At 70.7% G+C, this 57227-nt stretch carries 50 protein-coding genes and 1 pseudogene (1 of these 51 cut by a window edge); 25 read left to right on the top strand and 26 right to left on the bottom strand.

What is annotated here, in order from left to right:
* A protein-coding gene (locus DFJ67_RS37790) for a beta-glucosidase family protein (protein WP_116073877.1) crosses the window boundary here: on the top strand, window positions 1-852 show its end. The gene continues 1491 nt to the left of window position 1, outside the view; the window shows 852 of its 2343 coding nt (coding positions 1492-2343); its start codon lies beyond the left edge, outside the window; its stop codon occupies window positions 850-852.
* Here DFJ67_RS37790 and DFJ67_RS37785 read toward each other — a convergent pair.
* From DFJ67_RS37785 to DFJ67_RS37770, 4 genes are all read right to left on the bottom strand, one after another.
* Window positions 849-1190: a PIN domain-containing protein gene (locus DFJ67_RS37785; RefSeq protein WP_116077121.1), complete on the bottom strand. Its 342-nt coding sequence runs from the start codon at window positions 1188-1190 to the stop codon at window positions 849-851. The two genes, DFJ67_RS37790 and DFJ67_RS37785, sit on opposite strands and share 4 nt — an antisense overlap.
* 37 nt (window positions 1191-1227) lie before the next feature.
* A complete protein-coding gene (locus DFJ67_RS37780; RefSeq protein ID WP_116073875.1) occupies window positions 1228-1446 on the bottom strand; it encodes a hypothetical protein in 219 nt (72 codons plus the stop codon).
* A gap of 62 nt (window positions 1447-1508) precedes the next feature.
* A complete protein-coding gene (locus DFJ67_RS37775) occupies window positions 1509-2984 on the bottom strand; it encodes a S1 family peptidase (RefSeq protein ID WP_239097459.1) in 1476 nt (491 codons plus the stop codon).
* A gap of 85 nt (window positions 2985-3069) precedes the next feature.
* Window positions 3070-4053 carry a LysR family transcriptional regulator gene (locus DFJ67_RS37770; RefSeq protein WP_116073873.1) on the bottom strand — a complete coding sequence of 328 codons (984 nt, stop codon included), beginning with the start codon at window positions 4051-4053 and terminating at the stop codon, window positions 3070-3072.
* A gap of 143 nt (window positions 4054-4196) precedes the next feature.
* Here DFJ67_RS37770 and DFJ67_RS37765 point away from each other — a divergent pair, with 143 nt between their 5' ends.
* From DFJ67_RS37765 to DFJ67_RS37745, 5 genes are all read left to right on the top strand, one after another.
* A complete protein-coding gene (locus DFJ67_RS37765) occupies window positions 4197-4820 on the top strand; it encodes a DUF998 domain-containing protein (RefSeq protein WP_116073871.1) in 624 nt (207 codons plus the stop codon).
* A 29-nt stretch (window positions 4821-4849) separates the two neighbouring features.
* Window positions 4850-5221 (top strand): YciI family protein, encoded by a 372-nt coding sequence (locus tag DFJ67_RS37760; protein ID WP_116073869.1) that lies wholly within the window; start codon window positions 4850-4852, stop codon window positions 5219-5221.
* A 26-nt stretch (window positions 5222-5247) separates the two neighbouring features.
* Complete coding sequence (locus DFJ67_RS37755; RefSeq protein WP_116077118.1) at window positions 5248-6495, top strand: RNA polymerase sigma factor; 1248 nt, start codon at window positions 5248-5250, stop codon at window positions 6493-6495.
* Window positions 6496-6559: 64 nt separating this feature from the next.
* Entirely contained in the window at window positions 6560-7876 is a 1317-nt protein-coding gene (locus DFJ67_RS37750) for a M20/M25/M40 family metallo-hydrolase (protein ID WP_116073867.1), read from the top strand.
* Window positions 7877-7913: 37 nt separating this feature from the next.
* The gene (locus tag DFJ67_RS37745) at window positions 7914-8606 is read left to right on the top strand and encodes a hypothetical protein (RefSeq protein WP_116073865.1); all 693 of its coding nucleotides are present in this window, start codon (window positions 7914-7916) and stop codon (window positions 8604-8606) included.
* A 194-nt stretch (window positions 8607-8800) separates the two neighbouring features.
* Here DFJ67_RS37745 and DFJ67_RS37740 read toward each other — a convergent pair whose 3' ends face one another.
* Both DFJ67_RS37740 and DFJ67_RS37735 read right to left on the bottom strand, forming a co-directional pair.
* Window positions 8801-8992, bottom strand: a complete 192-nt coding sequence (locus DFJ67_RS37740) for a DUF5703 family protein (protein WP_116073863.1) — start codon at window positions 8990-8992, stop codon at window positions 8801-8803.
* A 76-nt stretch (window positions 8993-9068) separates the two neighbouring features.
* Window positions 9069-9542 carry a GNAT family N-acetyltransferase gene (locus DFJ67_RS37735; RefSeq protein WP_116073860.1) on the bottom strand — a complete coding sequence of 158 codons (474 nt, stop codon included), beginning with the start codon at window positions 9540-9542 and terminating at the stop codon, window positions 9069-9071.
* A 220-nt stretch (window positions 9543-9762) separates the two neighbouring features.
* Between DFJ67_RS37735 and mshC the strand changes: the two genes are divergently transcribed.
* Window positions 9763-11022: a cysteine--1-D-myo-inosityl 2-amino-2-deoxy-alpha-D-glucopyranoside ligase gene (mshC, locus tag DFJ67_RS37730; protein ID WP_116073858.1), complete on the top strand. Its 1260-nt coding sequence runs from the start codon at window positions 9763-9765 to the stop codon at window positions 11020-11022.
* A 290-nt stretch (window positions 11023-11312) separates the two neighbouring features.
* Here mshC and DFJ67_RS37725 read toward each other — a convergent pair whose 3' ends face one another.
* The 5 genes from DFJ67_RS37725 to DFJ67_RS37705 form a co-directional block, all read right to left on the bottom strand.
* The gene (locus DFJ67_RS37725) at window positions 11313-12155 is read right to left on the bottom strand and encodes an SCO1664 family protein (protein WP_116073856.1); all 843 of its coding nucleotides are present in this window, start codon (window positions 12153-12155) and stop codon (window positions 11313-11315) included.
* Window positions 12139-12729 (bottom strand): DUF3090 domain-containing protein, encoded by a 591-nt coding sequence (locus DFJ67_RS37720; RefSeq protein ID WP_116073854.1) that lies wholly within the window; start codon window positions 12727-12729, stop codon window positions 12139-12141. The genes DFJ67_RS37725 and DFJ67_RS37720 overlap by 17 nt, the downstream gene beginning before the upstream one ends.
* Window positions 12730-12819: 90 nt before the next feature.
* Window positions 12820-13521: a histidine phosphatase family protein gene (locus DFJ67_RS37715; protein ID WP_116073852.1), complete on the bottom strand. Its 702-nt coding sequence runs from the start codon at window positions 13519-13521 to the stop codon at window positions 12820-12822.
* Window positions 13522-13530: 9 nt separating this feature from the next.
* On the bottom strand, window positions 13531-14364 hold the full coding sequence (locus tag DFJ67_RS37710; RefSeq protein WP_116073850.1) for an undecaprenyl-diphosphate phosphatase: 834 nt from the start codon (window positions 14362-14364) through the stop codon (window positions 13531-13533).
* The gene (locus tag DFJ67_RS37705; protein WP_116073848.1) at window positions 14361-15413 is read right to left on the bottom strand and encodes an LLM class F420-dependent oxidoreductase; all 1053 of its coding nucleotides are present in this window, start codon (window positions 15411-15413) and stop codon (window positions 14361-14363) included. The genes DFJ67_RS37710 and DFJ67_RS37705 overlap by 4 nt, the downstream gene beginning before the upstream one ends.
* Before the next feature lie 163 nt (window positions 15414-15576).
* Here DFJ67_RS37705 and DFJ67_RS37700 point away from each other — a divergent pair, with 163 nt between their 5' ends.
* The gene (locus tag DFJ67_RS37700) at window positions 15577-16548 is read left to right on the top strand and encodes an aldo/keto reductase (protein ID WP_116073846.1); all 972 of its coding nucleotides are present in this window, start codon (window positions 15577-15579) and stop codon (window positions 16546-16548) included.
* A gap of 162 nt (window positions 16549-16710) precedes the next feature.
* On the opposite strand, the gene DFJ67_RS37695 is transcribed toward DFJ67_RS37700, so the two are convergent.
* The gene (locus DFJ67_RS37695) at window positions 16711-17178 is read right to left on the bottom strand and encodes a MarR family winged helix-turn-helix transcriptional regulator (protein ID WP_116073844.1); all 468 of its coding nucleotides are present in this window, start codon (window positions 17176-17178) and stop codon (window positions 16711-16713) included.
* Window positions 17179-17239: 61 nt separating this feature from the next.
* Here DFJ67_RS37695 and DFJ67_RS37690 point away from each other — a divergent pair, with 61 nt between their 5' ends.
* Window positions 17240-17611 carry a cupin domain-containing protein gene (locus DFJ67_RS37690; RefSeq protein ID WP_116073842.1) on the top strand — a complete coding sequence of 124 codons (372 nt, stop codon included), beginning with the start codon at window positions 17240-17242 and terminating at the stop codon, window positions 17609-17611.
* Between the two features lie 156 nt (window positions 17612-17767).
* On the opposite strand, the gene DFJ67_RS37685 is transcribed toward DFJ67_RS37690, so the two are convergent.
* Together DFJ67_RS37685 and DFJ67_RS37680 are read right to left on the bottom strand one after the other, a co-directional pair.
* Window positions 17768-18565 carry a GntR family transcriptional regulator gene (locus tag DFJ67_RS37685; RefSeq protein WP_116073840.1) on the bottom strand — a complete coding sequence of 266 codons (798 nt, stop codon included), beginning with the start codon at window positions 18563-18565 and terminating at the stop codon, window positions 17768-17770.
* A 73-nt stretch (window positions 18566-18638) separates the two neighbouring features.
* Complete coding sequence (locus DFJ67_RS37680; RefSeq protein WP_116073838.1) at window positions 18639-19508, bottom strand: PAC2 family protein; 870 nt, start codon at window positions 19506-19508, stop codon at window positions 18639-18641.
* A 196-nt stretch (window positions 19509-19704) separates the two neighbouring features.
* Between DFJ67_RS37680 and metH the strand changes: the two genes are divergently transcribed.
* Window positions 19705-23211, top strand: a complete 3507-nt coding sequence (gene metH / locus DFJ67_RS37675) for a methionine synthase (protein WP_116073836.1) — start codon at window positions 19705-19707, stop codon at window positions 23209-23211.
* 50 nt (window positions 23212-23261) lie between these two features.
* On the opposite strand, the gene DFJ67_RS37670 is transcribed toward metH, so the two are convergent.
* Complete coding sequence (locus tag DFJ67_RS37670) at window positions 23262-23636, bottom strand: hypothetical protein (protein WP_147315767.1); 375 nt, start codon at window positions 23634-23636, stop codon at window positions 23262-23264.
* Window positions 23637-23857: 221 nt separating this feature from the next.
* On the opposite strand from DFJ67_RS37670, the gene DFJ67_RS44495 reads away from it, so the two are divergent.
* The gene (locus DFJ67_RS44495) at window positions 23858-26638 is read left to right on the top strand and encodes an AfsR/SARP family transcriptional regulator (protein WP_116073832.1); all 2781 of its coding nucleotides are present in this window, start codon (window positions 23858-23860) and stop codon (window positions 26636-26638) included.
* Here the strand turns inward: DFJ67_RS44495 and DFJ67_RS37660 are convergent.
* Window positions 26635-27522 (bottom strand): LysR family transcriptional regulator, encoded by an 888-nt coding sequence (locus DFJ67_RS37660; RefSeq protein ID WP_170216156.1) that lies wholly within the window; start codon window positions 27520-27522, stop codon window positions 26635-26637. The genes DFJ67_RS44495 and DFJ67_RS37660 overlap by 4 nt on opposite strands.
* Before the next feature lie 82 nt (window positions 27523-27604).
* On the opposite strand from DFJ67_RS37660, the gene DFJ67_RS37655 reads away from it, so the two are divergent.
* Window positions 27605-28801, top strand: coding sequence for an MFS transporter (locus DFJ67_RS37655; protein WP_170216155.1), 1197 nt, complete (start codon window positions 27605-27607; stop codon window positions 28799-28801).
* Window positions 28802-28941: 140 nt separating this feature from the next.
* Here DFJ67_RS37655 and DFJ67_RS37650 read toward each other — a convergent pair whose 3' ends face one another.
* Window positions 28942-29466 (bottom strand): TetR/AcrR family transcriptional regulator, encoded by a 525-nt coding sequence (locus DFJ67_RS37650; protein WP_116073826.1) that lies wholly within the window; start codon window positions 29464-29466, stop codon window positions 28942-28944.
* A gap of 45 nt (window positions 29467-29511) precedes the next feature.
* On the opposite strand from DFJ67_RS37650, the gene DFJ67_RS37645 reads away from it, so the two are divergent.
* Window positions 29512-29913 (top strand): VOC family protein, encoded by a 402-nt coding sequence (locus DFJ67_RS37645; RefSeq protein WP_116073824.1) that lies wholly within the window; start codon window positions 29512-29514, stop codon window positions 29911-29913.
* Window positions 29914-30013: 100 nt separating this feature from the next.
* Here the strand turns inward: DFJ67_RS37645 and DFJ67_RS37640 are convergent, their stop codons facing one another.
* Complete coding sequence (locus DFJ67_RS37640; protein WP_116073822.1) at window positions 30014-30721, bottom strand: neutral zinc metallopeptidase; 708 nt, start codon at window positions 30719-30721, stop codon at window positions 30014-30016.
* Between the two features lie 220 nt (window positions 30722-30941).
* Here DFJ67_RS37640 and DFJ67_RS37635 point away from each other — a divergent pair, with 220 nt between their 5' ends.
* A complete protein-coding gene (locus DFJ67_RS37635; RefSeq protein ID WP_116077116.1) occupies window positions 30942-31598 on the top strand; it encodes an HAD family hydrolase in 657 nt (218 codons plus the stop codon).
* 54 nt (window positions 31599-31652) lie between these two features.
* Here DFJ67_RS37635 and DFJ67_RS37630 read toward each other — a convergent pair whose 3' ends face one another.
* The 4 genes and pseudogenes from DFJ67_RS37630 to DFJ67_RS37615 form a co-directional block, all read right to left on the bottom strand.
* A complete protein-coding gene (locus tag DFJ67_RS37630; RefSeq protein WP_116073820.1) occupies window positions 31653-34190 on the bottom strand; it encodes an ABC transporter permease in 2538 nt (845 codons plus the stop codon).
* Window positions 34190-34957, bottom strand: a complete 768-nt coding sequence (locus tag DFJ67_RS37625) for an ABC transporter ATP-binding protein (RefSeq protein ID WP_409362903.1) — start codon at window positions 34955-34957, stop codon at window positions 34190-34192. Before DFJ67_RS37625 ends, DFJ67_RS37630 begins: the two co-directional genes overlap by 1 nt.
* 152 nt (window positions 34958-35109) lie before the next feature.
* Window positions 35110-37650, bottom strand: coding sequence for an ABC transporter permease (locus DFJ67_RS37620; RefSeq protein WP_170216154.1), 2541 nt, complete (start codon window positions 37648-37650; stop codon window positions 35110-35112).
* Between the two features lie 1632 nt (window positions 37651-39282).
* Window positions 39283-40020 (bottom strand): annotated as a pseudogene (locus DFJ67_RS37615) (ABC transporter ATP-binding protein); the annotation flags it as partial.
* 301 nt (window positions 40021-40321) lie between these two features.
* On the opposite strand from DFJ67_RS37615, the gene DFJ67_RS37610 reads away from it, so the two are divergent.
* Window positions 40322-41035 (top strand): response regulator, encoded by a 714-nt coding sequence (locus DFJ67_RS37610; protein WP_116077114.1) that lies wholly within the window; start codon window positions 40322-40324, stop codon window positions 41033-41035.
* Between the two features lie 467 nt (window positions 41036-41502).
* Here the strand turns inward: DFJ67_RS37610 and DFJ67_RS37605 are convergent, their stop codons facing one another.
* Together DFJ67_RS37605 and DFJ67_RS37600 are read right to left on the bottom strand one after the other, a co-directional pair.
* Entirely contained in the window at window positions 41503-42399 is an 897-nt protein-coding gene (locus DFJ67_RS37605) for a polysaccharide deacetylase family protein (RefSeq protein WP_116073815.1), read from the bottom strand.
* A 56-nt stretch (window positions 42400-42455) separates the two neighbouring features.
* A complete protein-coding gene (locus DFJ67_RS37600) occupies window positions 42456-43379 on the bottom strand; it encodes a RecB family exonuclease (protein WP_116073814.1) in 924 nt (307 codons plus the stop codon).
* Window positions 43380-43446: 67 nt separating this feature from the next.
* Between DFJ67_RS37600 and DFJ67_RS37595 the strand changes: the two genes are divergently transcribed.
* Genes DFJ67_RS37595 through DFJ67_RS37585 form a run of 3 tightly spaced genes read left to right on the top strand, consistent with a single transcriptional unit; the run spans window position 43447 to window position 46159 of the window.
* Window positions 43447-44601, top strand: a complete 1155-nt coding sequence (locus DFJ67_RS37595; RefSeq protein ID WP_116073812.1) for a M50 family metallopeptidase — start codon at window positions 43447-43449, stop codon at window positions 44599-44601.
* Window positions 44598-45590: a tRNA (adenine-N1)-methyltransferase gene (locus tag DFJ67_RS37590; protein WP_275407648.1), complete on the top strand. Its 993-nt coding sequence runs from the start codon at window positions 44598-44600 to the stop codon at window positions 45588-45590. The genes DFJ67_RS37595 and DFJ67_RS37590 overlap by 4 nt, the downstream gene beginning before the upstream one ends.
* The gene (locus tag DFJ67_RS37585; protein WP_116073810.1) at window positions 45587-46159 is read left to right on the top strand and encodes a hypothetical protein; all 573 of its coding nucleotides are present in this window, start codon (window positions 45587-45589) and stop codon (window positions 46157-46159) included. Before DFJ67_RS37590 ends, DFJ67_RS37585 begins: the two co-directional genes overlap by 4 nt.
* A 13-nt stretch (window positions 46160-46172) precedes the next feature.
* On the opposite strand, the gene DFJ67_RS37580 is transcribed toward DFJ67_RS37585, so the two are convergent.
* Entirely contained in the window at window positions 46173-46472 is a 300-nt protein-coding gene (locus DFJ67_RS37580; RefSeq protein WP_116073808.1) for a ferredoxin, read from the bottom strand.
* 189 nt (window positions 46473-46661) lie between these two features.
* Between DFJ67_RS37580 and arc the strand changes: the two genes are divergently transcribed.
* From arc to prcA, 7 genes are all read left to right on the top strand, one after another.
* Window positions 46662-48443 carry a proteasome ATPase gene (gene arc, locus DFJ67_RS37575; RefSeq protein WP_116073806.1) on the top strand — a complete coding sequence of 594 codons (1782 nt, stop codon included), beginning with the start codon at window positions 46662-46664 and terminating at the stop codon, window positions 48441-48443.
* 62 nt (window positions 48444-48505) lie between these two features.
* Entirely contained in the window at window positions 48506-49276 is a 771-nt protein-coding gene (locus tag DFJ67_RS37570) for a hypothetical protein (RefSeq protein WP_147315766.1), read from the top strand.
* 100 nt (window positions 49277-49376) lie between these two features.
* Window positions 49377-50123 carry a hypothetical protein gene (locus DFJ67_RS37565; protein WP_116073802.1) on the top strand — a complete coding sequence of 249 codons (747 nt, stop codon included), beginning with the start codon at window positions 49377-49379 and terminating at the stop codon, window positions 50121-50123.
* Between the two features lie 159 nt (window positions 50124-50282).
* Complete coding sequence (gene dop, locus DFJ67_RS37560; RefSeq protein WP_116073800.1) at window positions 50283-51800, top strand: depupylase/deamidase Dop; 1518 nt, start codon at window positions 50283-50285, stop codon at window positions 51798-51800.
* Between the two features lie 153 nt (window positions 51801-51953).
* Entirely contained in the window at window positions 51954-52169 is a 216-nt protein-coding gene (locus DFJ67_RS37555; RefSeq protein ID WP_116073798.1) for a ubiquitin-like protein Pup, read from the top strand.
* A 160-nt stretch (window positions 52170-52329) separates the two neighbouring features.
* The gene (prcB, locus tag DFJ67_RS37550) at window positions 52330-53169 is read left to right on the top strand and encodes a proteasome subunit beta (RefSeq protein WP_203783507.1); all 840 of its coding nucleotides are present in this window, start codon (window positions 52330-52332) and stop codon (window positions 53167-53169) included.
* Between the two features lie 53 nt (window positions 53170-53222).
* Window positions 53223-54065, top strand: a complete 843-nt coding sequence (gene prcA, locus DFJ67_RS37545; protein ID WP_116073794.1) for a proteasome subunit alpha — start codon at window positions 53223-53225, stop codon at window positions 54063-54065.
* Window positions 54066-55849: 1784 nt separating this feature from the next.
* Here prcA and DFJ67_RS37540 read toward each other — a convergent pair.
* Window positions 55850-57181, bottom strand: a complete 1332-nt coding sequence (locus tag DFJ67_RS37540; protein ID WP_116073792.1) for a dihydrolipoyl dehydrogenase family protein — start codon at window positions 57179-57181, stop codon at window positions 55850-55852.
* Between the last annotated feature and the right edge of the window lie 46 nt (window positions 57182-57227).

The raw sequence follows: 57227 nt of genomic DNA, 5'->3' as shown, positions 1-57227 counted from the left end.
ACGCTCGCGCTCCCCACCGATCAGGTCGCGCTCATCGGGAAGCTGGCCGATCTTCGCGAACGAACCGGCGCCGCACTCGTCGTGGTGCTGTCCAACGGGTCGGCCGTGACCATGGATCCGTGGCACGACCGGGTCGACGCGATCGTCGAGGCGTGGCTGCCCGGGCAGGCCGGAGCCGGCGCCGTCGTCGACGTCCTGTTGGGCCGCGTCAACCCCTCCGGAAAGGTCGCCGAGACGTTCCCCCTGGTGGTCGAGGACGCTCCCGGTTACGTGACCTGGACCGGCGAACGCGGCACCGTGCTCTACGGCGAAGGGGTGTTCATCGGATACCGCTGGTATGACGCGCTCCGTCGCGCGGTGCGTTATCCGTTCGGACACGGCCTGTCCTACACGACCTTCACCTACGCGGACCTCGACGTCGACATCGCCGATGCCGCCGCCGGTGCCGTCCGCGTCTCGTGCACCGTCACCAACACCGGTGCGGTCGCCGGCCGCGAGGTTGTGCAGCTCTACGTCGGGGATCCTGACGCCGCGGTCCGCCGACCCGTCCGCGAGCTCCGTGGCTTCGAGAAGGTGGCGCTCGCACCGGGCGAGAGCGCCCGGGTCGGCTTCGATCTCGACAGTCGCGATTTCGCGTACTGGGACGTCGCGGCCGACCGTGGCGACGGCCGGTTCGGCGCCTGGCGCCGGGAAGGCGGCGAGTTCGTCATCGAGGTGGGCGCGTCGTCGCGCGACATCCGCGTGAGCACGAGCATCGACCTGCCCGACGATCCCGCCCTCGCGCCCCTAGTCCCCGACGAGGATCTGCTCAAGCTCGACGCGTCGCGTTTCACCCAGGGCTACCGCGCCTAAGGCCGCAACCAGCGGGGGCCGTGCACGGTCGCGCCCAGGGCGGCCACCCGGCCGCGTAGTTCGCGGTCGGCGGTGACCACCACGACCGGCCGGTCCTGGCCGCGATCGCGGACCACGTCGACGATCGCGTCGTCTCCCGAGCCCGGGGCGGAGACCACCTCGACCCCGGGCACCGGGCCGACCCCGCCGGCCCGGCCCTCGACGACGAGCACCACCTCGACCGGCGGCGGAAGGTCGCCGATCGGATGCCCGGCGGCGACCGCGGCGGCCAGGTCGTCGCGGATGCGGGTCGCCGCGGCCGCACGGTCGCGCCACCAGCCGTCGGGCCGGGAGCCCATCACGTTGGCGACGTCGACCACCACCAGCGGCGCGACCTCAGGGCTCCTCGTCGATGCTGGGCGTGCTCAGGCCGAACGCGTCCAGGGCGTCCTGCCGCTCGGCGCGGACCTCTTCCTCGCGGGCGAGCAGCGCGGCGAACTCGATGATGTGCTGCGGCTCCGGAAGCTCGGGCACCCGGCGCAGGAACGCTTCGATCTCGCGGGACGCCTCGGTGTGCGCGGCGGCGGCGCGGCGCGCGTTCTCGTGGTCGCTCATGATTCGCAACCTACCCCGCCCGCCGCGGATGATCGCGGCGGACGGGGCGGTGTTGCGGTGAACTACGGGTTCGAGTAGCCCAGCGAGTAGCTGCCGGAGCCGCTGTAGGCGTGCACCTGGTAGCGGTAGTAGCCGGCCGTGCCGTTGTAGGAGACCGTCTCGTCGGCCGCCGCCGTGCTGCCCTCGGCCACCGTCGCCCAGGCCGAGCCATTCCACTTCTGGAGGTAGAGGTCGAAGTCCGTGCCGGTCGGGCCGTCCAGGCAGGCGCGGTGCGTGCCCGACAGCGACGAGTAGTAGTAGCTGCCGTTCGGCTGGTAGACGGCGCCGCCGGAGGAGAGCGAGCCGCTGACGGTGAACTCGTAGCCGGTGCACCCGGTCGGCGGCGGGTTGCCGCCACCACCGGAGGTGCGCAGCGTCAGGCCGTACGCCGAGAGGATCTCGTTGACCGGCTGGAAGTAGGTGGTGCCGCCGCTGCTGCAGTTGCCGGACCCACCGGAGGTGACGCCCTGGCCCTGCTGGCCGCTCATCCAGCCGCCGCCCGAGTCGCCGGGCTCGGCACACACGTTGGTGCGGGTCAGGCCGCTGACCGAACCCTGCGAGTAGTTGACCGTCTGGTTCTTGGCGCCGACCGTGCCGCAGTGCCAGCCGGTGGTGGAACCGGAGCGGCAGATCGCCGCGCCGACGGCCGCTTCGGTGGAGCCGGCCACGGTCACGTTGCCGCCGCTGTAGTTGTTGACCCACGGCTGCGGGGTCCAGTTGCTGTTGACCGACACCCACGCGTAGTCGTTGCCGGGGAACGAGGAGCCCTGGAACGTACCCATGGCGACCTGGTTGTAGCCCTGTGCCGCGGTGCCCGGCGTGCCACAGTGGCCGGCGGTGACGAAGCCGCCGTTGACCGACAGGCCGACTGAGCAGCGCCCGCCGCCCATGTAGTAGGCGTCGCCGCCGCGGACGTCGTAGAGCGGGCGCGGCGCCTCGGTCGAGGCGACGATCGCGACCGCGGCAGCGTCGACACCACTGGAGCGCACGAGCCGTTGCGCCGCCGCGGTGCCGCCGCGCGCCAGCACGACGACCTTGTTGGTGGTGACGTCGACATACCAGCCGGCGACGCTGGCAGCCGGCGCGCCGGTCCGGTCGAGCTTGGTCTTGAGAGCGTCGAGCGACGCCTCACTACGGCCGACCACCTTCGCGGTGGCGCCGGCCGCGGTGACCTCGCCGGCCCGGGCCGACGACGTCACGTTGACCACGAACGTCCCGGACGGGGTGAGGTAGGCGCCGCCGAACGCGCCGCCGAGCGACTTGCGCAGCCGGGCTTCGGTGCGGCTGGCCGCGTCGTCCTTGGCGATCCGGACCCGGGCCTGGTCGGCGGTGAGGCCGAGGTCGCGCTGCAGCGCGGCGAGCATGGCCGGCGAGGCGGCCTCGGCGGGCGCCGGCGCGGGTGCCGGTGCCGGTTTCGCCATGGCCGGTGCGGCCAGGGCTACGGTGATGCCGGCCGGCAGCAGGGTGGCTGCGGCGAGGCCGGCGAGAAGACGGTTCACGGTGCACTCCTCGGGGGCGTAAGGGAGCGTGGAAAGCACCGTCAACGTAGCTACGGAAAATCGATGTCGGTATATACCACCTGGCTCATACCGCCGGCTCGAACTCCGGGTTGACCTGCGCGCCGAAGCCCGGGTGGGTGGCCAGCCACGACCGGTAGGGGGCGTTGCGGTCGAGGATGTCGGCGTAGCCGAGGGCCGCGTGTTTGATCACCCGGTCGGCGAACTGGCCCGCCTGCGACTCGGGGTGCCAGCCCAGCAGCAGCCGCCAGCGCAGCGGCGAGCCCTTGATCGGCCGGCTGGCCAGCCCCGGCACGGGGCGGAAGGTGGCCTGGCACAGGGCGATCGCCTCGCCGGCCTCGACCAGGTCGATGCTGCCGCGCACGTCGGTCTCGTACATCTTGCGGGGGGTGAATCCGGAGCGCGCGCAGGCGGCCGCGAAGCAGTCGCCGAAGCAGCCGTCGCCGGGCGCCGCCACCCAGCGCTCTTCGGCCAGGTCGGCGAGGTCGACCTCGTCGGCGGTGGCCTGGGCGTGCCCCTCGGGCAGCAGCACCCACACGGGGTCGATCGCGATCGCGAGCCAGGCCAGCCCGAGCTCGGCGCTGGGCACCGCGTCGCCGCAGACGCCGGAGAGCGCGAAGTCCAACCGTCCGGAAAGGATCATCCGGGCCAGCTCGTCGACCGACCAGCTCACGTAGGTGCTGATCTGCGAGGTCGGCTGGTCGGCGGTGAGCCGGTGCACGAGGCGGCCCAGGATCGGGCTGTTGACGCCGCCGAGCCGGTAGCGGCTCATCGCCATGTCGCCGCCGGCCAGCCGGGCCGCCTCGTCCTGGAGGCCCTTCATCGCCGGGAGCAGCACCCGGGCGCGGTCGAGCACCAACTCGCCGAGCGCGGTCGGCCGGGCGCCGCGCCGGTCGCGCTCGAACAGCGGGCCGCCGAGGGCGCGCTCGATCCGCTGGAGTTGGGCGGTAAGTGCCGGTTGGGCGAGGCCGAGCATGGAGGCGGCCTTGGTCACGCTGCCGGTCTCCGCGATGGCGGTAACCACCCTGAGGTGCCGCAGCTCCAGGTTCATAGCGTGACCGTATGACTCCGGAAGGATCCATCGGAAGACCTTGATATGTCCTTTCAGAAAAACTAGGGCCATGTGTCGAATCCGGCGCGGCCCGTTCGAGCTAGGGGTGAGAGCACCCGAACGGGCCCGAGAAGGAGATCGACATGACCACCACGACCGCCACCAACGTCTGCGCACCCGCCGACCGGGTGACAAAGAGCCTGCTGGGGTACGGCGTCATCGCCGGACCGCTCTACGTCGCGGTCGCGCTGGCCCAGGCGTTCACCCGCGACGGCTTCGATCCCAGCCGGCACGCCTGGAGCCTGCTCCAGAACGGCGACCTCCGCTGGATCCAGATCACCAACCTGATCGTTTCCGGTCTCATGGTCATCGCCGCGGCCGTGGGCGTGCAGCGCGCGGTCGGTCGGGGCGGCGTGCCGCTCGGCGTCTACGGGCTGGGCATGGTCGTCGCCGGCATCTTCCGGGCCGACCCCGGCCCGGGCTTTCCGCCCGGCAGCGAGGGCGGCACGGTGAGCTGGCACGGCCTGATCCACCTGGCCGCGGGTGGGGTCGGTTTCGTCGCCCTGGCGGTGGCCTGCTTCCTGCTCGCGAGCCGGACCGGCTTCCCGCTGCTGACCCGCGCGGTCGGCGTGATCCTGGTCGGCACGTTCCTCGCGCTCAACGCGAGCGCCGGCGCCTCGTGGGGGATCATCGCGTTCACGGCCGCCGTGGTGCTGGTCTCGGCGTGGCTGTCCGCCGTCTCGGTCCGTCTCTACCGCTCGATCTGAATCCGGTTCACCCAACAGGAGGAAATCCCATGCGCTACATCGCTCTGCTCACCGCCACCCGTCCCAACACGCCGCCGCCGCCGGAGCTGCTGGAAGCGATCATGAAGCTCGGCGAGGAGGCCACCAACGCCGGCGCGCTGGTCGACCAGGCCGGCCTGTCGTCCAGCTCGTTCGGTGCCCTGGTCGGGGTGTCCGGCGGCGAGCTGACCGTGACCGACGGCCCGTTCGCCGAGGCCAAAGAGGTGATCAGCTACGCCGTGTACGACGTGCGCGACAAGGCGGAGGCCGTCGAGTGGACCTCGCGCTTCATGCGGGTGCACCGCGACCTGTGGGCCGGCTGGGAAGGCGAGTCGCAGGTGCTCAAGGTGATGGGCCCGGAGGACTTCGCGCCCCAGGCGTGATCGCGAACGTGGCAGGATCGGTGGTCGTGACGACCGCCGATCCTGCCGTTGTGCACCGCACGGTCGAGGCGGTGTGGCGGATCGAGGCCGCCCGGATCGTCGCGGTGGTCGCCCGGCTGACCGGCGACGTCGGGCTCGCCGAGGAGATCGCCCAGGACGCGCTGGTGGTGGCGCTGGAGCAGTGGCCGCGCGACGGCGTACCCGATGATCCGGGTCCATGGTTGCTGGCCACGGCGCGGCACCGCGCGATCGACCAGATCCGGCGCCGGCAGAACTATGCCGCCAAGTTGCAACTCGTGGGCCGGGCGACCGCGGAGACCGACGACGGCGGCTTCGACGAGGTGCTCGACGAGGGCCGGATCGGCGACGACCTGCTCCGGTTGATCTTCACGGTCTGCCATCCGGACCTGCCGGCCGAGTCCCGCGTCGGGCTGACGTTGCGCCTGCTGGGCGGGCTGACCACCGCCGAGATCGCGCGAGCCTTCCTGGTGCCCGAGGCGACCATGGCGGCCCGCATCACCCGGGCGAAGAAGGCGCTCAGCGGCGTCGAGTTCGCGCTCCCGCCCGCCGCCGAGCTGGCCCCGCGCGTCGAGTCGGTCCTGGCCACCGTCTATTTGATCTTCAATGAGGGCTACGCCGCCACGGGCGGGTCCGCCTGGGCCCGGCCGGAGGTTTCCGACGAGGCGGTGCGGCTGGGCCGGCTGTTGCAGGGGTTGCTGCCGCGCGAGGCCGAGGTGCACGGGCTGGCCGCGCTGATGGAGTTGCAGGCGTCGCGGCTGCCGGCCCGGGTCGACCAGGCCGGCCGGCCAGTGCTGCTGCCCGACCAGGACCGGCGGCGCTGGGACCGGCTGCTGATCCGGCGCGGGCTGGCGGCGCTGTCCCGGGCGGCGGAGCTGGGCGGTGGGCCCTACACGGTGCAGGCGGAGATCGCGGCCTGCCATGCCCGGGCCCGCTCCCACGAGGCCACCGACTGGGAGCGCGTCGCCGCCCTCTACGAGGTGCTGTTCCACCTGCGACCGTCGCCGGTGCTGCGGGTCAACCAGGCGGTGGCGTACGCGATGGCCGGTGATCCGGCCCGTGGCCTGGCCGTGGTCGACGCGGTGGCGGGGGAGAAGTCCCTGCGCGACTATCCACAGTTGCCCGCTGTCCGCGGCGACCTGCTGGCCCGCCTCGGCCGGGCCGACGAGGCGAAAGCGGCGTTCGCGCAGGCGGCGGCGCTGACCCGCAACGACGCCGAGCGGACGCTCTTCCAGGCCCGCGCCGAGGGTCGCTGATGTTATCCACAGGGACACGTGCCCGGTCGGGCACCGCACCCGCCGTGCTGGTAAGAAAGACCGCATGACCAGCCCCGCCCTGTCCAGTGCCGACGAGGTCGTCGACATCTGCCGCGACCTGATCCGGATCGACACCACCAACACCGGCGACACGGAGACGTCGGCGGGCGAGCGGGTGGCCGCCGAATATGTCGCCGAGATGCTGGCCGAGGTGGGTGTCGAGGCCGAGTTGCGGGAGTCCGCGCCCGGCCGGACCAGCCTGGTCGCCCGCATCCCGGGCACCGACTCCTCGCGCGGCGCGCTGCTCGTGCACGGCCACCTCGACGTGGTGCCGGCCGACCCGGGCGAGTGGTCCGTCGACCCGTTCGGCGGTGAGATCCGCGACGGCTACCTGTGGGGGCGCGGTGCCGTCGACATGAAGGACTTCGACGCGATGGTGCTCGCGGTGATCCGCGACTGGCAGCGGCGTGGCGTGCGCCCGCCGCGCGACCTGGTGCTCGCGTTCACCGCCGACGAGGAGGCCGGTGGCGACTACGGTGCCCACTTCCTCGTCGACAACCACGCCGACCTGCTCGAAGGCTGCACCGAGGCGATCGGCGAGGTCGGCGGCTTCTCCTTCACGGTCTCCGAAGACCTGCGGCTCTACCTGATCGAGACCGCCGAAAAGGGCATCCAGTGGCTCAAGCTGACCGCACACGGTCGGCCCGGTCACGGCTCGATGATCCACGACGACAACGCGGTCACCGCGCTGGCCGAGGCGGTCGCCCGGGTCGGCCGGCACAAGTCGCCGATCGTGCTGACCGACACCGCCCGCACCTTCCTGGCCGAGGTCTCCGGTCTGCTCGGCATCGAGTTCGACCCCGAAGACCCCGAGGCGACCATCGCCAAGCTCGGCCCGATCGCCGGTTTCGTCGGTGCCACGGTCCGCAACACGGCCAACCCGACCCGGCTCGAGGCCGGCTACAAGGAAAACGTCATCCCGAGCCGGGCCAGCGCCACCCTCGACTGCCGCAACCTGCCGGGCCACGCCGAGTCGTTCCTGGCCGAGATCCGCGACCTGCTCGGCCCCGACATCGACGTCGCACACATCCAGCGCCAGCCCGCGGTCGAGACCACCTTCGACGGCCCGCTGGTCGAGGCGATGTCGGCGGCGCTGCGGGCCGAAGACCCGGGCGCCCGCGCGGTGCCCTACATGCTGTCGGGTGGCACCGACGCCAAGGCCTGGCAGCGCCTGGGCATCCGCTGCTTCGGGTTCGCCCCGCTGCGGCTCCCGCCGGACCTCAACTTCGCCAACCTGTTCCACGGCATCGACGAGCGGGTGCCCGTGGAGGGCCTCCGGTTCGGCGCGCGAGTGCTCGACCGCTTCCTGCGCAGCTGCTGATCTGCTCTTCTTTTTCTCCCCGAGGGATGGTTTCACCATGACCGACGAACACGCTTCGCTCGACGCCGCGCTCGAGGAGGTCATCACCGCCGCACGGGCCCACCTGACCGCGGTGAAGGCCGCCGACGGCCGGGTCGACGACGACGATGTGTGGCAGGCCTACGTCACGCTCAACAACGCCTCCTACGCCTACGACGAGCTGCTGCTCGAAGCGTTTGGCGAGGTCACGCCCTGGGATGTCGAGTCGATCGACCCCGACGAGGTCGAGGGCCAGCTCGGCGGCATCCCGACCGTCGACGGCGTCGAGGTCCGCGACGCACACCCGCACGTGATCTCGGTGCGGCAGCGCCGCGACTACCGGGTGCCGAGCGTGATGGCCCTGGTCCGCCGGGCCGAGGAGACCCGCACCGAGGTCAACCCCGACGAGGTCGGCGGCTCGGTCGAGACCGTGGGCGAGGCGGTGCTGGAGCTGCTCCAGGCCGGCGACGGCTCGCTCAGCGCGCTCGACGTCCCGGAGCTCGAGCCGCTCGACGGGGTGGTGATGGTCAGCGAGGTCACCACCGCGCTCGACCTGGAGGTGTTCGAAGAGCACGACAGCCACGGGCCGTTCCGCCCGGCCGGCGAAGACCGGCTGGTCGGCCGCCTCGACGAGCACCCGTTCCTGCCGTCAGACCTCGACGGCGAGGTCGAGGAGGAAGAAGAAGACGAGGAGGGGCGCCCGGGCGCCTGACGCGGCCTGCCCGGGGCTCGAGTGCCTGGGCCAGGCCCTGTTTCCTGACTGGGGTCGAGGCGAGGCGGAGTCCAGGTGTCGTCTGGGCGTGCGGCGGCTTTGCCCGGATACCGGTGTTGTATCCGGGTGAAGGCGCCGTGCGGTCAGGCGGCGCCTGGGCCCGCCGCAGCCCGGCCCCAGTCAGGAAACAGGGCCTAGTAGGAGAGGCCCGGTTGCGGCTTGTTGACCATGCGGCGCCGCAGAACCACCTGCCGCGTCCCGTCACGAAACAACCGCACCCGGGCTAGCTCCCACCCAGAAAACTCCGCCTGGATTGCCAGCTGCGCCTCTGCGGTCGCCCGATCGACATTCGGCGGCAACCGCAGGGGCGCGTACTCGTAGTCCATGGCACCTATCCTGCCCACTCCTCGCGGGCGGAATCCAGCCCTTCCCCCAACCTGCTCACACCCGGGGTTGCACTGGTCACTCGAGCCGCAGGACGGTCTCCTCGATCTCGCCGCCGCGGGCGTTGGCGTGGGAGATCTCCGTCCCGATTTCGCGGAAACCGGCCCGGCGCAGCACTTTGAGTGAGCCGAGGTTGTCGCTGGCCGCCCGGCCGTAGAGGGGGCGCTCGGTCACCAGGTCCAGAAACGCGGCCACGGCGCGGCTCGCGATGCCCTGGCCCCAGTAGGCCCGGTCGATCCAGTAGGTAATGTCCGTCTCACCCTCCATGACGAAGCTCCCGATGGTGCCCACCAGCTCGCCGTCGCGGGTCACCGCCAGGAACCTGACGTCGGGCAGCGCCCGGATCCGCTTCATGTGGGCGTCGAAGGCCGCCCGGTCAGCGGGATCCCGCGAGGTGAAAGCGGCCATCCACACCGACTCCGGGTCGCTCATCTGGGCGAAGATCGCGTCGAGGTCGCCGTCCTCCAGCGCCCGCAATGCCACATCCGTCACGTCGGCCCCTCCTGCTCATCAGGTTTGATCTTGTCGCGCGTAGGTCTTGTCCTGTCGGTCATCGTGAGTCGAGACGGAGTCCAGATGTTGTCTGGTGGTGGCCCGGGATTGCCGGGATACCGGAGTTGTACCTCGGTGATCCCGGGACACCGCCAGGCGGCATCCGGGCCCGTCGCAGGCCGCGATGATCGACAGGACAAGACCTAGCTAGGCTGGCGGAATGCAGTCTTGGACCGGGCACGACGTGCCGCGGCTGCCGGGCACCGGTCAGCCGCTCGTGTTGTTCGATTCCGCGCGACAGAGCGCACATCCGACCCGGCCGCAGCCGGAGCCCGGCGCGACGATGTATGTCTGCGGGATCACGCCCTACGACGCGACGCATCTTGGCCACGCGGCCACGATGATCACGTTCGACCTGGTGCAGCGGGCCTGGCTCGACGCCGGCCACCCGGTGCGATACGTGCAGAACGTCACCGACATCGACGACCCGCTGCTCGAGCGGGCGGCCCGCGACGGCGAGGACTGGGTCGTGCTGGCCATGCGCGAGACCGCGCTCTTCCGCGAGGACATGGAGGCGCTGCGGCTGATCCCGCCGGCGCACTACGTCGGCGCGGTCGAGTCGATTCCGGCGATCGTCGACCGGGTGGTCGAGCTGCTCGCCGACGGCGCGGCCTACGTGCTCGACGACGGCACCGGCGACGTCTACTTCGACATCGCGGCCGCGCCGGCGTTCGGCTACGAGTCCAACCTGAGCCGCGAGGAGATGCTGGTGCTCGCGGCCGAGCGGGGCGGCGACCCCGAGCGGGCCGGCAAGCGCGACCCGCTCGACCCCCTGCTGTGGCGCGGCGCCCGCGACGGCGAGCCGGCCTGGCCGGGCGGCCCGCTGGGGCCCGGACGGCCCGGCTGGCACATCGAGTGCGCGGTGATCGCCCTCGGGCTGCTCGGCGACACGATCGACGTCCAGGGCGGCGGCAGCGACCTGCTGTTCCCGCACCACGAGTGCTCCGCCGCGCACGCCGAGCGGCTGACCGGCCAGGCGCCGTTCGCGTCGCACTACGTGCACGCGGGCATGATCGGTCTCGACGGCGAGAAGATGTCGAAGTCGAAGGGCAACCTGGTCTTCGTCTCCCGCCTGCGCGCCGACCACGTCGACCCGATGGCGCTGCGCCTCGCGCTGATCGCCGACCACTACCGGGCCGACCGAATCTGGACCGACGACCTGCTCAAGACCGCCCAGGAGCGGCTGGCCCGCTGGCGCGCGGCCGCCTCGGCCACCGCCGGGCCGTCGGGCGCCGACCTGCTGGCGGGGGTACGCGGCCGGATCGCCGACGACCTCGACACCCCGGGCGCGCTGGCCCTGGTCGACGCGTGGGCCGACGCCACCCTGGCCGGTGCCGGCGACGACCCCGACGCCCCGAAGCTGATGGCACACACGGTCGACGCCCTCCTCGGCATCACCCTGCGCCACACGGCGATCTAGAGCAACCCCGCTTGCTCTGCACCTGTGTGGGAAGCCCGTGTCGGACGGGGGCTTCCTGTGGGGGTGCAGAGCAACCCCCTTGCTCTGCACCTGTGTAGGAAGCCCCTGTCGGACGGGCGCTTCCTGTAGGGGTGCAGAGCAACCCGCTTGCTCTGCACCCCTGTAGGAAGCCCCCGTCGGACAGGGCGCTTAGTCAGGGTTGCAGAACGACCCGCTTGCTCTGCACCCGTGTAGGAAGCCCCCGTCGGACAGGGCGCTTCCTACAGGGGTGCAGAGCAAAGCCTGCGGATCTACATCGGAGGCCAGGGCACCGACGGCCAGTCGGTGCCCGGCTCCGGGAAGCTGGCGTTCTCCAGCAGCCGGCGGACCCGGCCGCGGACCCGGGCCACCTCGGCGCCGGTCAGGTGCTCGCGGAGCGCGCCGCCCAACTCGCCGCGCAGGCCCGTGGTCAGCCGCCCCAACACGTCGACCGCCTCGTCCGGGAGCACGCCGCCCGTCCAGCCCCAGAGGACGGTGCGCAGCTTCGGCTCCACATTGAAGGTGACGCCGTGGTCGACCCCGTACACCCGGTCGTCGGGACCCATCAGCACGTGGCCGCCCTTGCGGTCGGCGTTGTTGATCACGATGTCGAGGACCGCGAGCCGGGCCAGCCGCTCGTCGTCGGCGTGCGCGAGCGAGTAGGCGTTGCCCTCGTCGTCGCGGGCCGAGGCGATCCGCTTCCAGCCCGTCGGCAGCTGGCGGGCCGGCACGAAGCCGACCAGCGGCTGGGCGCCCTCGGGCTCGTCGATCCAGAGCTGGCACATGCCGGGCCCGAGCGGGCCCTCCTCACGCAGCAGCGTCGGCGGCACCAGGTCCCAACCGGTGGCGGCCGAGACCAGGTAGGCGCTGACCTCGCGGCCGGCCAGGGTGCCGTCGGGGAAGTCCCACAGGGGACGCTCGCCGCTGATCGGCTTGTAGACGCAGCGGGCGCTGACGCCGTCGAGCGAGACGATCGCCCGCAGCGTCGTGTTGGACGCGTCGACCAGGCGGCCTTCGAGCTCCATCTCGCCCGAGCGCAGCAGCGTCAGCGCGTCGAGCTCAGGCAGCCGGGACGGAGAACCCACCGGCGCGGCGCCGTCACCGGTGATAGCCATTGTGGCGCGGGCAGAGGTGGCCGCGGGGGTCGAGCGGTTGGCCGCAGAGCGGGCAGGGTGGGCGGCCGGCGGCGACGACGCGCTTCGCTCGGCTGATGAACTCGCGGGTGGCCTGCGGGGTGAGCCGGACCCGGAGCCGGTCGAGGTCGTCGTCGGGCTCTTCTTCGTCTTCCTCGTCGTCTTCGACCGCTTCGGCCTCGGTCTCGTCGACCTCGAGCTCGCCCTCGCCGGCCGCGATCGCCTCGATCACCACGGTGGCCGAGTCGACGTCGAACGCGAGGCCCAGCGTGCCGACCCGGAACTCTTCGTCGACCGGGCTCTCCAGGGGCTCGTTGTCGGAGGAGAGCGGCTCCTCGGTGGGGAGCTCAAGGTCGACACCGAACCGGCGGGCCGCCTCGGTGAGCAGCTCTTCGAGCTTCTCGGCCAGGAGCGAGACCTGAACCTTCTCCAGCGCCACGCTGACCACGCGGCCGCCGCCGCGAGCCTGCAGGAAGAAGCTGCGCTCACCCGGCGGGCCCACGGTTCCAGCCACGAACCGCTCCGGCGGCTCGAACGCATGCACCTGGTGGGTCATATGAAGACCCTATCCGCCCACTAGTACGCACGCGTAGCGCACTGGCTCGATTGTGGGGAGCGGATCAGCCGCGTTCGCCCAGAGCGAATTTCAGGTCGTGCCGGCCCCGCCGCCGACCACCGCATCGGAGGAGGTCGCGGCGCTTTTGCGAGGTCGTCGACGGCGTTTCGGGGGTACGAGCCCGGCCAGGTCACCGCCGGTGTCGTTGAGGCGGATCAGGAAGGGGCGGGTGGGTGTGTAACGGATCACGGTCACCGACGCCGGGTCGGCCACGATCCGCTGGAAATGGTCGAGGTGTAGGCCCATCGCGTCGGCCACGATCGCCTTGATGATGTCGCCGTGGGTGCAGGCCAGCCAGAGCGCCTCGGCGCCGTGCTTCTCGGTGACGTCCGCGTCCCAGCGGCGCACCGCGCCGACTGCCCGACCGGCCATCGCCGCCATCGCCTCGCCGCCGGGGAAGACCACGGCGGAGGGGTGCAACTGGACGACCGGCCAGAGGGGATCCTTGGCCAGCTTCTTGAGCGGCTGGCCCTCCCACTCGCCGTAGCCGCACTCGATCAGCCCGTCTTCGACGGCCGGCGGTAGGTCGGGCAGGGCCAGGTCGAGCGTCTGCCGGCAGCGGATCAGCGGGCTGGACACCACCTCGGCCAGCGGGAGCCCGGCCAGCCGCGCACCGACCGCGACGGCCTGGGCCCGGCCGGTGTCGTCGAGCTCGACGGGCTGCCGGCCGGCCAGGCCACCGTCGGCGTTCGCGGTGGTCCGGCCGTGCCGCAGAAGGAGGAGGGTCGCCACGCGCCAACCCTACGTGGCGGCGATCGTGCCGTTGATCAGCAGAGCCATGACGATCGCGCCGAGGGCGACGCGGTAGAGGACGAACGGATAGAACGTGTGCGCCGACACGTATTTCAGCAGCCAGGCGATCGAGGCGTAGCCGAGGACGAACGCGATGATCGTGGCGACCACCATCTGGGCGCCCGACGGGACCAGGCCGCCGCCGGTCTTGTCGAACACGTCGGGGAGGCTGAACACCCCCGACATGACCACCGCCGGGATGGCCAGCAGGAACGAGAAGCGTAATGCCGCCTCGCGGGTCAGGCCGAGGAACAGGCCGGCGCTCGCGGTGCCGCCGGAGCGGGAGACGCCGGGGATCAGCGCCAGCGCCTGGGCGAAGCCCATGGTGACCGCGTCCGGCATCTTGAAGCGCTCGAGGTTGCGGGTCTGCCGACCCCAGTATTCGGCGAACGCGAGCACGAACGAGAAGACCACCAGCACGATCGAGACGAGCCACAGGTTACGGGCCGCGGTGCGGATCTGGTCCTTGAAGACGAAGCCGATGATGCCGATCGGGATCGAGCCGACGATCACGTACCAGCCCATCTTGTAGTCGAGCTCCTTGCGGGCCGACTTGTCCCAGATGCCGACGACCCAGGTCTTGGTTATTCGCCAGATGTCCTTGGCGAAGTAGACCAGGACGGCCGCCTCGGTGCCGAGCTGGGTGACGGCGGTGAACGAGGCACCCGCGTCCTGACCGAAGAAGATGGCCGAGGTGATCCGCATGTGCCCGGACGAGCTGATCGGCAGGAACTCGGTGAGTCCCTGCACGATCCCGAGCACGATCGCCTCGGTCCACGTCATGCCCCGACCCCCGACATTTCCAGCGCCTCCGCCACAGTGCGCAACGTCTGAACCCCCGTTTCGGCGTCGGCCACGGCCGGACTCACCGAAAGGGTGGTGACGCCCGATGCCGCGTACACCTTGAGCCGGTCCGCGATCCGTTCTTTCGGCCCGAGCAGTGAGGTGCGATCGATGAACTCCAGGGGTACGGCCGCCGCCGCGTCCCGCTGTCGCTTGTCGAGGTAGAGATCCTGCACCGTCTTCGCCGCGTCGGCGTAACCCATCCTGATCGCGAGGTCGTTGTAGAAGTTCTGCTTGCGGCTGCCCATCCCGCCGACGTAGAGGGCGGCGTAGGGCCGGATCAGGTTTGCCGCCGCCGCCACGTCGTCGCTGACCACGACCGGCACGCTCGGCACCACGTCGAAGCCCTCGGTCGGCAGGCCCGCCTTGGCCCGCCCCGCGTGCCACGACGCGTGCTGCTCGGCGGCGAACTCGGGGGAGTAGAAGACCGCCAGCCACCCGTCGGCGATCTCGCCGGCCAGTTCGAGGTTCTTCGGGCCGACGGCGGCGAGGTAGATCGGGATGTGCTCGCGCGGCGGGTGGAAGCCGAGCCGCAGCGCCTTGCCGGGGCCGTCGGGCAGCGGCAGCGTGTAGTGCTCGCCGTCGTACTGCACCGGCTTGCGGCCGACGGCCAGCTTGACGATGTCGACGTACTCCCGGGTGCGCCCCAACGGTTTGCCGAACCGGACGCCGTGCCAGCCCTCGGAGACCTGGGGGCCGGAGACGCCGAGCCCGAGCCGGAAGCGGCCGCCGGACAGGTTGTCGATCGTGGTCGCGGTCATCGCGGTCGCGGCCGGGGTGCGGGCCGGGATCTGCATGACGGCGGCGCCCAGGTCGATCGTGCTCGTCTGCCCGGCCAGCCAGGCCAGCGTCGACGGCGAGTCGGAGCCGTAGGCCTCCGCCGCCCACACGACCGTGTAGCCCAGCCGCTCCGCCTCCTGAGCCATCGCCAGGTCGGTCGCCGGCGAGCTCCAGGCGCTCTGGTATCCGAGGTTCAGTCCGAGTCGCACCGTGCCCCTCCCCAATGCCGCCGTTGAGGGGCGACGCGGGACCAGGGTACGAAATGCCGACCGGACCGTTGGGGACGGCGTCCCCAACACGCGGGCGGCATGCCTGCATCATGCACTGACCGGCCGGCTATACCGCTCCGCGCGCGCGGCATAAGGTGCACCCATGCAGCAGAGACCGCTAGGCCGTAGCGGGCTCGCGGTCTCCCGGCTCGCGCTCGGCACCATGACGTGGGGTGCCGACACCGACACCGACGACGCGGCGGCCCAGCTCAAGGGCTTCGTCGACGCCGGTGGCAACCTGGTCGACACGGCCGACGTCTATGGCGACGGCGAGGCCGAGGCGGTGATCGGCTCGCTGCTGGACTCGCTGATCTCCCGCGACGACATCCTGATCGCCACCAAGGGCGGGCTGCGCCCCGGCCACGGCCGGCGCCGCGACGGCTCGCGCGGGCACCTGCTCCGCTCGCTGGACGCTTCGCTGCGCCGGCTCGGCACCGACCATGTCGATCTTTGGCAGGTCCATGGGTACGACGAGACGACGCCGCTGGAGGAGACCCTCGCCGCTTTGGACTTCGCGGTGAGCAGCGGCCGGGTCCGCTATGCCGGGGTCTCCAATTTCGGGGGATGGCAGACGGCGCGGGCGGCGGCCTGGCAGCAGGCGGTGCCCGGGCGGACCCCGGTGGTGGCGACGCAGGTCGAATATTCGCTGCTGGAGCGCGGCATCGAGCGCGAGGTGCTGCCCGCCTGTTCGGCGTTGGGGCTGGGGGTGCTGGCCTGGTCGCCGCTGGGGCGCGGGGTGCTCACCGGCAAATACCGGCACGGGCGGCCGGCCGACAGCCGCGCGGCGTCGCCGCATTTCGGGCCCTTTGTCGCTACTTATCTGGATTCCCGGTCGTCGTCGATCGTCGAGGCGGTGGCCACCGCGGCCGGCGGGCTCGGCGTCTCGCCGTTGGAGGTCGCGCTGGCCTGGGTCCGCGACCGGCCGGGGGTGGTCGCGCCGGTCCTGGGCGCCCGCACGGTCGGGCAGCTCCTCGGCGCGCTGAAGGTCGAGGAGATGACCCTGCCGTCGGAGATCGAGACGGCGCTCGACGACGTCTCCGCGATCCCGATCGGCTACCCGGAACGCGACGCTTAGCCGACCCGGGACCGGTCCGCGATTTATCCGTAATGAGCGCTGCGCGCCTGCCGCCGCGTCGGTCCTTTCCAGATCTAGGTAAATGGATGTAGCTATAGCTACAACCATTTACCTAGATCTCTAAAGTGGCGCTCGCAAAGCGGGCAAAACGACCTGATTCCTCTAGGTGAACCAGCCTGGGACGTCCAGGCGGAACGGGTCGGCGCCGGTGACCGTGGCCAGGTCGGCCTCCAGGGCGCGGAGGCGGTCGGGGCCGATCTGGGCCGCCCATTCAGCCCGCAGTTCGTCGAAGATCCGCGCCGAGCGGGCCAGCATGTCGACGCCCCGGTCGGTGAGGCGGACCAGCTTGCGCCGGGCGTCGGCGGGGTCGGTGGCGCGTTCGACGTAGCCGAGGCGTTCCAGGCCGTCGAGGGTCTTGCCTGCGGCCTGCTTCGAGACGCCGAGCCGGCGGCCCAACTCGACCGCGGTCGTGCCGTCGCGGCCGATGGCCTGGAACACGAACCCGTGCAGCGGCCGCACATCGGGGTGGCCCTCGCGGGCCAACTCCGCATGCACGGCGTCGATGAGCTGCCGGAAGCCGATGAACAGCCGCAGCGGCAGCAGGAACCCCGGGGGGTCTTCAGTTGACACGGTTAGACAACCAGGTTTACGTTTTGGACAACCACGTTGACTATCTTAGGAGACGCCAGCCATGACTGTCATCCGCCAGGACCAGACCCGTCGCTTCGAGACACCCGCCGGAGTGATGACCACGCTCGGCTCGCCCACCCTGGGCGGCGCCACCCGCCCGATCTGGCGGGTCGAGATGCCGGCCGGGAGCGCCGGCCCCGTGCACACGATCGACGCCGAGCAGATCTGGACCGTGCTGTCCGGCGGGGCCGCCGTCGTGCTCGGCGGCGAGGAAGTGCGCGTCGGCGTGGGGGACACCCTGGTACTGGCGCCCGACGTCGAACGCCAGCTCATCGCCGACGCCGAGCAGGGGCTGACCGCGATCGTCACGAGCGCGTCGGGCAGCACCGCCACCGCCGGCGGCAACCGCGTCCAACCGCCCTGGGCCGCGTGACCGGCTGACCCCTTGCTCTGCTGCCAGATGGGCAGCACCGCCGCTCCCGGGTGCTGCCCATCTGGCAGCAGAGCAAACGCCTGCGGCAGAGGCCCGCGGCAGAGCAAACGCCTGCGGCAGAGGCCCGCGGCCAGTGGCCTGGCACCTGGTCCGGCGTCAGCCGAGGGCCATGCCCGGCTCGTCGTCGGGGAGATCTTCGGCCGGGCCGGGGATCTTGTAGTTCTCGGTCAGGGTGGTCATTGGGCCCGGCCAGGTCGCCTGGCTGACCTCGATCGCGCGGTGCTTGTCGTCGTAGGCCACGTGCAGCAGGTGCAGCACCGGGGTGTCGGCGCGGATCTGGAGGATCTCGGCCTCGTCGCGGTCGGGCTGGCGGGCCGTGATCACGTCGGACGCGGTCGCGTAGCGACGGCCGATCGCCTCCTCGGCCTCCTGGTAGAGCGGGCGGCCGAAGCCCTCGAAGCGCTCCAGGCTGGTGCCGGCCGCGTCCTCCACCCGGAACCACGCCGCGCCGATCTCCACCGGCACGTCGTCGGTGCGCACCAGGTGGCGGCGGACCAGCAGCGGGGTGTGGTCGGCCACGCCGAACGCGTCGGCCACCTCCGGCGGGGCGGGCGCGCGGCCGACCTCGGTCAGGTGCTGGCGGTAGCGGGCCGCCAGATCCGCGTGGTAGCCGCGGTGGCCGCCGTAGCGACCTCGGGACAGGCGGTTGAGGCGGCGTTTGGTGCCGCGGACGTACGTACCCGATCCGGGTTTGGTGATCAGAACGCCCTCGACCCTTAGTTGGTCGATGCTGCGCTGGAGGGTCTGCTTCGCCACGCCGAACGTCTCGGCCAGCGCCGGGATCGACGGCAGGCGCTCGCCGGCGGCCCAGTCACCGCGGCGGATCTGGGCTTTGATCTGCTCGGCTATCTGGCGGTGCGGCGCTTCGGCGGCACCTGGATTGAGCTGCTGCATGGCGCGACCTCCCGCGGGGCGATGATCCTAGGATGCACCACTCCGCGGCGGGTCGCGCCCGACACGCCGTCAGTTACCAGGAGCCGGCGGTGGGGCCGGCCGAGCCGCCCCGGCGCCGCAGGTATTTCTCGAACTCCTGGGCGATCTCGTCGCCGCTGACCGACTGGATGCCCGCGTCACCGGCGCGTTCTTCCAGCTCACGGACGTATTCGCCGAGTTCGGCGTCTTGGTCGGCGGCCGCCTTGACGCGCTGCTCCCACTCGGCCGACTCTTCTGCCAGGTCGGCCATCGGGACCGGCAGGTCGAGCACCTCTTCGACCCGGTGGAGCAGGGCGAGCGTCGCCTTCGGGCACGGCGGGTTGTTGGCGTAGTGCGGCACGTGCACCCAGAACGACAGCGCGTCGACCTCGGCGCGGTGGCAGGCGTCGTGCAGCACGCCGACGATGCCGGTCGGGCCGTCGTAGCGGGTCGGGGTGAGCTGGAAACGGTCGGCGGCGTCTTTGTCGGACGCGCTCCCGCTGATCGGCAGCGGCCGGGTGTAGGGGACGTCGGCCAGCAGCGCGCCGAGCAGCACCACCCGGTTGATCTCCAGGCTGTGGCACAGCTCGAGCACCTGCTCGCAGAACGTGCGCCAGCGCATGCTCGGCTCGATGCCGCGGATGAGCACGACATCGCGGTCGGTGCCCTCCGGGCTGGCCACCATGAAGCGGGTGGTCGGCCACTCGATGCGCCGGGTCTCGCCGTCGGCCATGGTGATGGTCGGGCGGCTCACCTGGAAGTCGTAGAAGTCCTCGGGGTCGAGCGCCGCGATCTCGCGGGCGCCCCAGACCTGCTCGAGGTGTTCGACCGCGGCGGTCGAGGCGTCGGCGGCGTCGTTCCAGCCTTCGAACGCCGCGATCGCCACCGGGGAACGCAACTGGGGCAGGCCATCGAACTCGGTCATGCCACGCCCTCCGTCCACCATGTCGCTGCGGTCACCTGGTTGGTCCACACGTTCACCAAGCCAGCCTACGTGGCCCCGCCAGCGAGGGCTCGGCGGCGCGGCGCGGGTGGGGTCGGCAGGCGACCCCGGTCACACAACAGGACCGGGTTGGATCATCGCTTCCTTCGCGAATCGGACGACGCCGTAGCCTGAAGGGGTGTCGAACTCGTTTCTTGACGCGCTGGCCGACCGGGTACTCATCGCCGACGGCGCCATGGGCACGATGCTCCAGGCCGCCGACCTGACGCTCGACGACTTCGAGGGCCACGAGGGCTGCAACGAGGTGCTCAACGCGACCCGGCCCGACGTGGTCGGCGAAGTGCACGACGCCTACTTCGCGGCGGGTGCCGACTGCGTCGAGACCAACACCTTCGGAGCAAACCTCGGAAACCTCGGGGAGTACGGGATCGAGTCGCGCATTCGCGAGCTGGCCGAGGCCGGTGCCCGGATCGCCCGCGCGTCGGCCGACCGGTTCGCGACCGCCGAGCGGCCCCGTTTCGTGCTCGGGTCGATGGGGCCGGGCACCAAGTTGCCGACGCTGGGGCACGCGGCCTACCGGACGCTGCGCGACGCGTACCAGGAGAACGCCCTTGGTCTGATCGCCGGCGGCGCCGACGCGTTGATCATCGAGACCTGCCAGGACCTGCTCCAGCTCAAGTCGGCGGTCAACGGCGCCAAGCGGGCCATGGTGGACGCGGGGCGCGAGGTGCCGGTGATCGCCCACGTGACGGTCGAGACCACCGGGACGATGCTGCTGGGCAGTGAGATCGGCGCGGCGCTGACCGCCATCGAGCCGCTCGGGGTCGACCTGATCGGGCTCAACTGCGCGACCGGGCCGGCGGAGATGACCGAGCATTTGCGTTATCTGGCGCAGCACGCACGCGTACCCCTGTCGGTGATGCCCAATGCGGGCCTGCCGCAACTGACCGCGGACGGCGCGCACTATCCGCTGACGCCCGATGAGTTGGCCTCGGCTCTGGGTTCGTTCGTCGCTGACTACGGCGCGGCCCTCGTCGGAGGCTGTTGCGGCACCACGCCCGCGCACATCTCCGCCGTGGTCGGCGCGTTGGGCGTCGGGGCTCCGCGGGTGGAGCGGGAGGCGCGGGTCGAGCCCGGAGTGTCCTCGATCTATCACCACGTGCCGTTCGCGCAGGACGCCAGCGTGCTGATGATCGGCGAGCGGACCAACGCCAACGGCTCGAAGGCGTTCCGCGAGGCGATGCTGGCGTCCGACTGGCAGGCGTGCGTGGAGATGGCCCGGTCGCAGGCGCGCGACGGCTCGCACCTGCTCGACCTGTGCGTCGACTACGTGGGCCGGGACGGCGACGTCGACATGCGGGAGCTGGCGGGCCGCTTCGCGACCGCGTCCACCTTGCCGATCATGTTGGACTCGACCGAGCCCGCGGTGGTGGAGGCCGGGCTGGAGATGCTCGGCGGGCGGTGCGTGGTCAACTCGGTCAACTTCGAAGACGGCGACGGGCCCGGGTCGCGCTATGCGCGGGTGATGCCGGTCGTGCGGGAGCACGGTGCGGCGGTGGTCGCGCTGCTGATCGACGAGGAGGGGCAGGCCCGGACCGCGGAATGGAAGGTACGCGTCGCGCGGCGGCTGATCGACGACCTGACCGGGAACTGGGGGCTGGACCGCTCCGACATCCTGATCGACGCGCTGACGTTCCCGATCGCGACGGGCCAGGAGGAGACGCGCCGCGACGGCATCGAGACGATCAACGCGATCCGCGAGATCGCCGCGCTCTATCCAGGCGTCAACTTCACGCTCGGCGTCTCCAACATCTCGTTCGGCCTCAATCCGGCGGCCCGGCAGGTGCTCAACTCGGTATTCCTGCACGAGTGCGTCGAGGCCGGGCTGACCAGCGCGATCGTGCACGCGAGCAAGATCCTGCCGATGTCTCGCATTCCAGACCGGCAGCGCGAGGTGGCCCTTGATCTGATCTATGACCGGCGGAAGCCCGGGTATGACCCGGTGCAGGAGTTCATCTCGGTCTTCGAGGGTGTCGACGTGGCGTCGGCGCGGGCGTCGCGGGCTGCGGAGTTGCTGGCGTTGCCGTTGGACGAGCGGCTCAAGCGCCGGATCATCGACGGGGAGCGCAACGGCCTGGAATCCGATCTTGACGACGCGCTGTCGTCCCGGCCCGCTCTGGAGATCATCAACGACACGCTCCTCGACGGGATGAAGGTGGTCGGAGAGCTGTTCGGATCGGGCCAGATGCAGCTCCCGTTCGTGTTGCAGTCGGCCGAGGTGATGAAGACCGCGGTGGCCTATCTGGAGCCGCACATCGAGTCGGCCGACGACGAGGGCAAGGGCCGGATCGTGCTCGCCACCGTGAAGGGCGACGTGCACGACATCGGGAAGAACCTGGTCGACATCATCTTGTCCAACAACGGGTACGAGGTCGTCAACATCGGCATCAAGCAGCCGATCGCCTCGATCCTGGACGCCGCCGAGACCCACAACGCCGACGCGATCGGCATGTCGGGCCTGTTGGTGAAAAGCACCGTCGTGATGAAGGAGAACCTCCAGGAGATGCTCTCCCGCGGTGTCGCCGAGCGTTGGCCGGTGCTCCTCGGCGGCGCCGCCCTGACCCGGTCCTATGTGGAGGACGACCTGCGGTCGCTGTATTCGGGCGGCGAGGTGCACTACGCGCGCGACGCCTTCGAGGGTCTCTCGCTGATGGACCGGGTGATGGCCGCGCGGCGCGGCGGCGCTCCGGTGATCGATCCTTCGCGGGAAGCGGCTCTGGCCGCGCGCCGGGCTCGGCGCGAGCGTCAGCGTGCACAGGTCTCGGACGCGTTGCCCTCGCTGGAAGACGACTCGGTCCGCTCGGACGTGGCTGTGTCGGTGGACATCCCGGCACCACCGTTCTTCGACACGCGGGTCGTCAAGGGTGTGCCGCTCGCTTCCTATGCGGCGTTGCTCGACGAACGCGCGCTCTTCCTGGGCCAGTGGGGCCTGCGCGGCGCCCGGGGCGGTGGTCCGTCCTATGAGGAGCTGGTCGAGACCGAAGGCCGGCCGCGGCTGCGCTATTGGCTCGACCGCCTCACCGCCGACCAGGTCCTGGAGGCGTCGGTGGTCTACGGCTACTTCCGCGCCCGCTCCGAGGGCAACGACCTCGCCGTTCTGTCATCGGCCGGCGAAGAGCTGACCCGCTTCTCGTTCCCACGCCAGCGCCAGGAACGCCGCCTGTGCCTGGCCGACTTCTTCTCGCCGTCGGGCGACGACGTGCTGGCCATGCAACTGGTGACGGTAGGCCAGCCGATCAGCGAATACACGGCGAAGCTGTTCGCCCGCAACGAGTATCGCGACTACCTGGAAGTGCACGGCTTGTCGGTGCAGCTCACCGAGGCCCTGGCCGAGTATTGGCACCAACGGATCCGGTCCGAGCTGACACTTCCGTCGGGCGAGACGGTCGGCGCCTCGGACCCGTCGTCGTTGGCCGGTCTACTCCGCACGGAATACCGAGGCTGCCGCTACGCCTTCGGCTATCCGGCCTGCCCGGACTTGGAGGACCGGGCGAAGGTGGTCTCGTTGCTGGACGCGTCGCGGATCGGCGTCACGCTGTCGGAGGAGTTCCAACTCGTTCCGGAGCAGGCCACCGACGCGATCATCGTCCACCACCCGGAGGCCAACTACTTCAACGCGAAGTGAAGGCCGACCTGCCCGCCGATGGGATCGGCGGGCAGGGGTGAGCGGCGTGGCTAACAGTGGCCGGTGACCTTGTTGGTGATGATCTCCTTGACCCGGATTCCGGGTCCGAATCGCGTGTCGTCCAATGCGATCTTCGCGTCGTACTGCTTGTCGGTCTGCAGGTCGGAGCAGGGCTCGACGGCGTACGCGGTGGTATAGCCCGCGTAGTTGTTCCGGCCCACGACCGAGGAAGCGACGACCGTGCCGCAGCACCAGTCGCGGCGGTAGAGGTAGACCTTCACGTCATAGGTTTCCGGCGTCGAGCAATACACCTGGCCGCTGGCCTGCAGGCCGGCCGGGCTCTGGTAGAGGACCGCGGTCAGGCTGCAGTCGATGGGCCTGGCCGCAGCCGGTGAGGCGGGCAGGAGCACGCCGGCGAGGGCCATGATCGCCACTAAGGACAACGCCACCGTTCGCGGAATCCGCTTGAGGCTTCTTGGCCCCGTGATGGGTTTCATCGTGTCTCCAGTTGTTGGGTCGTTGCTGGTCTGCCCGGCGGGCAGATACCAGCGGCCGTCGATGCCTAGAATCAGCCCCGCCTGTCAAGCGAATGTCGCAGGCATGTGGAACCCGGCAGTGCCCGGTCGTGCGACGCAGGGAGTGCGACATGTGGTTTCATCTCTTGGGCGCCGTCGATGTGCGGGCCGACCATGTGCGCTTGGCGATCGGTTCCACTAAGCAGGTCGCCGTACTGGCCGCTTTGTTGGTCCACGCCAATCAGCCGTTGAGCGCCGAAGCGTTGGTCGACCGGGTCTGGGGAGACGCCGCGCACGATGGCGCACGACGGGCGTTGCACACCTACATCGCACGGATCAGACGGCTCCTGGCACAGCCAGGCCACGCCGAGCCGGCCGACGCGCGGATAGTGCGCCGCGGCAGCGGATACCTGATCGAGACCGACCTCGACCGGGTCGACCTCCACCGCTACCGCCGGTTGGTGGACCAGGCCGGCCAACCGGCCGTCCACGACGAGACCCGGGCGGCACTCCTGCGCGAGGCGCTGGCCCTCTGGCAGGGCGAGCCGCTGGCCGGAGTCCCGGGTGAATGGGCCGCTCGCACCCGCACGAGCTGGCGCCGTGAGCATCGCGACGCGGTGATCGCCTGGGCGGAGGTCGAACTTCGGCTCGGCAACCCCGGGACCGTGATCGCGCCACTCACCGAACTGGCCGACGAGCACCCGCTCGTCGAGCCGCTCGCCACCGCGTTGATCCGCGCGCTGCACGCCGCGGGCCGTTCGGCCGAGGCGCTCGATCGGTATGCGACGACCCGGCGCAACCTGGCCGAGGCGCTCGGCGTCGACCCGGGACCGGCGTTGCGCGCCCTGCACCAGTCGATCCTGCGCACCGACGGCAGCGCGGCGGCACCGCCCGCGGCCCAGGGGCGGGCCGGGGCGCCGGCGCAACTCCCGCTGGACGTGCGCGGCTTCACCGGCCGCGGTGCCGAGCTGGCCGCACTCGACGCCGCGCTCGCCGGGTCCGGTGAGGAGCCCAACGCGGTGGTCGTCGCCGCGGTGTCCGGCATGGCCGGCGTGGGCAAGACCGCCCTCGCGGTGCACTGGGCGCATCGCTCCCGTCGTCTGTTCCCCGACGGGCAGCTCTACGTCAACCTTCGCGGCTTCGATCCGACCGGGCCGCCGCTGCTCCCCACCGAGGCACTCAGGGGTTTCCTCGAAGCGTTCGACGTGCCCACGCACCGGATGCCGGCGAGCCTGGAGTCACAGGTCGGCTTGTATCGAAGCCTGGTCAACGGTCGGCGGCTGCTCGTCATCGCGGACAACGCCAGTTCGGCCGAGCAGGTCCGCCCGCTGTTGCCGGGGGCGCCCGGCGCCATGGTAGTGGTAACCAGCCGCCACAGGCTGCCCGGTCTCGTCGCCGGCGAGGGCGCCCGCCCGCTGGCGGTCGACGTCTTGAGCTCGGCCGAGGCCTGCGAGTTCCTCGCGCGCCGGATCGACCGTGACCGGGTGGCCGCCGATCCCGCCGCCGTCCAGGAGATCATCACGGGGTGCGCCCGGCTGCCGCTCGCCCTAGCGATCCTGGCCGCCCGGGCGGCGACTCACCCGTCGTTGCCGCTGCGAACGCTCGCCGACGAACTGCGCGCGGCCCGGCGCGGGCTGGACGCGTTCGCGGGCGACGACCCGGCGACCGATGTCCGCGCCGTGTTCTCCTGGTCCTACCGGGTCCTCACGCCCGCGGCCGCCCGGCTGTTCCGGCTCCTCGGGCTCCATCCAGGACCCGACTTCGCGGCAGCCGCCGCCGCGAGCCTGGCGGACCTGCCGGTCGGGCCCGCGCGCGAGCTGTTGGCCGAGCTCACCTGCGCCGGGCTCCTCGGCGAGCACCGACCTGGCCGCTACGCGTTTCACGATCTGGTCCGCGGCTACGCGGCGGAACAGGCCGAGGTCCACGACAGCGCGGCGCAGCGGGCGACGATCGCCAGGATGCTCGGCTACTACCTGCATACCGCGTACGCCGCTGATCGGAAGCTCTATCCGCACCGCGATCCGGTGCCGCCGGCCGCGCCAGAGCCGGTCACCCTGTTCGCCGACCGCGAAGCGGCGTTGGCCTGGTGCGCCGAGGAGCACGAGGTGCTGCTGAATGCGGTCCGGCAGGCGGCCGGCACCGGCCTCGACGAGGTCACCTGGCAACTGGCCTGGGCGATGACCACCTACCTCGACCTGCAGGGCCATTGGCACGACTGGGTCCGCACACAGGAGCTGGCGCTGGCGTCGGCGACCCGCCTGCCGGACCGATCGGCCATGGCTTTCTCGCATCGCAACATCGGGCTGGCCCTGGCGCAGCTCGGCCGTTACGACGAAGCGCACGGGAGGCTGGAGACCGCGCTGCGGATGTATCGCGACCAGCGGGACGAGGCGGGCCAGGCGCACACGCACAATTCCCGCGCGCGGGTGTTCGGGCGGCAGGGTGACCACCGCGCAGCGCTGGCGGAGACCAGGCACGCGGTGCGGCTCTTCGACCGCGTCGCCCAACACGTCATGCAGGCCCGCGCGCTCAACAACGCGGGCTGGTATCAAGCGCTTCTCGGCGACTATGAGCAGGCCCTGGCGAGCTGCCTGGCGGCGTTGGACATCCACCACCAGGCCGCCGACCTCTATGGGGAAGCCAACACCTGGGACAGCCTCGGCTTCATCCAGCACCACCTGAACGATCACGCCCAGGCGGTCAGCAGCTACCGCACGGCGATCGGGCTGTGGCGCGAGGTCGGCGACCGCTACAACGAGGCGGACACGCTCACCCGACTCGGTGACACCCTCCACACCAGTGGCAGGTGCGATGACGCGTACGCCGCCTGGCGGAGCGCGTTGACCATCCTGGAGCACCTCGGCCATCCGGACCAGGACAGCATCCGATCCAAGCTCGAGCAGCGGGCCTAGGTCGATCGATCAGCCGCCGCGATGGACAGGAAGCGGCGGGCGACCGGGCCCAGCGGCCGCCCCGAGGCCCGGGCGATCGCGATCCGGTAGGTCGGCCGGGCACCCCGGATCCGCAGGTAGTGCAGGTCGTCGGTGCGTTCCGCGACCGACAGCGGCACGAACGCGATCCCCAGCCCCAACCTCACCAGATCCAGGATCGTCGACATGTCGTTGAGCTGGACCGTGATCCGCCGGGAGACGCCGGCCGCCGCGAAGGCCATGTCGACCGAGCTGCGGACGCCCCAGCCCGGCGGGAACTCGATGAACGGCTCGTCGGCGACGTCCGCCAGGTCGAAATCGGCGCGCGAGGCCAGCCTGTGGTCGGCCGGCACGGCCAGCACGACCTCGTCCGTCGCCAGCAACTGCTGGTCGATGTCCGGCACCGGGCCGTGGGTGATCACGATCGCGAGGTCGAGCGAGCCGTCCCGGATCCGGTCCAGGTGGTCGAGCGTCCCCCGCACCCCGGGAGCGGTCAGCCACAGCTCCACCGCCGGCAACTCCGCGCGGAACGCGGCCAGCGCCTCCCGCACCCGCCCGGGCGTCAGGGCGTAGAGGATCCCGAGCCGCAGCCGGCCCCGCAAGCCGGCACCGACCTGGGTCACCGTCTCGCGCGCCGCCTCGACCGCGGCCAGGATGCGCAGCGCTTCCGGTAGCAGCGCCTGGCCGGCCTCCGTGAGCGACACCCGCTGCGTGGTGCGGTCGAGCAGCGGCGTGCCCAACTCGCGCTCCAAGGATCGGATCGCCGTCGACACCCCTGATTGCGCGGTGTGCAGGCGCAGGGCCGCCCGGGTGAAGCTGCGTTCCTCCGCGACGGCGATGAAGATCTCGAGCTTGCGGATGTCCACGCCCGCCATTATTCCAAGATCCGATAACCGCATCCAAACTTGATGTTGGATGATGATGGAGCATCGGGTCAGACTCGCGATCATGGCTCGCACCACCCACCGCGTCGGGTTCGCGCTCGTCGCCCTCGCCTATGCCGCCGCCACCGCGGGCGGCTCCGTGCCGACCCCGCTCTACGTGCTCTACCAGCGCCGCGATCACTTCGGCACGACCATGATCAGCGTTGTTTTCGCCGTGTACGTGATCGGCGTCGTCGCCGGCCTCCTGGTCGCCGGAGCCCATGCCGAACGCATCCGGCGCCGGCCGCTCCTCGGCGCTGCTCTCGCCCTCCAGATCCTGGCCGCCGCCGTCTTCCTGGCCTGGCCCGACCTGCCGGGCATCCTCACCGGCCGGGTGCTCTCCGGGCTGTCCATCGGCCTGTTGTCCGGCCCGGCCACGGCCTACCTGATCGAACTGCGCCGCCGCGCCCTCCCCGACGGCGACCCGCGGCAGGCCGAGGTCGTCGCCACCGCGGCCAACCTCGGCGGGATCGCCGCCGGCCCGCTGCTCTCCGGTGTGCTCGCCGAGTGGGCACCCGCCCCGCTGCGGCTACCGTTCGTGGTCATCGGCGCCCTGCTGGCCCTGGCCGCCATCCTGCTCGCCACCGTGCCGGAAACCACGGAGACCACCGCCGCACGAGCCAACCGGCGACCGCTGGCGACCGCACCGGATCAACGACATCTCTTCCTGGCCTCCTGCTTCGGCGGCCTGCTCGCCTTCGCGATGTTCGGCCTGTTCAGCGCCCTGAGCCCGACGTTCCTGTCGGGCACGCTGGGCTACCACTCGCACGCCCTGGCCGGGCTGGTCGCCTTCGTCGGGCTGGGCGCCGCCGCGTTCGGCCAAGTCGGGTTGCGCAAGCTGCCGCCACGTCCGGCCATGCGCACGGTGGTCGTGGCGATGCCGGTCGGGCTCGCGCTCATCGTCGGCGGGGTCTGGGCCGGCAGCCTGGGGCTGTTCATCCTCGGCGGCGTGCTCACCGGCGGCGCCGCGGGGCTGCTCTTCCGCGCCTGCCTCACCACCGTCGTGCAGCTCAGCACGCCGGAGCGCCGGGCCGGCATGCTCGCCACCCTGTTCGTCACCGGCTACTCCGGCCTGGCCATCCCGGTGATCGGGCTGGGCCTGGCCACCCAACTCGCCGGCACCCGCGGCGCCCTCGCCGGGTTCGCCACTCTCACTCTCGCGGGCCTCGCGGCCGTCGCCGCGGTCCGCCTCCGACCTGAACAACGCCTGGAGATGTCGTGAGCGGCACCATCATCCGCGCCGGGACCGACAGCCACCAGAGGTGGTAGAGCCGGCCGAGCATCGAAGCCGGCCACTGTCGCCGTGCCGCCGGACGGCGGACGGTCGCGGAGCCGGCCTCGACCAGCGCGACGCTTCTCGTCCTAATTGGACGGCCTGAACCCCGCGAACACGATGTCGAGGGTGCGCTGCTGGAGGTCGGCGTCCCAGCCGCCGTGCAGCGCGCCCTGCACCGTGCTGGTCAGCAGCGCCATCGTCGCCGGCACGCCGACGTCGGCGCGGACGGTGCCCGCTGCCTGCCCGGTGGCCAGCAGCCGCGCGACGGCGTCGGTGAAGCCGTCCAACGAGTCGACCGGAAAGCCGAGCAGCTCGACCACGGCCCGCTTGGCCGCCGCCTCCGCCACCAGGCCCGCGAAAAAGCGGTAGAACGCGGTGCCACCGTCGGCGTCGGCCAGCGTGCCGACCTCGTCGACCAATCGCACGAGCAGGTTCTTCATGATCGCCCGGAGCAGGTCGTCTTTGGTGGGGAAGTGCCGGAACACCGTGCCGATCGCGACGCCGGCCCGGGCGGCGACCTCGTCGGTGGAGGCGGACGCGCCCTGCTCGGCGAAGACCTCCTCGGCGGCGGCGAGGATGCGTGCCCGATTGCGCTCCGCGTCTGCTCGCACGACTCAGCCTAACCGCCACCACAGCGGGGGTACGAGAATGGGCCGATGAGCGAAGCACCGACCGGCACGCTGCACCACGTCGAGCTCTGGGTCCCCGACCTCGGCCGAGCGGTGACCAGTTGGGGCTGGCTGCTCGGCGCGCTCGGCTACGAGGGATTCCAGGACTGGCCCGGCGGCCGGAGCTGGCGGCTCGGCGCAACCTATGTGGTGGTCGAGCAGTCGCCCGCGCTCAGCGCCGAAACCCACGACCGCCTCCGGCCCGGGCTCAACCACCTGGCCTTCCACGTGGCGACCCGGGCCGAGCTCGACGCGCTGGTCGACGAGTCGCCCAAGCACGGCTGGGCGCTGCTGTTCCCCGACCGCCATCCGCACGCCGGCGGCCCCGACACCTACGGTGCCTATCTGGAAGACGCCGACGGCTTCGAGGCCGAGCTCACCTGCCCGTGAGCGTCAGCTCGTGCCGCACCGTCGACCCGGTAGGCGCGGTCATCGCGCATCCTCCTGCCGGTCCGGGGGTGACCAGCAGGAAGCAAGACGTGTGCCGACCTCAGTTGAGGTCGCAGGCGGCCAGAGACTTCTCGTAGCCGAGGAAGAACGACTCGGTGCGCTGCTCGGCGGTGCCGTGTGCGCCCGGCGTGAACCACGGCACGCTCGGGTCGTCACCGACGGCGAGCAGGCCGCGCTGGAACTCGTCGAGGTCGCCGTCGTCGACGCTCAGGGTCTTGGCCTTCACCGAGTCGCCGAGGTAGGCGCCGGCCATGCAGTCGGCCTGGAGCTCGTGGTCGATGGTCAGCCGGTGCTCGATGCCGAGCCGGGCCTGGATCGCGTGGGCGTATTCGTGGCCGAGCAGGTAGTAGAGAAAGGCGTCGCCGACCTTCTGGAACGCGGCGACGGCGAAGTTGATGTCGTAGGCGATGAAGTCGCCGTCGGGGCAGTAGACGGCGTTGTTGCGGGGCACCGGCTCGCCACCGCAGTCGACCTCGCCGTCGCGGGTGTAGGGGACGACCTGGCGGACCGGGCGGAACCGCTCGCCGGACTGCTCGAACCGATCGGCCCAGTAGGACTCGGCCGAGCTTTTCGCATCCTGGATGTCACTCTTGAACTCTTCGGCGGTCATCGTGCCGTCTTCGGTGCTGCGGCTCGATGCCGGCGGGTCCTCTTCGGGCGGCGCCCCGGCTTCCCCGAGGCCGCAGGCGAGCGCGACCGCCCCGGCCGCCAGCAGGGCGAGCACCCGCACCACCACGGGTCTGGTCATCGCGACGTCCCCTTTCGCTCGCCCACCACAGGCTCCTCATTGTCCACGGGTGGCACAACCAGTACCCCGGGCGAACACCCGGTGAACGCGGCTTGACGTCGATCTCCTGGGTGGGTGAGGTTCGCCACCGGCCGGGGCGCCGATGCCGGGCGGCGGTGCCATCCGGGCGATACTCGTCCTGATGACTGATGTGGTGCAGGGCCCTGACCAGCCCGCGGCTGTGCTGTTCGACATGGACGGCACGCTGCTCGACAGCGAGCGGGTCTGGGACATCGGGCTTCGCGAGCTGGCCCGCTCCTACGGCGGGGAACTCTCCGACCCGGCCCGCCTGGCGATGGTCGGCGGCAGCATGGACAGCTCGATGGAGATCCTGCACGCCGACATCGACCAGCCCTGGCGCGACGGCGACGAGAGCGCTGCCTGGCTGATCCGGCGGATGGCCGAGCTCTACCAGACCGAGTTGCGTTGGCGCCCGGGTGCCCGGGAGTTGCTGGCGGCGACCCGCGACGCCGGTATCCCGACCGCGCTGGTCACCAACACGGGCCGCTTCCTCGTCGACATCGCGCTCGACGTGCTCGGGCTGCGGACCTGGTTCGACGCGGTCGTCTGCGGCGACGAGGTCACGGCGGGCAAGCCGGACCCCGAGCCCTACCTGATGGCCGCGCGGCTGCTCGGCGCGCCGAGCAGCCGCTGCGTCGCGATCGAAGACTCTCCGGTGGGCGTCACGAGCGCCCTCGCGGCGGGAGCGGCGGTGATCGCCGTTCCACACGACGCGGCGGTCGCCCCGCGCCGCGGCGTACACATCGTGGACAGCCTGACCGACGTCGACCTGCCGCTGCTCGCGGCGCTGGCGTCCCGGTCGGTGCCGACGCCGTAACGGCGTCGGGCCGGACCGAGTTTCCCCGGTCCGGCCCGTTCCCCCTAGCGGCTGCTACTCATGTGCGATGGCCCCCAGCACGTTGAGTCGGGCCGCACGGATCGACGGCAGGATCGCCGCCACGACACCCACCAGGGCCGCGACGCCCAGGTAGAGCAGCATCGTGCCCCAGGGCAGGGTGAAGTCGGTGAAGCCCTGGTCACGCAGGGCGCGCACCACCGCGGCGCCCAGCCCGGTGCCGACCACGACGCCCAGCAGCGCGCCGAACACCGAGATCACCACCGCTTCGACCGTGATCATCCAGGTGGTCGCAGCGCGGCTCAGGCCGATCGCGCGGAGCAGGCCCAGCTCCCGGGTCCGCTCCATGACCGACAGCGCCAGCGTGTTGATGATGCCGAGCACCGCGATCAGGATGGCCAGCGCGAGCAGGATCTGGATCATGATCAGGATCTGGTTGACCTGACCCTTCTGCTGCTCGATGTAGGCCGCCTGGTCGACCACCGAGACCTCGGGACTGTCAGCGACCAGCGCCTCGATCTGCGGCTGCACCGACGCGACCGAGGTGCCGTCGTCGAGCCGGATGTAGCCGGCGAACGGGGCCGGCTGCGCGAAGTCCCGCATCGCGGCCGCCGGCAGCATGATCTCGCCGATCGACTTGTCGGTCGGCGCGATGCCGCTGACCGTGTAGCGGTGTTGCTCGCCCCGGGGTAGCTGGACCGTCAGCACCGAGCCGATCGACCAGCCGTTGTCGGTCGCCGACTGCTCGTTGACGATCACCTGGTCGGGGCCCTGTGCCGAGATCGATCCGGCGACCGCGGTGCTGTGCCACATGCTCTGCACCGGCGCCGCGTCGGTCACCGAGGTGACGAACTCCCGCTTGCCGTTGACCGTGGCCAGGTCGGATGCCACGCCGACCACCTCGCGCACCCCGGGCACCTGCTTGGCCCGGTCGATGACCGCCGGGTCGAACGTCGGTGGCTGCGGGCTGTTCTGCTCGCCCATGATGATCAACTGGGCGTCGGTCGACTCGACCGCGCTGGCGATGCTGGTCTTGGCCGACGAGACGATCACGCCGACGCTGGTGACGAGCGCGATGCCGACCATCAGCGCGGCGGCCGTGATCGCGGTGCGGCGCGGGTTGCGGCCGGAGTTGAGCCGGCCCAGCTTGCCCGGCACCGACCAGGCGAACACCCGGCCGAGCAGCCCGACGACCGGGCGGCTGAGCAGCGGCGTCAGCAGGGCCACCCCGATGAACGCGAGCAGCACGCCGCCGGCGACCAGCAGCAGGCTGCCGGACCCGAACAGGCCGACCGCGAGCAGGGCCGCGGCGATCGCGGTGACCACCGCGCCGATGACGGTGACCCGGGTCAGCGGGCGGTCCGGCGTCGCGACGTCCTGCATCGCGGCGATCGGCGGGATCCGGGAGGCCCGGATGGCCGGCACGATCGCCGCGATCACGGTGACCACCAGGCCGACCGCGAACGACGCGATGATCGCGGCGGGCGGCACGCCGAGCCCGGCCAGGGTCAGCCCGCCGGAGAACGTGCTGAACAGGTAGGCGAGCAAGGCGCCGACACCGATGCCGGCGCCGAGGCCGATCACCGACGCGACCAGGCCGACGATCACCGCCTCGGTGAGCACGGAGTTGATCACCTGCCGCCGGCCCGCGCCGATCGCCCGGAGGAGGGCGAGTTCCTTCGTGCGCTGGGCGACCACGATCGAGAACGTGTTGATGATCAGGAAGATGCCGACGAACAGCGCGATGCCGGCGAAGCCGAGCAGGATGTTGTTGAAGAAGCCGAGGAAGCCCTTCAGCCCCTTCGCGTCGTCGGCGGCCGCCTCGTCGCCGGTCCGCACGGTGTAGTCGGCGCCGAGCGCGCCCGCCACCCGCTGCTTGAGCTCGGCCGGGCTGGTGCCGTCGGTGGCACGCACGTCGATGCTGCTGAACACGCCGGTCTCGCCGAGCATCAGCTTCTGCGCCACCGGGTTGGTGAACGCGACCTCGTTGGCGCCGCCGATGCTGTCGCGGTCGCCGCTGTAGCCGAACGTGCCGACGATGGTGAACATCTTCTTGGGCTCGAGCGTCAGCACGCCGACCTGGTCGCCGACCTTCACCTTGGCCGCCTCGGCCAGCCCGACGTTGATCACGATCTCGTCGTCGGCGGTCGGGCCGCGCCCCTCGCGCAGCTTGATCATGTCGTTCTCGCCGACCCAGTTCTCGCCGATCCGCGGCGGCCCGGACGACGCGACCACCTTGCCGTTGCTGCCGATCAGCCGGGCACCGTCGGCCGCGACCACACCCTGCGCCTGCGCGACGCCGGGCAGCGCGGCCACGTCGTCGACCGCGGAGGCCGGGATCGTGGCCGGCACCGTCTCGCCGTCCATCTCGCCGACCTCGACCTTGGGCTTGCCCTTCACGGTCACGTCGGTCTGCGAGTAGACGTCGGAGAAGATCGAGTCGAACGACCGGGACAGCGTGTCGGTGAGCACGAACGAGCCGGCGACGAACATGACGCCGAGCACGACCGCCAGGCCCGACAGGACCAGGCGGACCTTGCGGGCCATCAGGCTCTTGAGCGTGGCGCGCAACATCAGCGTGCCACCTCGAGCTTCTTCATCCGGTCGAGGACCATGTCGGGCGTCGGGTCGTGCAACTCGTCGACCACGGAACCGTCGGCCAGGAAGATGACCCGGTCGGCGTAGGACGCGGCCACTGGGTCGTGGGTGACCATGACGATCGTCTGGGCGTGCGTCTTCACCGAGTCACGCAGGAACCCGAGCACGTCGGCGCCCGAGCGCGAGTCGAGGTTGCCGGTCGGCTCGTCCGCGAAGATGACCTCGGGCCGGGCGACGAGCGCGCGGGCGCAGGCGACCCGCTGCTGCTGCCCGCCGGAGAGCTGGGCCGGCCGGTGGCCGAGCCGGTCCTGGAGCGCCACCGTCTTGATCACGGTGTCGAACCACGCCTGGTCGGGCTGGCGTCCCGCGATCGACAGCGGCAGCAGGATGTTCTCCTTCGCCGACAGTGTCGGCAGGAGGTTGAACTGCTGGAAGATGAAGCCAACCTTGTCGCGGCGCAACCGGGTCAGGCCGGCGTCACCGAGCCCGGTCACCCGGGTGTCACCGATGTGCACGTCGCCCTTGGTCACCGAGTCGAGCCCGGCCAGGCAGTGCATCAGCGTCGACTTGCCGGAGCCGGACGGCCCCATGATCGCGGTGTAGACACCGCGCTGGAAGGTGACGCTCACCCCCCGGAGCGCGACCACCTCCGCCTCGCCACTGCCGTACACCTTCCACACGTCGTTCGCACGGGCCGCCACCGAGTCGCTGGCCGTCGCCGTCACCTGGTTCCCCCTCGTCAACAGGTCATGGTCCGGCCGGACCACAGCGGTCCGGCCGGCATGTTCCATGCTCGCGGAGGGGGTCAAGCGGTTTCGTCCGCCCCGCGGTGGAGGCCAGGCGGATTTTCCGGTGCGGGTAACCCGTACCCGACCTCAGGGTTTGTCCCTTACCCCTACTCGTACGCGATGGCTTGAAGGACGTTGAGCCGGGCAGCGCGGATGGCCGGCAACACCGCCGCGATGGCACCGGCGAGCACGGCCAGAGCCAAAGTGATCACGAGGTACGTCCAGGGCACGGTCAGCGACAGGAACTCGTCACCCAGCGCCGCCACGATCGAGACGCCCAGCCCGACGCCGATCACGATCCCCAGCGCGGCACCGAACACCGAGATCAGCACCGACTCGACAGTGATCATCCGGGCGACCTGGCTCCGGCTCATCCCGACCGCGCGGATCAGCCCGAGCTCCCGGGTGCGTTCGAAGACCGACAGCAGCAGCGTGTTCACGACGCCGAGGACGGCCACGATGATCGTCAGCGCCAGCAGGGTGTTGACGATGCCGAGCAGGATGTCGACGAAGTTGTTGGCCTGGTCGATGAGCTGCGACTGGTCGTTGACGGTGACCTCGGGGTTGTCGGCGAACAGCTTGTCCAGCTCGGCGCGCACCTGCGGCACCTGGCTGTCGCTGTCGACCTGCACGAACCCCGACTGCGCGAACGGCGACCGGAACCCACCCGCGTCGGCGCTGCTGATCAGCGAGCTCGAGATCGCCTGGTTGGGCTTGAAGATGCCGACCACGTCGAGCCCGACCGGCTGCCCGCGCGCGGTCCGCATGGTCACGGTATTGCCGACGCCGACGTGCAGCGCGTTGGCGGTGTCCTGGTCGAGCAGCGCCTCACCCGGATTGAGCTGGCGCACGTTCCCCGCGACCGGCTGGAGGTTGAAGATCGTCGACGCTGCCTGCGCGTCGCCGGCCTGCACGAACCGGTCACTGCCGTTGAGGTTGACGGTGTCGCCGCGCAGCGCCACCGCCGTGCGTACACCTGGCAATGCCGCCATTGTCTGTTCCAGCTGCGGCGGGAACCCGGCCGCGGCGCCCGGCCCGTTGCTGAAACTGGTGGTCACCGCGAGCTGCGCGTTGACGTCGCGCTCGAACGCGTTGCTGATGCCGGCCTTGGCCGACTGGGCGAACACGCCGGCGCCGGTCGCCAGCGCCACCCCGATCATCAGGGCGGCGGCGGTGACGGCGGTCCGGCGGGGATTGCGCCCGGTGTTGCGGGCCCCGATCTGCCCCGGCGCCGACCAGGCGAACGCCTTCCCGGCGGCGGTGGTCAGCGGCCGGGAGATGATCGGGGCGAGCAGCGCGACGCCGAGGAAGCACAGCGCCGAGCCGATGCCCAGTGTCAGCCATTTCGGCGGGTTGCCCACATGCCCGACGCCGAGCCCGAGCAACAGCGCCCCGGCGGCGAGGATGACCGCGCCGGCGATGGTGAGCCGGGTGAGCGGCTTGTCGGGGGTGACGGCTTCGCGCATGGCCGCGATCGGCGGTACCCGGCTGGCCCGCAGCGCCGGGATCAGCGCGGCGACGACGGTGAACGCGGTGCCGACGAGCAGGGTCGAGATCACGGCGTAGGCCCGCACGACCACACCACTCACCGGAAGGCTGGCGTCGATGAACGACTGCAACGCCTTGTTGAGGATGTAGCCGACCAGGATCCCGAGCCCGAGCCCGACAATGCTGGCGGCGAGCCCGAGCAGCACCGACTCGGCCAGCACGGACCGGTTGACCTGCCCCCGACTCGCCCCGAAGGACCGATAGAGAGCAAGCTCCCGGGTCCGCTGCGCGACCAGCATCGAGAACGTGTTGAAGATGAGAAACGCGCCGGTGAACATGCCGATCAGCGCGAACACCACCAGCCCGGTCTTCAGGATGTTGACGAAGCTGGAGGTGGCACTCTGCTGCTCCTCGGCAACCTGCGCCCCGGTCCGCACCACCTCGTTGGGCAGGGCGGCCGCGATCCGATCGCGCAACACGGTGTCGCTCACCCCTGCGGCGGCGGTGGCGTCGATGCTGGTGAACATGCCGGGCGCGTTGAGCAACACAAGCTGCGCCTGGGCGAGCGTGAACGCCACGGTGGTCTCCCCGGCAAGCGAGGGCCGATCACCCGGAAACCCAAAGATCCCGACAATTTTGTACGGCGTCCGCGGCTGCAACGTGATCACATCAGCGGTGCCGCCGAGCGAGAACCCGCCGGTTTCCGCCAGCCCTTGGTTGATGGCGATCTCGTTGTCGGCGGCCGGGGGTCGCCCCTGGCGAAGCTGAATCAGCGGATCGTCGTTCTGCCAGGCGATCCCCTGTTGTGGTGGCCCGTTCCCGCCAATCACCTTGCCGTCGGTGCCGATGACCCGGGCGCCGGCCGAGAACACGCCGGGCGTGACCTTCTCGACCCCGTCGACCTTGCTGACGGTGTCGACGTCTTTCTGGTCGAGCAACGCGGTCGGGCTGCCGAACTGCTGCTGCTGGCCGCCCGGGGTGGTGTCCTTGGCGGTGACCTCGACGTCGATGTCACGGTTGACGGTCGAGAAGAGGGCGGTGAAGCCCTGCGAGAAGGTGTCGCCGGCTACGAAGGCGGCGGAGATGAACATCGTGCCGAGGATGACGGCCAGCGCGGAGAGCGCCAGCCGCAGCTTGTGCGTCAGCAGACCGCGCAACATGGACCTGAACATCTGACCCGCCCGCCTTTAGCTGTCCGCGCCGTCTGAAGTGGACTCGGGTCCGTCGCCGGCCGCCGTCTCCCCATTCAGCCCGGCACTGGCGTCCGTGGCGTCGGCTTTGTCCGGCGGGCTGGAGCGCTTGCGGGGTTTGCCTTTCGGTGGGCGGGTGGCGGCGGGCCGAGCGCCGGCGGTCCGAGCAGCCTTGCGCCGCGGGGGTGTAGCCGTCGCGCTCACCTGCTCTGATTTCACCTCAGCCTGTGCGGCCTGTGCGGTAGTGGCCTGAGCCGGATTCGGTTCGGCCGAGGCGTTGGTCGCTTGCGCGTCGGCGGTGGTTGCCCCGGTTTCCGGTGGCGTTGTTTCAGCGTTCGTCCGGGTCGAGGTGGCCGTCGGTGCGGGCCGCGCCGGGTTGACGCCCGCTTGTGTGGTGGCTGTCCGTGCCTGGTCGGTGGTGGAGTGGGCCGGGTTCGGCTCGTCCGCGGCGCTGGTCGTTTGCGCGGTCGCCTCGGTTTGCGCGGGCTCTGTTTCAGTGTTCGTGCGAGTCGGAGCGGCCGTCGGCGCGGGCCGCGCCGGAGTGTCGCCAGCCCGCACGGCGGCGGTCTGTGCCCGGGTGGCGGTGGCCTCAGTCTGTGTTGGGTCCGGCTCCGCCGCGGAGTCGGCCGTTTCTACCTGTGGGATTGTTGCCTCGGCTTGCGCCAGCTCGGCTTCGGCCTTCGTTCGTCGTTGGGCGGTTGTCGGCTCGGCCCGCGTCGGGGTTGATCTACGCTGCTTGGCGGCCGTCCGGGTCTTCGTAGCGGTCACCTGGTCCCGGCTTGAGGTCGCCTGGACCTCGGGCGCCGTCACTCGCGCCTGCTGTGCGGTCGCCTGGTTCCGGCTCGCCTGGGCCGGTGTCGAGGTGCCTCGGGGCTGTGCCGCCGTGGCGGGGGAATGTGTCGCCGTGCCCCGGGTCCGTGTCACGGCTGCCTGGGGCTGTGTCGCGGTGGTGGGGGAGTGTGTCGCCGTGCCCCGGGTCCGTGTCACGGCTGCCTGGGGCTGTGTCGCGGTGGTGGGGGAGTGTGTCGCCGTGCCCCGGGTCCGTGTCACGGCTGCCTGGGGCTGTGTCGCGGTGGTGGGGGAGTGTGTCGCCGTGCCCCGGGTCCGTGTCACGGCTGCCTGGGGCTGTGTCGCGGTGGCGGCGGACTGTGTCGCGGTGCCCTGGGTCTGGCTCGCGGTGACCTGGAGGTGGGTGGTGGTCGCTTGAGGCTGCGTCGTGACGGTCCCGGCCTGCGGTCCGGTCGTCCGGGCTTGTGGTTCGGTCGTCTGGCTTTGCGTGGCCGCCGCACGCGACTGCCTCGCTGTTGCCCTGCCGGTGGGCGGCGCGCCCTCGGTCGCGACCGCCTGGATCGTGGGCCGTTGCGCGGCCGACTTCGACTTGCCGCGCCGGCGGGCTTTCGGAGAGCCGGTATCGCCCTGGTCGCCGTCGTTGCCGGGCGGTGGGTCCGTCCGATGTGGATCGGCGATGTTGGCTTGATTGTCGGTGATGTGGCCGGGGTGGGGGGTGCGTCCCGTCGGGTCGGTGGTCCCGCGGCTTTCCGGGGCGTGGCCGCCACTGACCGGTATCGGTCCGGCGCCGAGCGGGCCTTCGTCCTCGGGCTGGTCGATGGTGCGCATGCGGTCGAGCACGGCGTCGGCCGTCGGGTCGATGATCTCGTCGACCACGGCGCCGTCGCCAAGGAAGAGGACGCGGTCGGCGTAGGAGGCGGCCACCGGGTCGTGGGTGACCATCACGATGGTCTGGCCGTGCGTCTTCACCGAGTCGCGAAGGAACGTCAGCACGTCGGCGCCCGAGCGGGAGTCGAGGTTGCCGGTTGGTTCGTCGGCGAAGATGACCTCGGGGCGGGCGACGAGCGCGCGGGCGCAGGCGACCCGCTGCTGCTGGCCGCCGGAGAGCTGAGACGGGCGGTGGCCCAGCCGGTCGCCGAGGTGGACGGTGTCGATGACCGTGCGATACCAGTCCGGGTCCGGTTTGCGGCCCGCGATCGACAGCGGGAGCAGGATGTTCTCCTCCGCGGTCAGCGTGGGCAGCAGGTTGAACTGCTGGAAGATGAACCCGATCTTGTCCCGCCGCAGGCGGGTCAGGCCGGCGTCGTTGAGGCCGGTCACCTGGGTGTCGCCGACGAACACCTCGCCCCGGCTCACCGAGTCGAGCCCGGCGAGGCAGTGCATCAGCGTCGACTTGCCGGACCCGGACGGCCCCATGATGGCGGTGAACTTCCCGCGCTCAAGCTCGACACTGACGTCCCGGAGGGCGACGACCTCGGTCTCGCCCGCGCCGTACACCTTCCACACCTGGACGGCCCGCGCGGCCGCCCCCGTCCCGGCTGTCGTGGTCACGGCTCCCGATCTTTCCTCAGCGCCCCTCAATAAGCGGACATTTAAGGGCCAAACACCCGGCCGCGTTCGATGCGGGGGCCGGCAGTCCGAGGAGCTCACCGATCTGGGGTGGCAGAAGTGTGGAGTTGATCTTCCACCTCCCACGCGTGGCAACCCAGATCGCCGTGCGGTGGTCCCCACCCCTCGCCCGCCCGGGGAGTGGATTCTTGGCGGCCGCCGCGGGCAGGTACTCCCTACCCACACCCAGGGGCCGGCGTGCGGGAAGATATCCATTGAAAACACGAAGGGGTGAGAGGTGGCGATGACGGGGGAGGGCTCGGGCGACGCCGTGGCCCCGGTCGCGCCGCCCGTGCGGCCGGTCCGGGTCTTGCTCGCCGACGACCAGCCGCTGCTGCGCACCGGGTTCCGGATGGTGCTCGGCGCGCAGGGTGACATCGACGTGGTCGGCGAGGCCGGCGACGGGCTGGAGGCGGTCAACCTGGCCCGCCGATTGCTGCCCGACGTGGTGTTGATGGACGTCCGGATGCCCCGCATGGACGGCGTCGCCGCCACCCGCGCGATCGTCGAGTCCCGGTTGCCGGTCCGCGTGCTTGTGCTGACCACATTCGACCTGGACGAGTACGTGGTCGGCGCCCTCCGCGCCGGCGCGAGCGGCTTCCTGGCCAAGGACGTGCCGGCCGACGACCTGGTCACCGCGATCCGCACCGTAGCCGCCGGCGAGGCGGTCGTCGGGCCGCGGATCCTGAAGCGGCTGCTCGACCGGTTCGCCTCTGCGCTACCTGATCCCCACGAGACCACGCCACCCGCGCTGGCGACGCTGACCGAGCGGGAGCGCGAGGTGCTGGTCCAGGTCGCGCGCGGCCTGTCCAACGCGGAGATCGCGAAGAAGCTGTCGGTCAGCGAGACGACGATCAAAACCCACGTCGGCCACGTGCTGACCAAGCTCGGCCTACGCGACCGGGTCCAGGCCGTCGTCCTCGCCTACGAGTCGGGCCTGGTCCGCCCCGGCGCCTGACAGCCACGCGGCAAGGCCCTGGTTCGATCCGGAGCGCCACATCTGTTGAGTCGATCCTTGTTTGACAGATTCGCCGCCCCAGATGGAGGCGGGCGCTCTCCACCGTGGGCCGAGCCGAAGCCCGGGCGGCGGTTGTGCCCGCCGGAGGCCGCGACTATCGGCGGCGCACGGACTAGGCGCCTGTCGGAGGCGAGGGACTGAGGCCGCCCAACGCGACGTGGCGTGGGCCTAACCGCCTGACCGCGGAGCGCGAGTGTCTCGGGCACGGCCTGGCCGTGGAGGCGCGAGTGCTCGGGCACGGCCTGGCCGTGGAGGCGCGAGTGTCTCGGGCACCTGCGAAGCGTGAGCGCCTCGGGCACGGCCTGACCGCGGAGCGCGATCGCCGGGGCGCCGCCTGGCGGCGGAGCGCGAGTGCCGCGGGCCTACCCGCCTGACCGCGCGAGTGCCTCGGCCCGGCCCGGCGACGGTCAGTGGCGCGGTGGGAGGTCGCCGGACAGGTCCGGCGTGGACGGGCGGGTCAGGCCAGGGACGTAGTCGGTGAGCAGGGCGGGCGTAAGGCCCGAGCGATGGATCGCCTTCAGCGCCCCGAGCAAATCGTCCATCAGCGCCGGCCGGAAGTGCATCAGCAGCACGTCGCCGGGCTGGACCACCTTGTTCGCCGTCTGGTAGCGGACGATGCCCTCGTTGACCGTCTCCGTCCAGTTGACGACGACCTTCGCGCCGCAGGCGTGGGCTGCCTGTTTGGTGGTCTGGTCGTATTCGCCGAACGGTGGGCGGAAGACCGCCGGGCGTTTGCCGAAGAGTTGCTGGAGCTTGTCGGCCGAGCCGCAGATCTCGTGGTGTTGGTAGTCGTAGGACCTGCCGCGCAGCTCCGAGTGGGTGATCGTGTGGTTGCCCACGACGCCGCCCGCGGCCTCGATGCGCTTGAAATAATCGGTGTAGTCCGTTGCTGCCGGCGAGTTGAGGAACATCGTCACCGGGATGTGTGCCTGGCGGATGAACTCGGGTACGTCGGCCGGGCGGGCCAGCGCGCCGTCGTCGATCGTGATGAACGCGACCTTCTGGTCGGTCGGCACGTGACCCCAGAAGGGCGCCGAGTTGCCACCGGCGGGCAACTCCACCGGCTGCGGCACCGGCGCCACCGGGAACGTGGGCACCCGGGCCAGGTACCACTCGAGGCTCTTGGGCTTGGGCTTCGCGGTCGGCGACGGACTGACCGCGGGCGAGCTGGAAGACGGGCTCGGCGACGGCGCCTCAGGCCGGGCGGCTCGCGCGAACGAGTGGGTCGGGTGCGCGGCGCAGGCACTCAGCGTCAGCGCGGCAACCAACAGGACGACCGCGCGCGGAGCGGTGTTGAACGGCACGCCCGGAACCGTAGCCGCCGAATGTCATGAAACGGTAAGCACCCTCGCGTTGGGCGCTATTCGTCGGCTCCCGGCGTCACCACCTCCTCGGCCGGCTGGCGCGGTGCCGGGAACGGTGGCGGGGTGCCGCCGAAGGCCGGGCACACCGCCTGGTGCGAGCACCAGCCGCAGAGCTTGCTCGGCTGCGGACGGAACTCCTTGGCCTCGGTGGCGCGTTTGATCGCCTGCCACAACGCCAGCAGGTTGCGCTCGAAGCGGGCCAACTCCTCGGCGTCGGGGGAGTAGTCGCAGATCTCCTGGTCTTTCAGGTAGAGCAGCCGGAGCACCCGCGGGACCACGCCCCGGGTGCGCCACAGGACCAGGGCGTAGAACTTGAGCTGGAACAGGGCCCGGGCCTCGAACGCCTCGCGCGGCGCGCCGCCGGTCTTGTAGTCGACCACCCGCATGGCGCCGTCGGGCGAGACGTCGAGCCGGTCGATGTAGCCCCGGATCAGCAACTGGTCGTCGACCACGGCGCTGATCAGGCTCTCCCGCTCGGCCGGCTCGAGCCGTGACGGATCCTCCACCGTGAAATAGCCGTCGAGCAGCGACCGCGCCGAGGCCAGGAAGTCGTCGGTGGTCCACGGCCGCCGCACATCAACGGCGTCGTCGGCAGAGACCAGGACCGCGGGCGAAGCGTCGAACAAACCAGAGAGCTCCGGCGAATTCTCGATCATCGTCGCCCACGCCGGCTCGACCAGGTCGGCCGCCGCCGAGGCCGTGCGGTCACCGGCCGGCAGGTCGAACAGGCGCTCCAGCACCGCGTGCACCAGGGTGCCCCGGGCCTGGTCAGGGCTGGTCGTCTCGGGCAGGCGGTCGATCGTGCGGAACCGGTAGAGCAGCGGGCAGGTCTTGAAATCGGCCGCGCGGGACGGGGACAGCGAGGGATAAACCGGCGCTTCGCCGTCGTGCGGGTCGAGAGACACAGCCTGCGTTGTCATGCCCAAGACGCTAATCGAGGGGTACGACGAAACCGCCGGGGTGGGTCGTGTCGATAGCATCGATACGATGTCAGACAACGCGAGCGGCGAAGAGCGGCCCGAGCGACGGCCCGGGCTGGTGGTCGGCCGCCTGTGGGGCGTCCCGCTCTACCTCAATCCCTCGGTCATCCTGCTCGCGGCCCTGATCACGCTGCTATACGGCAACTTCGTCCGCCAACAGCTCAACCTCAGCGGAGCCGGCGGCTACCTGGTCGGCTTCGGGTTCGTCGTCTGCCTGCTGGTCTCGGTCCTGCTGCACGAGCTCGGCCACGCGATCACCGCCCGGCGTTTCGGCATCGGGGTGAAGGGGATCACGCTCGAGCTGCTCGGCGGCTACACCGAGATGGACCGCGACGCGCCCAACCCCAAGGTCGACCTGCTGGTCTCGCTGGCCGGCCCGGCCGTCTCGCTGGTGCTCGGCGCCGGCGCGCTCGGTGTCACGCTGGCCCTGCCCGACGGCACCCTCTTCAACGAGCTGAGCTTCCAGGTCGCGTTCAGCAACCTGGTCGTCGCGGTCTTCAACGTGCTGCCGGGCCTGCCGCTCGACGGTGGCCGGGCATTGCGTGCGGTGGTCTGGTGGGTCTCCAAGGACCGCCACGTCGGCACCGAGGTGGCCGGCTGGGTTGGGCGCGGGCTCGCCGTCGCGGTGGCGATCACGGTGGCCGCGCTCACGTACTTCGGCATCCTGTCGCTCTTCGGGCTCGTGTTCATGCTGTTGATCGCGTTGACGCTGTGGCAGGGCGCCGGGCAGAGCATCCGGTTCGCCCGGATCAGCCGCCGCTTCCCGTTGATCGACCTGGCCCGGCTGGCCCGGCCGGTGTTCACCGTGCAGAGCGGCACCCCGCTCGCCGAGGCGCAGCGGCTGGCGCTGGCGGCCGGCCGGCAGGATTACGCGCTGGCCACCGTCGACGGCGCCGGGCGGCTGGTCGGCCTGGTCGAGAAGGCCGCGGTCGAGGCGGTGCCGATGGAGCGCCGGCCCTGGGTCTCGGTCGACACGGTGGCCCGCGGCATCGACGGCGTGCCCACGATCCCGGTCGGCACGAGTGGCGATCAGGTGATCAACACGGTGCAGCGCAACCCGGGCTCGCAGTATCTGGTCACTTCGGGCGAAGATGTGGTCGGTGTGTTGCGCCTCTCCGACCTGGCGCAGCTCCTTGAGCCCAACGGAAAGATGAGGACGTGAGCACGCTGCACCCGACGACCACCGAGACCGAGCCCGACACGACCCCGCACAACCGGGGTCCGTTCCGGGTCGGCGACCGGGTCCAGCTCACCGACCCCAAGGGCCGGATGCACACCGTCACCCTGGAGCCCGGCCGCGAGTTCCACACCCACCGCGGCGCGCTGGCCCACGACGAGATCATCGGCCTCCCCGACGGCAGCGTGGTCCGCTCGGCAGGCGGCACGGAATATTTGGCCCTTAGGCCCCTTTTGTCCGATTACGTGCTCTCCATGCCCCGCGGCGCCCAGGTGATCTACCCGAAAGATGCCGGCCAGATCGTCACGATGGGCGACATCTTCCCCGGCGCCCGGGTGCTCGAGGCCGGCGCCGGCTCGGGCGCGCTGGCCAGTTGGCTGCTGCGCGCCGTCGGCCCGTCCGGCGACCTGATCTCCTACGAGCTCCGCGACGACTTCGCCGCCATCGCCCGCAAGAACGTCGAGGCCTTCTTCGGCGGCCCGCACCCGGCCTGGACCCTGCGCAACGGCGACGTGCTGAGCTGCACCGACACCGGTTTCGACCGGATCATCCTCGACCTGCTGGCCCCCTGGGACGCCGTCGACCTGATCTCCCGCGCGCTGGTGCCCGGCGGCGTGTTCATCGGCTACGTCGCGACCACCACCCAGCTCTCCGACCTGGTCGAGGCGCTGCGCGAGAAGGGCGGCTTCACCGAGCCCCGCGCCTGGGAGTCGATGGTCCGCGACTGGCACGCCGAGGGCCTGGCCGTGCGCCCCGACCACCGCATGATCGCCCACACCGCGTTCCTGGTCTCCGCCCGCAAGCTGGCCCCGGGCGTGCTCGCCCCGCCGCGCAGGCGCAAACCTTCCAAGGGCGCAGAGGCATATGCGATACGCAAGGCCGCCAACCGGGCGCCGGTGGACTTGCCGGGCGACGGGGCCGCCGGAGTCGACGGCGTGGCGACCCAGGGCGACGTCCCGGGCGAGCCCAGATGAGCCGCCCCTCGTTCGGCGGCGGCAACGACCTGCCCGCCGTCTTCCCGGACTGGTCGCCCTACCCTGACCTCGACTCCGCCGCTCGGGCCTACCTGCGCGACCCCGACGTCGCGCTGGAGGCCCTGGGCGGGGTGCTCAACGGCGCCACCGTCGTCTGTTTCACGCTGGAACGTTTCGTCAACGAGGTCAACGGCGTGTGGCAGGAGGTCGTCGTCTGCGACGGCAGCCGGCTGATCCTCTGGCACGGCGAAGACGTGCCGCCCACCGACGGCCCGGCCGGCTCGATGACCTCGTCGCTGCGGGTCGTGCCGCTGTCGACCGTCACCGAGGTCGGCTGCCGGCGGCGGCTCTCGCGCTCACCCAACGGCCAGGCGCGCACCGACTCGATCGACGTCTACCTGCTGCTCAGCTCGATGGACGAGGCCGGCGCCGCCGAAGACAGCCAGGTGCCGCGCCACGACGCGCTGCGCTTCGGCAAGACGCTCGACGACGGGGGAGCGGGTCAGATCGCTCGGCTCGAAGACTTCGCCCGGCTGGTCGCCTCGCTGGTCGGCCGTCCCACTCTCTGAGACGCGGGCCGGGTTACTCGACCGGCGCGTTGGGGCCGGCGACCTCGTCGTCGGTGTCGCCGCGGGTCACGTGGATGCATTCGCCGGGGCAGTCCTTCGCCGAGTCGATCACGTCGAGCCGCAGGTGGGCGGGCACGTCAACCCGGACACCAGGTGACAGCTGTAGCTCTCCGGACCCGTCCTTGACGTAGGCCAGCCCGTCGATGTCGAACTCGAAGACCTCGGGCGCGTATTGCACGCAGAGCCCGTCGCCGGTGCACAGGTCCTGGTCCACCCAGACCCGCAACTGATCAGTCTCGGTCTGGGTCGTCACTTCGCCTCCTACGAGCTACGTTCGTACGTTCCGACCGTACCCGACGATGTTTTTCAGGCTCCTCGCCGGTGGAAATCCTGAACCGGACGAGATCAAGAGTCGGTGACGAGGGTGTTGCCTGGGTCTAAATCGTCGTCGGAGCGGTTAGTGTTATGACAGAACGTTTTTAGCCCCCCGGGGAGGTGGGACGTGGCACGCAGCGACGACGCGGATGCGCGCGCCGCACGGTGGGAGAAGGAGACCCACGATCTCTCCACCCAGGTCGCGTTCCTTCAAGAGGAACTCGCTCTGGTGCGGCGCAGGCTCACAGAGAGCCCCCGACACGTCCGTCAGCTCGAGGAGCGGCTCGCGGCAACGCAGGCGCAGCTGGCCCGAGTGTCCGAAAACAACGAGCGGCTGGTCACGACTCTCAAAGAGGCGCGGGCCCAGATCGTCACACTCAAGGAAGAAATCGACCGCCTCGCGCAGCCGCCGAGCGGTTACGGCGTCTTCCTGACCCGCCACGACGACGGCACGGTGGATGTGTTCACCGGCGGTCGCAAGCTGCGAGTGGCCGTGTCGCCCTCGATCAACACCGAGGAGCTCAAGCGCGGCCAGGAGGTCCTGCTCAACGACGCGCTCAACGTCGTCGACGCGTTCGGTTACGAGCGGGTCGGCGAGGTCGTGATGCTCAAGGAGATCCTGGAAAACCCGGGTGGCGGTGCTGGTGACCGTGCCCTGGTGATCTCCCACGCTGACGAGGAGCGCATCGTCCACCTGGCCGAGTCGCTGATCGGCGCGCCGTTGCGCACCGGCGACTCGCTCATGATCGAGCCGCGCTCGGCCTACGCCTACGAGCGCATCCCGAAGAGTGAGGTGGAGGAGCTCGTCCTGGAGGAGGTCCCCGACGTCGGCTATGAAGACATCGGTGGCCTGCACACCCAGATCGAGGCCATCCGCGACGCGGTGGAACTGCCGTTCCTGCACGCCGACCTGTTCCGCGAGCACCAGCTGCGGCCGCCGAAGGGCATCCTGCTCTACGGACCGCCCGGTTGCGGCAAGACCCTGATCGCGAAGGCGGTCGCCAACTCGTTGGCGAAGAAGATCGCCGAGCGGCGTGGCGAGGAGAAGCACACCAGCTACTTCCTCAACATCAAGGGTCCGGAGCTGCTGAACAAATACGTCGGTGAGACCGAGCGGCACATCCGGCTGGTGTTCCAGCGGGCCCGTGAGAAGGCCGGCGAGGGCACCCCGGTGATCGTGTTCTTCGACGAGATGGACTCGGTGTTCCGCACCCGCGGCTCCGGCGTCTCCTCCGACGTGGAGAACACGATCGTCCCGCAGCTCCTCTCGGAGATCGACGGTGTCGAGGGGCTCGAAAACGTCATCGTGATCGGCGCGTCCAACCGCGAAGACATGATCGACCCCGCCATCCTGCGCCCCGGCCGACTCGACGTGAAGATCAAGATCGAGCGTCCGGACGCCGAGGCGGCGAAGGACATCTTCAGTAAGTACATCCTGTCCGGCCTGCCGCTCCACGGCGACGACCTGACCGAGCACGGCGGCGACGCCCAGGCCACGGTCGAGGCGATGATCGAGGCGGTCGTGCTCCGGATGTATTCGGAGTCCGAAGAGAACAGGTTCCTCGAGGTCACCTATGCCAACGGTGACAAGGAGGTCCTCTACTTCAAGGACTTCAACTCCGGCGCGATGATCCAGAACATCGTCGACCGGGGCAAGAAGATGGCCATCAAGGAGTTCCTCGCCTCCGGCCGCAAGGGCATGCGCCTCCAGCACCTCCTCGACGCCTGCGTCGACGAGTTCCGCGAGAACGAGGACCTGCCCAACACCACCAACCCCGACGACTGGGCCCGCATCTCCGGCAAGAAGGGCGAGCGGATCGTCTACATCCGCACGCTCGTCTCCGGCGGCAAGGGCACCGAGGCCGGCCGCTCCATCGAGACGGCCTCGAACACCGGTCAATACCTGTAACAAGATCCACAATCGAACTGACGGGGCGGTGCCGGTTGGCACCGCCCCGTTAGCGTGCGGGGGTGCGTCGATTCCTGGTTGCCACCGCGTTGGTGGGTTCGTTGTTCCTGGCCGGTTGCGCCGGCGATTCGCCTGCTCCCGTGGCCGCGGTGCCAAGCCCGTCTTCGGCCGATCCCGCTGCGGCGGTGAGCGCCTTCAAGGAGTCGTTCGACCGCCTCTACGAGGCCGGCACGTTCTCGATGATCGTCAACGTCTCGTCGCCGGTGCGGGGCAACAATGGCGTCCAGATCCAGGCCTGGGTCGACGACCGGCGCAAGGCGTTGAAGTCGAGCGTCTTCCAGTCCGGCCGGTCCTACGAGGTGGTCCGCCTGGGCGACGACCTCTTCGTGCAGGTCGAGGCCGGCGAGTGGCTCCGGGTCGACCTGGGCCGGCTCGACCCGGCGGCCCCGCTCGTGCAGAACATCGACATCACCAGCTTCTCCGGGGTGCTCGGCGGCCTGGTGTCCGCCACCCATTCCGGCGATCAGGTGGGCGGCCCGTACACCGGCGTGGTTGATCTTCGGCGGGCCGTCGAGGCCGCGCCGGCGTCGCATCGGCCAGCCATCGAGCAGGTTCTCGATCTGGCCACCAACGCGAACGCGCTGCCGATCCGCGGCACCCTCGACGACGCGGGCCGGCTCAAGGAACTCAACTACACGGTGGAAACCGCGGCCGGCGACGTCAAGACCCAGATCAGGGCCGACGACTTCGGCGAACCGGTCGAGATCGCCGCACCGCCGGCCGCCCAGGTCAAGCAGGCGGCGGCCGAGTTCTACGAGCTGGTCGGGGCGTAACGGCCGCTATCGCTTCGGTTCCGGGCGCGTAACGGGCGGTTTCGGCCTGGTCCCGCAGCGTTACCGTGCTCGCATGCGTCGATCCGCGGGGATTTCGAGGGTGGGCGAGCCGATCCCATGGCGGCTCTACCCTCTGACGTTCGTCACCTGGGTGCTCATCGCGTTCCTGGGCGGGCCCGACGCGGTGGCCGGGTCGGGGAGCGGGCCGCTGCCACACGAGCCGGTCGCGGCGCTCCATGAGGCCGCCGAGCGCACGCTGCGGTCCACCTTCCGCGTCACCATCGTCGACAACGACGACCAGCCCGGCAGCCCGCGGCTCGTCGTGGCGGTCGACCCGGGGTCCGTCGTGCTGCTGATGTGGCAGGACGACCAGTTGTTCGCCTTCCGCGACCACGGCGACACCTACCTGCACAACGAGGGGCCGTACTCGCCGCCGTGGCTACGCTCCGACTGGCCGCTCCCGACTCCGCCCCAGGAGCTGGCCTACCTGCTCTACCTCGGCTTCGACATCGAGATGCACCAGATGCCGCTCTGGCTGCTGGACGGGGTGACCCAGGCCGAACACACCGGTTCCCGGACCTACTCCGGCACCCTCGACACGCGGCGCGCCAGGCCGCGTCACCCGGGAGTCGCGCGCGACTACTTCGATGGCGGCGGCTTCACGTCCGGCGACGACCCGACGGCCGTGCCATTCCAGGCGACGGTCGACCCGAGGGGCCGGCTGGTCCGCCTCACTTTGCAGACCGACGCCAAGGGTGGGACGCGAACGTGGCAGCTCACCGGGCTCGGCGAGCCCGTACACGTGCCGTCGTTGCCCGCGTCCGACATCGAAGACGGGACCTATTGAGGCCGTTACGCCCGGTATCGTCACGATCGAACGCTCGCTGGTGACGTGACGGGACAATCGATGTGCGTACCGGCGGAACTTCGCATGTGGCCCGGGGGCGGGCAGGGGCTTGGTCGGACTACGCTTTGACGTCATGGGGCAGCGGAACGAGGTGGCGACGTGACGGTACGTCGGATCATGGGCACCGAAGTCGAATACGGGATCTCGGTGCCGGGCCAGGCCGGAGCCAACCCGATGGTGACGTCGTCGCAGGTCGTCAATGCCTACGGGGCCCGCCCCGAGCTGACCCGTGGCGGTCGCGCGCGCTGGGACTATGAAGAGGAGTCACCGCTGCGAGACGCGCGGGGCTTCACCTACTCGGGCGCCGCCTACGACCCGGCGGAGGCACTCGCCGACGAGGATCTCGGGCTCGCCAACGTCATTTTGACGAATGGCGCCCGGCTCTACGTCGACCACGCGCACCCCGAATACTCCACGCCCGAGGTGACCAACCCGATGGACGTGGTCCGTTGGGACAAGGCCGGCGAGCGGGTGATGGCCGAGGCGTCCCGGCGGGCGGCGACGATCCCGGGCACCCACCCGATCCACCTCTACAAGCACAACACCGACAACAAGGGCGCGAGCTACGGCGCCCACGAAAACTATCTGATGCGCCGGCAGACGCCGTTCGCCGACATCGTCGCCTACCTGACGCCGTTCTTCGTCACCCGCCAGGTGTTCACCGGCGCCGGCCGGGTCGGCATCGGGCAAGACGGGTCGCAGCCGGGCTACCAGCTCACCCAGCGCGCCGACTTCTTCGAGGTCGAGGTCGGCCTGGAGACCACGCTCAAGCGGCCGATCATCAACACCCGCGACGAGCCGCACTCCGACGCCGACAAATACCGCCGGCTGCACGTCATCATCGGCGACGCCAACCTGTCGGAGATCTCCACCTTCCTCAAGGTCGGCACCACCTCGCTCGTGCTGACGATGATCGAGGAGAAGGTGCTCACGCCCGACCTCGGCATCGCCGACCCGGTGGCCGAGCTCAAAGAGGTCAGCCACGACACCACCCTCACGCACCGGATGCGGTTGCGCGACGGTCGCCGGCTGACCGCGCTCGACCTCCAGTGGGCCTACTTCGAGCGGGCCAAGGCGTTCGTCGACGACCGCTACGGCAACGACACCGACGCCGACACGGTCCAGGTGCTCGACCACTGGGAGCGCATCCTCGACAAGCTCAGCCGCGACCCGATGTCCTGTCAGGACGAGCTCGACTGGGTGGCCAAGCTGCGCCTGCTCGAGGGCTACCGCGAGCGCGAGAAGCTCGCCTGGGCCTCGCCCAAGCTCCAGCTCATCGACCTGCAATACAGCGACGTGCGCCCGGAGAAGGGCCTCTACCACCGGCTGGTCGCGCGCGGCTCGATGAAGACGCTGCTGACCGACGAGCAGACCCGCTCCGCGATGGTCGAGCCGCCGGAAGACACCCGCGCCTACTTCCGCGGCCGCTGCCTCGCGCAGTATCCGTCCGAGGTGGTCGCCGCGTCCTGGGATTCGGTGATCTTCGACGTCGGGCGCGAGTCGCTCGTCCGGGTGCCCATGATGGAGCCCGAGCGCGGCACCAAGAAGCACGTCGGCGCCCTTTTCGACCGTTGCCCGAGCGCCAAGGACCTGCTCGAGGCCATAACTGGGGGCTGACCCCATTCATCGGCGTACGCCGTGCGCCTACCCCCGCATTGTCCCCGAACCGTCCGCCGTGCGCGAAACATCGCGCGCGGCGGGCCAGTTTGTCGTACCGGCGAGGTAGGTTTTTCGCAGGGCACAGTTGAGGCCTGTTGAGGGAGGGCACGCATGGCAACTCGGGACAGCGGCGGCCAGTCGCAGTCGGGCAAGGCCCGCCGCGATCAGGAGACAGAGGACGTCACCACCGAGGCCAACCCCGAGGTGGCCGAACGGCAACAGGAGATCACCGAAGACGTCGACGACCTGCTTGACGAGATCGACTCGGTTCTCGAGGAGAACGCCGAGGAGTTCGTAAGGGGGTACGTCCAAAAGGGCGGCCAGTAGGCTTTAGTCCGGTTTGGTGCGGCGCGGCGGGTGTGTCCTGCGGCGCCGCAACCATTGCGGCAAGGGGTGTATGGGCGCGCATCGTCGCGTCTGCGCCGCGCCCAAGATAGTCTGCTCCAGCGCCGCCTCAATCGCGGCGCCTACATCTGAAAGGGACCACGTGGCAACGGGATTCGATCCTTCCGGGCGCCTACCCGCTATCTTCACCAACGCGGGCACCTCGTCGTTCACGCAGTTCCTGAGCCAGGTTGCGCCCGAGCTGATGCCCGGCCGCCGGCCGCTGCCGCCCGGCACCGCCCACGAGCTCGCTCCCCACGCGACCACGATCGTGGCGATCGCCGCGAGCGACGGCGTGGTGATGGCCGGCGACCGCCGCGCCACGATGGGCAACCTGATCGCCAGCCGCGACATCGAGAAGGTGCACCCCGCCGACGAATACTCGTTGGTCGGCATCGCCGGCACGGCGGGCATCGGCATCGAGCTGATGCGCCTGTTCCAGGTCGAGCTCGAGCACTACGAGAAGATCGAGGGCGCGATGCTCTCGCTCGACGGCAAGGCCAACCGGCTGGCCGCGATGATCCGCGGCAACCTCGGCGCCGCGATGCAGGGCCTCGCGGTGGTGCCGCTGTTCGCCGGCTTCGACCTGTCGGCCACCGACCCGACCAAGGCCGGCCGCATCTTCAGCTACGACGTGACGGGCGGCCCTTACGAGGAGCGCGGCTACGACGCGATCGGCTCCGGCTCGATCTTCGCCAACTCGGCCCTCAAGAAGCGCTTCCGCGCCGGCCTGACCGTCGCCGACGCGACCCGGCTCGCGGTCGAGGCCCTCTACGACGCGGCCGACGACGACACCGCCACCGGCGGCCCCGACCTGACCCGCCGGATCTTCCCGGTGGTGATGACCGCGACCGCGGAGGGCACTCACCGGCTGACCGACGAGGAGACCGCCGAAATCGCCAACGCGGTGGTGTCGGCCCGCATGGAAAACCCGGGCGGCTGAGCCCCGATGGCTGATCTGTTGTCCGACCTCGACCACCGCTAGGAGCCGCCGCCGTGGCGATGCAGTTCTACACCAACATCGACCAGATCATGCGCGACCGCTCGGAGCTGGCCCGCAAGGGCATCTCCCGCGGCCGCAGCGCGGTAGCCCTGACCTACACCGGCGGCGTCCTGTTCGTCGCCGAAAACCTGTCGAGCTCCCTGCACAAGATCAGCGAGATCTACGACCGCATCGGCTTCGCCGCCGTCGGCCGCTACAACGAGTTCGAAAACCTCCGCCGCGCCGGCGTCCGCATGGCCGACCTCAACGGCCTGAGCTACGACCGCCGCGACGTCACCGGCCTGGCGCTGGCCAACGCGTATGCACAGACCCTGGGCGCCATATTCAGCGACCAGCAGAAGCCGTTCGAGGTCGAGATCTGCGTGGCCGAGGTCGGCATCACCCCGGCCGACGACCAGATCTACCGCCTGGCCTACGACGGCTCGGTCAACGACGAGCCGGGCTTCATGGCCATGGGCGGCCAGGCCGAGGCCATCGCCAACGTCCTCAAGGGCGCCCACCAGCCCGACATGTCCCTGACCGACGCGGTCAAACTGGCAGTCCGCGCGTTGAGCAGCGTGGGAGGCGACGGCGGCGCCGCCCGCACCATCGCGGCCAACCAACTAGAGGTGGCCATCCTCGACCGAGCCCGCCGCGGCCGCACCTTCCGCCGCCTAACGGGCACGGTCCTGATCGACCTCCTGAACGGCGGCACCGCCGCGCCGTCCTCGTCGTCGAAGCCAAAGCCCTCCGGCGACGAGGCAGACAAGCCCGCCGAGGGCAAGGAAGGCGCCAAGCCCCCGTCGTCGGGCCCGGACAAGCCGACCTCGTCAGCAGGCTCCGCCGACCTGGAGTAAGCAGTCGGTCAGGTCTGGCCCAGCTCACCCCGCAGCAGCCCTCCCCGCACCAAGGTGTGTGGGGAGTGGCCGCAGCCCCGGCCGTTGGTGACAGGTCTGCTTGGCGCCCAGGCCATGCCCTGCATCTGATTGCGTGCGCGGTTCGCCTGGATGGAGTGTGTTCTCCGCGTGATTCGCGACGCCTTCTCGCACATCAGGCGGGCGGACCGTCGTCTAAGCGTTCGCGTGAGGCTCGGCGACGTCATCCTGCTGCCACACCATCTCGAACAGCTCCGCGACCGCGCTGGGGTCGCCGGACGCAGCCGTTCGCGCGACGTCGTTCATGGCTTTCTCGCGACACGTCGTGGGTTCTTCCGAGATGCCTGGCCCTCGACGGACCTGAAGCGCTCGCACAAAGCCATCATCCTAGGATGATTTAGAGCGTGGCGTCCACTGCACGGGCCGGGCGATCAGGCTCACGACAAGATCGAGGCGGCCGAGGCACCTCCGGCGCCGGGGCCCGCGGCGGCACGGCGCACCGTGACTGGCGCACGCCGGCGAAGCCGCAGGGCTACGGCCGGCCCGGACCGCGTAGCGCGGGCCTGGGCCCTTTCGCGCCTCTGATGGGCGAGCCGAGGCGCCTGCCGCCGCCCCTGGCCGCAGGATTCCCGGGATACCGGTGGGATGGGCACGTCGCTAATCCAGGACGCCGCCAGGCAGCAACTGGGCCCGCCAAGGGCCGTGATGGTCGGACAGTGCATCGCGTTGGTCCGGTCTGGGGCGGCGGATCTGTCAGGTCGATCTTTGTTTCGACAGATCCGCCGCCCCAGATCGGCGTGGGTCGTCTCCGTCCTGGGCGAGCCGGGTCCGGGCGGCGGTTCGACGCGCCGCGCGCCGCGATGATCGGCAGGGGAGGGCCGCCTCAACCTCTCGTGTCCGGTAGGCCGGTGCTCGGCCGCTGACTGCAGCGTGGCGCGAGCCCAGGCGCCCTGTTGTCTGGCGGGCCGTCGCCGGTCGCCGACGCCGCATGGCGGCGTGCGGCGTCCGTCCGGCCGCCGCGGCCCTGGCAGCTGGCACGGGGGCGGCGGGCCTACACCCGGCGCCGGACCGTCGCGTCCCGCGGCCACCGCTCTTAACGTCCCGGTCCATGGGTGGGCGCCAACGGGGTGCGTGGCATGCGGGCTATCGCGCCTGGGGTCCCTGGGTCGGTGGGTGGGCGGCGCCGGGGTGCGTGGCATGCGGGCTATCGCGCCTGGGGTCCCTGGGTCGGTGGGTGGGCGGCGCCGGGTGCGTGGCATGCGGGCTATCGCGCCTGGGGTCCCTGGGTCGGTGGGTGGGCGGCGCCGGGTGCGTGGCATGCGGGCTATCGCGCCTGGGGTCCCTGGGTCCGTGGGCAGGCGCCGCCGGGGTGCGTGGCATGGCGGCCTAGGTGTGCGTTGCGGGGGCCTAGTGCGCTTTGCGCGGCCACGGCAGCGAGGCATGCGGCCTAGCTGCCTTCGCGCGGGCCCGGGTGCTCGGTGCGAGGCAACGGGGCACCGGGGGCGCACACGTGCGTGGCCCGCAGCCGGTGCACGGCATGCGGCCTATGTGCGGTGTGCGGACCTAGGCGCGCGGAGCGAGGCACGCCGGCTCCGTGCGTGGCCCGCGGCCGGTGCGCGGGCCGTCGCCTGCGCCGCCGGCGTGTCGCTTGAGGCCGCGCGTGTCGCTCGGCCGGCGGGAGGTGCTGTGCGGGGCTACGTGTTCTTTTATGTAGCTACATAAAAGAACACGTAGGCACCGTGACACACCCACCCGACCCCGCGGGGCTAGCGGCCGCCGTTGCGGATGGTGCGGAAGAGGGTGGTCAGGGCCGCCCCGTAGATTTCCGAGAACGTGGGGAACGGTTGGATTGTGTCGCGCAGGATCTCCAACGGGATCTGGGCCCGGATGGCCAGCGTCGCCTGTTGCAGCCACTCGCCGGCCTCCGGGCCGACGGCATACGCGCCCGTCAGGCGCGAGCCGTCGCTCAGCAGCGTGAGGAAGCCGTTGGACTCCGCGTAGGCATGGGTGTAGGTCGCCGTCTTGGCCACCTCCGACAGCTTCGCCGTCGCGGTGTAGGTCGCCTCCGACGCACCTACCGCGCCTACTGCCGGGTCGGTGTAGACCACCCGCGGCACCGCGTCGTAGTTGGCCTCCCGGGGCTCGCCCAGGATGTTCGACGCGACCACGTCGCCCTGGTATTTGCCTACGTGGGTTAAGGGGAAGAGGCCTGTCACGTCGCCGATTGCCCATACGTGGTCGGTCACCCGGAGGGTGGCGTCTACCGGGATTCCCTGCTTCGTCGCCGTCACGCCGATTGTCTCCAGGCCGATGTCCGTCACGCGGGGGCGGCGGCCTGTTGCTACCAGCAGGCGGTCGCCGCGGAGTTCCTGGCCGTTGTCCAGCGTCAGCACGTAGTCGTCGCCGTCCATGCGGGCCGCCGTCGCGTGTGGGCCGGACACCAGCTCGATGCCGTCACGCTCCAGGATCTCGGCCAGGGCCGCGCCCAGCGGCGCTGGTTCGCGGGCCAGCAGGCGGCCGCTCAGGACCACCTCGCCGCCCAGGCGGCGGACTGCCTGGGCCATTTCCGTGCCCACCGGGCCGCCGCCCAGGACGATCAGGCGGCGGGGGACTTCCTTCATGCCGGTGGCCTCGCGGTTGGTCCAGATGCCGGGTAGGTCTCCCAGGCCAGGGATGGGCGGGATGAAGGGGTACGAGCCGGTGGCCACGACAATATTGGTGGCGGTGTGGCGGACGCCGTTGACCTCGACCGCGCCTGGGCCGGCCAGTTTGCCGGTGCCGCGCAGCAGCGTGATTCCTTTGCTTTCGAGCCAGCTCAGCGCGCCGGTGTCCGAATAGTTGGAGACCATGAAGTCGCGGTAGGACAGCGCCGCCGCCACGTCGACCGTTGCCGTCGCGGCCGCGTCGCGGGCGGCCTGCACCGCCTCGCCGGGGCGCAGCAACGTCTTCGACGGGATGCAGGCCCAGTAGGAGCACTCGCCGCCGACCAGCTCGCGTTCGACCAGGGCGACGCGCAGGCCGCCGTCGGCCAGGGCGCCGGCGCAGTGTTCGCCGGGGGAGCCGGCCCCGATGACGATCACGTCGTAGTCAGCTGTCATGGGAGCAACGCTCCCATGACCGCGTGTCTGTCGTGCGGAGGCCCGC

Source organism: Asanoa ferruginea (genome assembly GCF_003387075.1).
Taxonomy (GTDB): Bacteria; Actinomycetota; Actinomycetes; order Mycobacteriales; family Micromonosporaceae; genus Asanoa; species Asanoa ferruginea.
Note: the sequence above shows the minus strand (reverse complement) of the source record. Positions and strands in the feature narration are given on the sequence as shown.

Bases quoted from the DNA above. Each gene is read 5' to 3' on its own strand.
- DFJ67_RS37785 (WP_116077121.1), bottom strand. From the start codon at position 1,190: ATGGGCTCCCGGCCCGACGGCTGGTGGCGCGACCGTGCGGCCGCGGCG.
- DFJ67_RS37780 (WP_116073875.1), bottom strand. From the start codon at position 1,446: ATGAGCGACCACGAGAACGCGCGCCGCGCCGCCGCCGCGCACACCGAG.
- DFJ67_RS37770 (WP_116073873.1), bottom strand. From the start codon at position 4,053: ATGAACCTGGAGCTGCGGCACCTCAGGGTGGTTACCGCCATCGCGGAG.
- DFJ67_RS37765 (WP_116073871.1), top strand. From the start codon at position 4,197: ATGACCACCACGACCGCCACCAACGTCTGCGCACCCGCCGACCGGGTG.
- DFJ67_RS37760 (WP_116073869.1), top strand. From the start codon at position 4,850: ATGCGCTACATCGCTCTGCTCACCGCCACCCGTCCCAACACGCCGCCG.
- DFJ67_RS37750 (WP_116073867.1), top strand. From the start codon at position 6,560: ATGACCAGCCCCGCCCTGTCCAGTGCCGACGAGGTCGTCGACATCTGC.
- DFJ67_RS37745 (WP_116073865.1), top strand. From the start codon at position 7,914: ATGACCGACGAACACGCTTCGCTCGACGCCGCGCTCGAGGAGGTCATC.
- DFJ67_RS37740 (WP_116073863.1), bottom strand. From the start codon at position 8,992: ATGGACTACGAGTACGCGCCCCTGCGGTTGCCGCCGAATGTCGATCGG.
- mshC (WP_116073858.1), top strand. From the start codon at position 9,763: ATGCAGTCTTGGACCGGGCACGACGTGCCGCGGCTGCCGGGCACCGGT.
- DFJ67_RS37725 (WP_116073856.1), bottom strand. From the start codon at position 12,155: ATGGCTATCACCGGTGACGGCGCCGCGCCGGTGGGTTCTCCGTCCCGG.
- DFJ67_RS37720 (WP_116073854.1), bottom strand. From the start codon at position 12,729: ATGACCCACCAGGTGCATGCGTTCGAGCCGCCGGAGCGGTTCGTGGCT.
- DFJ67_RS37710 (WP_116073850.1), bottom strand. From the start codon at position 14,364: ATGACGTGGACCGAGGCGATCGTGCTCGGGATCGTGCAGGGACTCACC.
- DFJ67_RS37700 (WP_116073846.1), top strand. From the start codon at position 15,577: ATGCAGCAGAGACCGCTAGGCCGTAGCGGGCTCGCGGTCTCCCGGCTC.
- DFJ67_RS37690 (WP_116073842.1), top strand. From the start codon at position 17,240: ATGACTGTCATCCGCCAGGACCAGACCCGTCGCTTCGAGACACCCGCC.
- DFJ67_RS37685 (WP_116073840.1), bottom strand. From the start codon at position 18,565: ATGCAGCAGCTCAATCCAGGTGCCGCCGAAGCGCCGCACCGCCAGATA.
- DFJ67_RS37680 (WP_116073838.1), bottom strand. From the start codon at position 19,508: ATGACCGAGTTCGATGGCCTGCCCCAGTTGCGTTCCCCGGTGGCGATC.
- DFJ67_RS37670 (WP_147315767.1), bottom strand. From the start codon at position 23,636: ATGGCCCTCGCCGGCGTGCTCCTGCCCGCCTCACCGGCTGCGGCCAGG.
- DFJ67_RS44495 (WP_116073832.1), top strand. From the start codon at position 23,858: ATGTGGTTTCATCTCTTGGGCGCCGTCGATGTGCGGGCCGACCATGTG.
- DFJ67_RS37655 (WP_170216155.1), top strand. From the start codon at position 27,605: ATGGCTCGCACCACCCACCGCGTCGGGTTCGCGCTCGTCGCCCTCGCC.
- DFJ67_RS37645 (WP_116073824.1), top strand. From the start codon at position 29,512: ATGAGCGAAGCACCGACCGGCACGCTGCACCACGTCGAGCTCTGGGTC.
- DFJ67_RS37640 (WP_116073822.1), bottom strand. From the start codon at position 30,721: ATGACCAGACCCGTGGTGGTGCGGGTGCTCGCCCTGCTGGCGGCCGGG.
- DFJ67_RS37630 (WP_116073820.1), bottom strand. From the start codon at position 34,190: ATGTTGCGCGCCACGCTCAAGAGCCTGATGGCCCGCAAGGTCCGCCTG.
- DFJ67_RS37620 (WP_170216154.1), bottom strand. From the start codon at position 37,650: ATGTTGCGCGGTCTGCTGACGCACAAGCTGCGGCTGGCGCTCTCCGCG.
- DFJ67_RS37610 (WP_116077114.1), top strand. From the start codon at position 40,322: ATGACGGGGGAGGGCTCGGGCGACGCCGTGGCCCCGGTCGCGCCGCCC.
- DFJ67_RS37600 (WP_116073814.1), bottom strand. From the start codon at position 43,379: ATGACAACGCAGGCTGTGTCTCTCGACCCGCACGACGGCGAAGCGCCG.
- DFJ67_RS37595 (WP_116073812.1), top strand. From the start codon at position 43,447: ATGTCAGACAACGCGAGCGGCGAAGAGCGGCCCGAGCGACGGCCCGGG.
- DFJ67_RS37585 (WP_116073810.1), top strand. From the start codon at position 45,587: ATGAGCCGCCCCTCGTTCGGCGGCGGCAACGACCTGCCCGCCGTCTTC.
- DFJ67_RS37555 (WP_116073798.1), top strand. From the start codon at position 51,954: ATGGCAACTCGGGACAGCGGCGGCCAGTCGCAGTCGGGCAAGGCCCGC.
- DFJ67_RS37540 (WP_116073792.1), bottom strand. From the start codon at position 57,181: ATGACAGCTGACTACGACGTGATCGTCATCGGGGCCGGCTCCCCCGGC.